This window comes from Bradyrhizobium sp. LTSP857 (genome assembly GCF_000938285.1).
Taxonomy (GTDB): domain Bacteria; phylum Pseudomonadota; class Alphaproteobacteria; order Rhizobiales; family Xanthobacteraceae; genus Bradyrhizobium.
In genome coordinates this window covers 57455-106609 of record NZ_JYMS01000014.1, presented here as the reverse complement: position 1 = coordinate 106609, position 49155 = coordinate 57455, and the positions used below count along the sequence as shown (strand labels likewise).

Sequence of the window (49155 nt, the reverse complement as noted above, 5' to 3'; positions counted from 1 at the left end):
TCATTTCATCCCCTGTTGTCCTCTGTTTTTTCATGCGGAGACGGACTCCTGGCGTTGTGCGGCCAATGCGCCGGCCGCACGCCGTAGGTTGTAGGCGCAGCAGGCCAGCACGATGTGCACCTGATTGCGCTCGAAGTTGAAGAAGCGCATCCGCCGGAGACCATAATGCTCCTTGAACACGGCGTACGGACGCTCGACGGCGGCGCGCACCTTGGCGATTAGTTTGTTGCGCAGCTTCTGCCGCGGCGGCAGTTCGGGATGATGCTTGTTGGGCCGATGCATCAGGCGGTCCTTGATGCCAGCTTCTTTAAGACGCGCGTGCCGGGCATGCGTGTAGTAGGCCTGATCGCCATAGACCGCGGCCTCATCGCCGCAGAACAGACGATCCGCTGGCTCGGTATCGGTGATTGAGGCGTCCGTCACATGGACGCGACGAATGAGGGTGTGACCTGCATCCACGCCCGTGTGGATTTTATAGCCGAACACGCTCTTTTTGCCTTTCCGGCCCCAGCGAGCATCGCGATCCGCAGATGGTTTGGGTGGCGTATCCTCGCCATCCTTGCGTGCCTTGCGGGGCGGAGTGGCTCGTGCCGCGATTAACGAGGCGTCGACCAGCGTTCCCTGCTTGAGGATCAGCTTCTTGGCCTCCAACTGCCGATTGATCTCAGTGAAGATCTTCTCGATCAGACCGTCCTTGGCGAGTTCCTGCCGAAACCGCCACAATGTCGTGTGATCCGGGGTCTGATCGTGCAGGCTCAGACCAACAAAGCGGCGGAACGACAACCGGTCTGCAATGGCCGCTTCCAGCGCGGGATCAGACAGATTGTGCCAGATCCCGGCGAGCAAGCAGCGAAGCAAGACTTCCGCCGGATAGCTGCTGTTGCCGGCACCATCGCCGCCCCGCTTGCCAAGCAGCGAGCGCAGCGGCGCCCAATCCACAACAGCCTCCACCTCATCCAGGATGCTGCTTCGCGGTGCCCGAACCAGGCCATCCGCCAAGCTCATCTGACCGACATTGCGCTCAACCATGGCTCCCCTCGCTAGAATCAGCCATGATTCAAAGAATCACGTGCAGCCGATTATGCAAAGCCCTCCTTGTGGGAGAGGGTGGCTCGTCGCGTAGCGGCGAGACGGGTGAGGGGTTCTCTCTGCGTGCGACAGTGTCAGTTGAGCGCGCGGAGAGAACCCCTCATCCGGCGCTTCGCGCCACCTTCTCCCACAAGGGGAGAAGGATCGCACCGGTTTCGCCGCCGTTAGTTTCCTCCAAACACCCGATCCAGCGCCGCGTCATATGTCGCCTGCACCAGCTCCGGATGCAGCTTCCCCAGCGCCTCCATCATCACGCCGGAATTGATTTCGAGCACGCGCCAGTCGCCATCCACGCGCACCACGTCGATTGACGCAAAGGCGATGCCGATGGCGCTTGCGGCGTCGATCGCGAGTTTCACGCAAGCTGAGCGAGCCTCGCCGTCCTCCAGGAGCACGGGTTTTGCGCCGGCATCGAGATTGTGCCGCCAATCCCGGCCACGCTGCTTGCTGTAGACGACGAGGGGCACATCATCGAGCAGCACCACGCGGACCTCCTCCTCGATCTCGACATAAGGCGAAATCACGAGCCCGACGCTCATCGAAAAGACCTCGCCAACCGCGTGGTCGAGCTCCGCCTCCGTCGTTACCCTGAAAACAGATCGTCCCGACGTCCCCTCGTTCGGCTTCACCACGACGCCTTGCGGGTTCTGCGCTAGCAGCGCCAGCATCGCCTCGTGCCAGCCGGGGCCGACGATTTGCGCACCCAGCTTCGGGTTGAGGAAGAGATCATGGGGAATGCCGGGCACGTGCTCCAGCGCCAGCGCTTCGGCGGTTGCCGATTTGTCGTTGGCGAGACGATGCGCAATCGCGCTGTTGAGTCCGATGTCGTAGCCGAAAGCGAAGCGGCGCTCCTCCCCTCGGCGCATCGCGATCAGCCAGCCGCCGGCGCGGACATCGACGGCGATGCCATGGCCCGCGCAATAGCGCCTGATGGCCTGGACGAAGATCCGCTCACTGCTTGCCATTTCTTGGATCGTTCCAGTCTTCAATCGTTCCCGTCGCCAAAAGCCGCAAGAATGCGGGAAACGGCGCCAAACAGCGTGAAAGTCGGGGCTATTCTTAATGAAATTCTCGCGAGCGCGACGGAAATTAAGTGCTGCGATCGAGCCCCGCAGGGAAAAGAAATTACCCTCCATGCGCGTCCCGCAGCAGATTCATTAACAGTGCGATCAATTCCGCTGCAAATGCCGGTTTGAGCGGCATCAATTGCATCCCAAACGAGGTTGATTATTGGCCTCAATGGCGTAGATCACAGCCAAGAAATCCTCCGCCATGACGAGTGGTGTTCGCCTCGCTTTCAGCGGGCCGGGCAACGCTGTTGTTCTAAAACCGCAAATATTCGGAATATCGAAAATCATGAGCGCGTTTTACCGAGAGAAGGTTCTTTCCGTCCAGCACTGGACCGACACGCTGTTCAGCTTCCGCGCCACGCGCGATACCGGCTTCCGCTTCCAGAACGGCCAGTTCGCCATGATCGGCCTCGAGATCGATGGCCGTCCGCTGTTGCGCGCCTACAGCATGGCGAGCGCCAATCACGAGGAAGAGCTCGAATTCTTCTCGATCAAGGTCCAGGACGGCCCGCTGACCTCGCGCCTCCAGAAGATCAAGGAAGGCGACACCATCCTGGTCGGCCGCAAGGCGACCGGCACGCTGATCACCGACAATCTCATTCCCGGCAAACGGCTGATGCTGCTCTCGACCGGTACGGGCCTCGCCCCGTTCGCGAGCCTGATCAAGGACCCCGAGGTTTACGATCAGTTCGACACCATCGTGCTGGTGCACGGCTGCCGCCAGGTCTCCGAGCTCGCCTATGGCGAAAAGCTCGTCGCTTCCTTGCGCGAAGACGAGCTGTTCGGGGAGCTGCTCGCGGACAAGCTGGTGTATTACCCGACCGTGACCCGCGAGCCGTTCCGTAACCGCGGCCGCATCACCGACCTCATCAACTCCGAGCAGATCTTCAACGACATCGGCCAGGGTCCGCTCAACATCGAGACCGATCGTGTCATGATGTGCGGCAGCCCGGCGATGCTCGAAGAGCTGAAAGTCATGTTCGAAGGCCGCGATTTCATCGAGGGCTCCGGCAACAAGCCCGGTCATTTCGTGATCGAGAAGGCGTTCGTCGAGCGGTAGTCGCCGCTCGGCCCTCTCACCATCCTCCCCCGACTTTGTTATTGGCGCCGCTCGCGCGGGCGCTGTTATAAGCTCGCTGCAAAATCTCGCGGCGATGTTGCGATGCGAGAGGTGGGGGAGCTGCGCACATCTTGTCTGCGATCGATCATGGTCGTCCGCCAAACCCGACCGCCTTCGTGCTGGCGGGCGGCGGCAGTTTCGGGGCGATCCAGGTCGGCATGATGCATGCGCTGGCCAAGCACGGGGTCGTCGCCGACCTCGTGGTCGGCTCGAGCGTCGGCGCGATCAACGGCGCCTATTATGCCGGCGATCCCTCCCTCAAGGGCGTGCTCGGACTGGAAGCGATCTGGCGCAGCCTGAAACGTCAGGACGTCTTCCCGGTCACATGGCGAACCCTGCTCGGTTTCATGTGGCGGCGGGATTTCCTGATTCCCCATGACGGCATCCGCAAGCTGGTCGAGGACCATCTGCCCTACCGCAACCTCCAGGAGGCCCGGCTTCCCCTGCACATCGTCACCACCGATTTCGTCTCCGGCGAGAGCGTGGTGCTGTCGGACGGCTCGGCGGTGGAGGCGATCCTGGCGTCCACCGCGATCCCGGGTGCCTTCACGCCGGTCCGCTACCGAAATCTGTTCCTCGCCGACGGCGCAATCTCCTCCAACACGCCGGTCCGGGTTGCGGTTCACAAGGGCGCAAAGCGGCTGATCGTGCTGCCGGCCGGGCACGCCTGTGCGGCCGAAAGCCCCCCGGTCGGTGCGGTCGCCAATGCCCTGCATGCGCTGACGCTGCTGACGGCCCGGCAGTTGGTGGCCGAGCTCGAAGGGCTCGCCCCCGACATCGAATATGTCGTGGTGCCGCCGCTCTGCCCGGTGGTCGGCTCGCCCTACGATTTCTCGCGCACCGGCGAACATATCGACCGCGCGATCGCGAGCACCGACGCCTGGCTGGCGCAGGGAGGCCTTGAGCAGCACGGCGTGATTCCGCATCAGGCGCAGCTACATAGTCACTGATTTGTCATGTCATTGAATCTATTGCACTGCAAAAGCCCGCGCCCGGACGGATTGATTTGCAGCGTGCGGATTCGGTAGCCTGAAGCCAGGCCGCGTCATATCCATAGACGGGGCGCGGGCGTATTGTACCCCGTCATTTTGACGAGAAGGATGTGGTCGTGGCCAACGATAACAAGACGCAAGCTTCGGCCGAGGGTGTCATGGAAACTCTGCTGCTTCCATTTTCGCCACGCTTCATCATCCTGACGATCTGCGCGGTCGTCACCGCGCTCCTGATTGGCATCGGTATCGCCGACCGCAAGATCTTCGACATCCTGCTGATCCCGATCGTGATCTTCGGCGCCCTGACGCTGCTGGGCGTCCGCGATCTCATGCAGAAGGGCCATGCGGTCCTGCGCAACTACCCGATCTCGGCGCATATCCGCTTCCTGCTCGAAGAGATACGCCCGGAGATGCGGCAGTATTTCTTCGAGAGCGAGAAGGACGGCATGCCGTTCTCGCGTGACATCCGTGCGGTGGTGTACCAGCGCGCCAAGATGCAGCTCGACAAGCGTCCGTTCGGCACCCAGGAGGACGTCTACCGCGAGGGTTATGAATGGATGCATCACTCGGTGTCGCCCAAGGCGCATGCCGAGGAGAAGTATCGCATCACCATCGGCGGGCCGGACTGCACAAAGCCGTATTCGGCGTCGGTGTTCAACATCTCGGCGATGAGCTTCGGCGCACTCAGCCCCAATGCCGTGCGCGCGCTCAATGCCGGCGCCAAGAAGGGCGGCTTCGCCCATGACACCGGCGAGGGCGGCTTCAGCCCCTATCACCGCGAGATGGGCGGCGACATCATCTGGGAGATCGGCTCCGGCTATTTCGGCTGCCGTCATCTCGACGGCACCTTCGATCCCGACGCGTTCGCGCGGGTCGCGGGCCAGGACCAGATCAAGATGGTCGAGCTCAAGATCAGCCAGGGTGCCAAGCCCGGCCATGGCGGCGTGCTGCCGGCTGCCAAGGTTTCGGAAGAGATTTCCAAGATCCGCGGCGTCGCGATGGGCGAAGACTGCATCTCGCCGGCCTCGCATCGCGCCTTCTCGACCCCGGTCGGAATGATGCAATTCATCGCCGAAATGCGAAAGCTCTCCGGCGGCAAGCCGACCGGCTTCAAGCTCTGCATCGGCCATCCCTGGGAGTTTCTGGCGATCTGCAAGGCGATGCTGGAGACCGGCATCTATCCGGACTTCATCGTCGTCGACGGCAATGAGGGCGGCACCGGCGCCGCGCCGCTGGAATTTATGGACCACCTCGGCATGCCGATGCGCGAGGGCATCAATTTCGTCCACAATGCGCTGATCGGCATCAATGCGCGCGACCGCATCAGGCTCGGCGCGTCCGGCAAGATAGCGACCGCCTTCGACATGGCCCGCGCGATGGCGATCGGCGCCGACTGGTGCAATTCGGCCCGCGGCTTCATGTTCTCGCTCGGCTGCATCCAGTCGCTGAGCTGCCACACCGACCGCTGCCCGACCGGGGTGGCGACGCAGGATCCGACGCGGGCGCGCGCGCTCTACGTGCCGCTCAAGATCGACCGCGTGCACAATTATCACCACGCCACGCTGCACTCGCTGACCGAGCTGATTGCCGCGGCGGGTCTCGAACATCCGCAGCAGCTGCGGCCGATCCACTTCAGCCAACGGACGTCGACGACCCAGGTGAAAACCTTCGCGCAACTCTATCCGGCGCTGCGTCCGGGTGAGCTGCTCGAAGGCACGGAAGATCCGCGCTTCCGCGATGCCTGGCAGATGGCGCGGGCGGAGACGTTCCAGCCGGCGCCGTAAGGCGCCGGTCGACCGGATGATACCGCTGTGTCCTCCGGCTGCGTAAATTCACTGGGGGCAGGGTCAAGCTTTAACGTCTGTGTCAGCTTCGAGTGTAAATTGGCGCCATGGACGAGCGACGCGACAAAACCAGGCACCGCGTGCTGAAGGCCGGGACCATCGAGTTCGGCGGCGGCGTGATCGACTGCACCGTCCGCAACTTCTCGGACACCGGCGCGGCGCTTGATGTCACCAGCCCGGTCGGCATTCCCGCGCATTTCACCCTGTCCATCAAGGCCGACGGAACGCATCTGCCCTGCACCGTGGTCTGGCGCAAGGAAAAGCGGATCGGGGTGAGGTTTGGGTGAGGGTTCTGCGGTGCCGCGTGCCCGCAACTCACGCCGCCGCCTGCGGACCACTCCGGCTCGCCAGAATCTTGTCGATCCGCCGGCCATCGAGATCGACCACCTCGATATGCCAGCCACTGAGGTCGAAAGCGTCGCCGACATTGGGCAGGACGTTGAATTGTTGCAGCACCAGCCCCGCCACCGTGTGGTAGCGGTGCGGCGGCAGCTCGATGCCGAGCAGATCGCCGAACTCGTCGACCGGCATCCAGCCCTCGATGAGCAGCGACGAGTCCGCGCGTCTGACATAAGCCGGCTCCGGCGGGCCTTCCTCGGAATGGAAGGCGCCGACGATCGACTCCAGAATATCGGCTGCCGTGACCACGCCTTCGAAGGCGCCGTACTCGTCATAAACGAAACCGACATGAACCGGCGCAGCCCTCAGGATCGCGAGCACATCGCGGGCATCCGCTGAGGCGGGAATGCTCGGCGCTTCGCGGACAAGCGCCCGCAGATCCGGCGTGCGCTCGTTCATGTACGCGACCAGCAGGTCCTTGGCCTGAAGCACGCCGATTGGCTTTTCGCGATCGCCGTCCGAAGCGGGGAAGCGCGAATGCGGACTCTTCGCGATGATCGCTTGAATGGTTTCCGGGGCATCACTCAGGTCGATCTCGTCGACCTCCGTGCGCGGCGTCATCACGGCGCCGACCGGCCGGTCGCCGAGCCGCATCACGCCGGCGATCATCTCTTTCTCGCCGGGCTCGAGCACGCCGGCGTTCTCGGCCTCGCTGACGAGATGGTGGATCTCGTCCTCCGAGACCTTCTCCTCGGCCTTGCCGCCGCGGCCGAGCAGCGTGAGGATCAGCTTGCCTGAGAGATCAAGCAGGAAGACGAGCGGCAGCGATACCCGCGCCAGCACGTGCAACGCGGGCGCGACCCTGACCGCGATGCTTTCGGGATCGCGCAGCGCCACCTGCTTCGGCACCAGCTCGCCGACAATCAGCGTCGCATAGGTGATGAGCGTGACGACGATGCCGACGCCGACGATGTCGGCGATCCCGGCCGCAAGACCAAGCTCGACCAGCCATTGCGCCAGCCGCTGCCCGAGCGTCGCGCCTGAGAACGCGCCCGAGAGCACGCCGACCAGCGTGATCCCGATCTGCACCGTCGAGAGGAACTTTCCGGGATCGGCGGCAAGCATCAGCGCGCGCTCGGCGCCGCGCACGCCCTTGGCGGCAAGCAGCGACAGCCGCGCCGGGCGCGACGACACCACGGCGAGCTCGGACATGGACAGGAGGCCGTTGATGACGATCAGGACGACAACGATGATGAGTTCGACAGACAACATTTTTCGCAAGGGAGAGGGGATGCGGGCCGGCGGACGCCGGAGCGAGCCTCTTATATATGAACTCACCGCGTAGATTGCCCGTTCCGACCAAATTGTCGCAGCGCGCCAGAGGAGGGCCATTGTGGAGGGAACCAGGTTCTCCTAGGCTTGCAGCCCGGGGACATCGCAGCCTTCCCGTGAAGTGGTGATCCCACGCAAGCGCTGCTCGCTGATTTATGGAGCGAGCAATGGACGGGATCACAATCGAGCTTCCGCTTTTCCTGTTGGCCACTTTCGCCGGCGCGTTTGTCGCCGGCCTCTCCGGTTTTGCCTTCGGCCTGGTCGCCGCATCGTTGTGGCTCTATGTGCTGACGCCGCTCCAGAGCGCCAGCCTGATCGTCGGGTTCGGCCTTCTGGTGCAGGGTTATTCAGTCTGGAAGCTGCGCGCTGCAATCGATTGGCGCCGGCTATGGCCTTTCATGATCGGCGCGGTCGCGGGCGTGCCGGTCGGGGTGTGGCTTCTGACCTGGGCTGATCCGAAGAGCGTTCGCATCGCGGTTGGGGCGATCCTGATCGTCTACAGCCTTTATGCGTTGTTTCGGCCGCAGCTCAAGATCGCAACAATCGTGCCGCCCGCGGCCGACATCGCAGTCGGGTTCGTCAACGGCCTGCTCGGCGGGTTGACCGGCCTTGCCGGCATCATCATCACCATCTGGTGCAATTTGCGCGGCCTGCCGAAAGACCTTCAGCGTGCCACGTTCCAGCCCGTCGCGGTCGTGGTGTTCGCCATGGCGGCGCTCTTGCTCGGCGCCAAGGGATCGGTCACGCCCGAGACGGCAAAGCTGTTCGCGCTCGGCCTGCCGTTCCTGTTTGCCGGGACGTGGCTGGGGCTAAAGTTGTTCGGCCGGATCGATGAGGCCACGTTCCGCAAAATCGTGCTCGCGCTGCTGTTCGTCTCGGGTGTTGCGCTGCTGTTCTAGGAAGCGCACCGCGTCTCAGCCCGGGTTTTCCAGGCTGAACGTTTCGGACTGCTCGTCATAGGCGAACAGTTCGGCATAGCGGCCCCAGGACACGACCGTCTTGAGCGTCTCGTCCGCATAGTCCTCGGACATGTAGTCTTCGAGCTCGTTGCGGAACCGAGCCGCCGGCGCGGTATGCGAGGGGCGTTCGTCGAGCACGCGGCGAATCAATCCCATGACCGGCACGTAAGTGACGAGATGCTCGGCAAACAGCTTCTTGCGCGCGTCGGTCTCGAGATGGGCGAAGCGCTTGCCTGTTTCGGTGAGCATCAGGTCGCCTTCGCTGAGCTGCGCAAAGCGCAGGAGCTGGAGGGACTCGCCGAGATGGAGGATTTCGTCGGCTTCGAGCTGGAGCTGGCCTGCGAGCACCGGCAGGTCGGCATGTCCGTGATAGGGCGGTCCTGCCAGCGTTTCGATCAGGCCGGACAGCACGTTGGATGAGACGTGATGCAGGGTCATGCCGATACCGGTGCCGGGAATGCCCTCGATCGAAGGCGCCTTCGGCTCGGTGCGCTGGGTCATGCGGGCATAGATGTTGTCGACGAGCTGGCGGAAATACGGATCGAGGCGGTTGCGCGGATGAGGCAGATCGACCTTGATCTCGGTGGCGACGCGGCCGGGATTGGACGAGAACACCAGGATGCGATCGCACATCAGGACCGCCTCCTCGATGTTATGGGTCACCATCAACACGGACTTGATTGGCAGCCGGCCCTCGATCCAGAGATCGATCAAATCGGTGCGCAGCGTTTCGGCGGTGAGCACGTCGAGCGCCGAGAACGGCTCGTCCATCAGCAGGAGGTCCGGATGCACCACCAGCGCACGGGCGAAGCCGACGCGCTGGCGCATGCCGCCCGACAGCTCCTTGGGGAAGGCGGATTCGAAGCCGTCGAGGCCGATCAGATCGATCGCGGCGAGTGCGCGCTTGCGCCGCTCGGCGGATTCGACACCGAGCGCCTCCAGCCCGAGCTCGACGTTCTGGAGGACCGTCAACCAGGGAAACAGTGCAAACGATTGGAATACCATGGCGACGCCGTTCGGCGGGCCGACGATGGTTTCGCCGCGGCAGGTCGCGCTGCCCGAGGAGGGCGTGACGAGGCCGGCGATGATCCGCAGCAAAGTGGACTTGCCGGAGCCGGAGCGGCCGAGCAGGCCCACGATCTCTCCAGAACGGATCGTGAGGTCGACCTTTTCGAGCACCAGGAGTTGTTCGCCGCTGCCTTTGGGAAAGGATCGGCAGACGCCGCGGATATCGATGAGAGCGGAGGGTTGGTCGAGCATGATGGTCTCCTCATCAACCGAGACGCAGGCGGCGTTCGCCAAAGGCGTAGAGCGGTCGCCAAACCAGGCGATTGAACAACGTTACCAGGATGCACATCGTGGCGATGCCGAGCACGACGCGCGGGAAATCACCGGCTTCCGTCGCACTGGCGATATAGGCGCCAAGCCCGGTGGCACTGAGATGCGTGTCGCCCCAGCTCGCCACTTCGGCGACGATCGAGGCGTTCCACGAACCACCGGACGCGGTGATCGCGCCGGTGATGTAATAGGGAAAGATGCCGGGCAGGATCACCTTGGTCCACCAGCGCCATCCCCCGAGGTGGAAGCTGCCCGCCGCCTCCCTCAGGTCGGTCGGAAAGGCGCTGGCGCCCGCGATGACGTTGAACAGGATGTACCATTGCGTGCCGAGGATCATCAGCGGGCTGAGCCAGATATTGGCGTTCAGCTTGAAGCGGACGATCGCGACCACGAATACGGGAAAGGCGAGGTTGGCCGGGAAGGCCGCCAGAAACTGTGCCAGCGGCTGAATCCGCTCGGCGAGTTTCGGGCGCAGCCCGATCCAGACGCCGATCGGCACCCAGATCAGCGTGGCGAGGCTGATCAGGATGATGACGCGCAACAGCGTGATCAGCCCGTCGCGGATCGCAATGAGGACGTCGGGCAGTCCGAGACTGGCCGATAGATAGCGATAGGTCAGCCAGGCGGCATAGGCCGTACCTGCGAGGATGAGAGCAAGCCAAACTCCGTCGATCAGTCGTGACGGCTGGCTTTTGCTATTCGCTGACGGCCGCAGTTTTGGCAGCGAGATGCGCAAATTCGAGACCGCGCGATTGATGGCGGAAAAGGGAAGCGTAACGGCACGCAAAGCCCGGGTCCGGCGAAACAAGTCGAGCATCCACGAGGTCGGTGGGTCACCGGAAGCCGTCTGCTCGAAGCGGAATTTGTCGGCCCAGGCGATGATGGGGCGGAACAGCAACTGATCATAGGCGATGATGACGAGCAGCATCGCCAGGATGGCGTAGATGATCGCCGGCAAATCCTGCTGCTGGATCGCCAGCGCGACATAGGAGCCGACGCCCGGCAAGGTCACCGTGGTGTTGCCGACGGTGATCGCCTCCGAGGCGACCACGAAGAACCATCCGCCCGACATCGACATCATCGCGTTCCAGATCAGTCCCGGCATCGCGAAGGGCACGTCGAGCCGCCAGAAGCGCTGCCAGCCGGACAAATGAAAGCTCTGCGTAGCCTCTTCCAGATCCTTCGGCACGTTGCGCATGGACTGGTACATGCTGAACGTCATGTTCCAGGCCTGGCTCGTGAAGATTGCGAACACCGAGGCAAGCTCGGCGCCGAGCACCTGGCTCGGAAACAAATTCATGAAAAAGACGACGGTGAAGGTCAGAAAGCCCAGGATCGGCACGGACTGGAGAATGTCCAGCACCGGGATCATGACCATCTCCGCGCGCCGGCTCCTGGCGGCGACCGCCGCGTAGATGAACGTGAAGATGATCGAGCAAACCATCGCAAGCAGCATCCGCAAGACGGTGCGCAGCGCGTAGAGCGGCAGGTTTGCCGGATCGAGCGAGACTGGCGTGCGTTCAAGCTCGGACAGGGGCGCGACGGTTTGCTCGCCGCCATAGACGATCAGCACCATGGCGCCGATCACCAGGACCAGTGCCACGACATCCCAGACATTGGGGCTTAGCGCCCGGCCGATCGCGGCCGTGCGGCTATCTCTTGGCTTCATGGGGCCCACTCTTGGGCTAGAATCCCGGGCTAGAACTCGGCGTGCAGGCGGCCCGAGAAGATCGAGACCGGCCCACGGTCGGCGTTATAGGCCGGGTTTGTGATCAATTGATAGTCGGCAGTGAGCGTGACGCCTTTGATCACCGCATAGGCGTAGTAGGCCTCGAGGATGCGTTCGGTGCGGTAGTTGAGCTGGCCGTCGCCGATCAGCAGACCAGTGCCGCCGGCGGCGAGGAAGTCGCGATGTGCGGCCGACAGGCCGTTGATCGCGCCGCCGATGCCGATGGTGTCGTCCGGACGCCCCCAGCGGCTGCCCTTGATCGACAGGCCGCCCGAAACGCTGCGGTCGATGTCGGTGAAGTTGAGAATCTGGTTCTGGCCGTCGTTCCAGCTCGCCCGCGCAAACAATCCGACGTCGTTGACGATCTGCTGCTCGAGATTGACGTAGAAGCCGTATTTGAGCCGGTCGCGCTGGGTCGCGGTGACGATGTCGTTGATGTCGAGCGCCGGATTGGCGGCGGCGAGGTCTACCACTTGCTGATAGTTCGCCGTGTTGCCGCTGTTGGCAAAGACGCCGACGCGCAGTTTCCCGGGCTGTTCGAAGATCGCATGCCGCTCCTCGAACTCGACCACCGTGCCGCCGGTCTTGAAGGTGAGCACGTCGCTGTTCGGCGCGGCCGGCACCTGGAAGAAGCCGGCGCGGATCGCCCAATCCTTGCGGTTGAGCTCGACCACGGCGCCGCGGGTATAGCCGGGCAGGTCGGCGGGGAAGTCGTACGCGGCGGACGCCCACATCGCCCAGTTCATGAAGTCGGCGCGCGGGTCCTTCGCGTAGGCATTGCCGTCGAAGAAGTCGCCGACGGCGAAGCGGCCGACGATCAGCGTGACGCGGTCGATGTCGCGTTTTCCCGCAAGCTGGTTCGGGGCGTCGGCGACCTCTTCCTGCTCGCCGCCGAGGCCGAACGTCTGCTTGAAGTAATAGCGCTGTGCCCGGATCTTCGGGAATGGCGCGCCGGCCTTCTGCGCTTCGCCGTTGGAGAAGCCGGCAAGTCCGAGCGTGCCGTTGATGCCAAATCCCTGCGCCAGCTCTGGATTGAAATAGAACTCGCCGCCGTCCCAGAGTTTTGCACCCAGGAATGCCGTCGTCGTCCATGTCGCCTGAAACTGGCCGCTACCGGGCAGGCTCTGCGGGCTCGCATAGGGCGAGTGGATCGGCCCATAGCCTTGCGGCAGCACCGTCGTCTGGGCGTGCACATTCCAGTCGCCGGACTCGGGGAGTTTTGTCTTGCCGTTGACCGGCGCCATCCATGGCGTGTCGCCGAACTGGTAGTTCAGGCCGAGCTTGAACAGATGGATGCGCGGATCGACGTTGACGCTGCCGAGGCCAAAGCTGCTGAGATCGTAAGTCTTGCGCGACAGGTCGACATATTCGTATTCGGCCTTTGCTGTCCAGTTGCCGCTGACCGCGTATTCCAGCCCGAAACCGGCGGTCCAGCCGGTCTGGTAATGGCCGACCGGAAATAATCCGGTGACGCCGTCGCCGTCGTTGACGTTGATGTGGGTATGGCCCCAGGCGAAGCCGCCGGTGACATAGGGCATGAAGCGGTCGAAGGCATAACCGACGCGGCCACGCACGGTGCCGACATAGTCGATTGTGGTGTGGAAGGGCGCCGGTGAATGTGAGAGGGCCGGGCCGTCAGACGGACTCGTGAACGTCGAATCTGCCTCGATGCCGAGCACGACGCGGTTTGCGAGCTGGCGATTGTAGCCGAGCTGATAGCCGCCGGTGAGCCCGGTCGCGCTGTGCGGCAGGACGACGCCCTGCTCGGGCATGGGATTGGTGCCGGGCCCAAAGCCCGCATCGCCATAGCCGAAATGGCCGCCGACATAGAAACCTGTCCAGTCGTAGACGGTTCTCGCAGCGCGCGCCTTCAGCGGCAGGTCGGCGGCCGAGCTTGCACCCGGCAGGACCAGCACGCCGGCCGCGATCGCCGCCGCCGTCCGCAACAATTGATGTCGGTGACCTCTCAACGTCAAAACGCACGCCCCAGACATAAATGTGTCCCAACCGCCCCGACATCCCTGCCGATTCGCGACGATCCTGTCATCAGGTTCCGGTTGATCGGCCAATTCGACGAGATGATCTCGACGCGACGCGATTTCGTCCCAAGCCCCTGCGCTTGTTGCGAACCTTATTGCGAATAATTCTTAATAGCAACTAGTGCAGAATGTCGCAGACGATGGTTGGCAGCCTTGTGTGACGGGCCTGCAACAAATTCCCGGTCTCCAAAACGGGTGACCCCGCCCGGGGGGACAGCCGGGCGGGGTCGGGGGCACGACACGGGGTGGATGAGGCGCCCGTGTCGGACGCGGGATCCACGTGAGATCGGCCTCAGATCCTCAAATCAGTAGCAAGTACGAACGTTGCCGACGTACTGGCCGAACGCGTTGTACTGGGCGACCCAGCCGCAGCGGTGATAGCCGTAGGCGTAGGGCTGGTTGCTCGCGGCGACCGCGGTGCCGACAATGGCGGCGGTGGCGACGCCGGCGCCGATCGCCCAGCCGAGCGGCTTGGCTTCGGCCTGCGACGTGGTGGCCGCGATGCTGCCGCTGACGGCGAGGGCAGCGAGCGCGACTGCGGCAATCTTGGTCTTGATCGACATGTGAAACTCTATCCGGGTTGAGACGGTCCGTTGTGGTCCGCGTGCCCAGTTGGACGGAGGCTCTTCGAGTCCGGTTCGATGGCGGCAAAGGCGCCGGTGGTGCCTGGCTCTTTCCTGAATGATTCCAGTAAGATGAGGTCTAGCCGAGAGGGCCCTTGGCGAGCCTGTTCACGTCGAAGTTATCGACCTCTGCCAACAGCTCGCAGAAGGCGCGCGCGCCCTGATCGATGAGCTGCTCGCCCTTCTCAGCGACAGCCAATGTCGCGTTGCCGACCGCGCCGCTGGCGTTGAGATCCTGCGCCTGCCAGGCGAACGGCGCGGGCCGCTGCGTCGACAGCCAGCGAAATTCCTTGTCCATTGCGATGCTGCTCGCGGGAAAATCGGCGATCGCATTAACGCGCACCTGATCGGGATAGCGCGCCAGCATGATCGAGGTCTCGACCGCGCCGCCATGAATGCCGTGCCGCACTTCGTCGGCCGGGAACAATTGGTCCGCGCCTGACAGCCGCGACCACGATGTCGTCACCACGAACAGTTTTTGATGCGCGCGCAAATCCTGCGCGACCAGCATCATTGCCGCGCTGTTGCCGCCATGGCTGGTGATGATGACGAGCTTTTTCACCCCGCGCCGCGCGATGTCCTCGCCGATTGCGGTCCATCGCTTCAGCGCCGTCTCGGTCGGCAGCGTCTGCGTGCCCGGATAGTCGATATGCTCGGTGGAAATCCCGACCGGTTCAACGGGAAGGAAACTGGCCGGAACGTTTTCGGGCAAAAGCTCGCGCACGCGCGCGAGATAGGCGTCCGCGATCAGCACATCGGTCTCGAGCGGCAGATGCGGGCCGTGCTGCTCGGTCGCCGCCAGCGGCAGCACCGCGATCCAGCGCGACACGTCCGCATGGCCAGCGTCGGCCCAGTGGATCTCGGTCCAGTCGCGGGAAGGCGTCATCAAGGTTTCTTTGCCCGAATTTGTCGCGTAATTTGGGGTTATCAGGGGACGCGGGCCCGGCCGGCTCGCGTCCCCGAATGTCTTGCGGTTTTATCGTGTTGGTTTGGTATCGGCTAGAAGCGATCGACGGAGTCCAATCATGCGCCTCATTCATCTCTGGCGAGCGTTAACGGTTGCCCTTTGTCCCGTATTCGTTGCGGGCCAGCCGGCGCGCGCCGAGACCCTGGACAAGGTCGCTTTCGGCACCAATTGGGTCGCCGAAGCCGAACATGGCGGCTTCTTCCAGGCGGTCGCCGACGGCACCTACCAGAAGTACGGCCTCGACGTCACCATCGTTCCGGGCGGGCCGAACGAAAACAACCGGATGCTGCTGATCGCCGGCAAGCTCGATTTCTTCATGGCCGCGAACACACTGATGTCGTTCGACGCGGTTGCCAACAACGTCCCCGTGGTGACGATCGCCGCGATCTTCCAGAAAGATCCGCAGGTGATGCTGACGCAGCCGGATGCGAAGGTCAGCAAGATCGAGGACTTGAAGCCGCTGACGCTGTTCGTCTCCAAGGAAGGCATGACCAGCTATTTCCAATGGCTGAAGTCCGAATACGGTTTCAGCGAGAAGAACGTCCGTCCTTACAATTTCAATCCGCAGCCCTTCATCGCCAACCCCAAGAGCGCGATGCAGGGCTACGTCACCTCCGAGCCCTTCGCGGTCGAGAAGGCCGCCGGCTTCAAGCCGAATGTCATCCTGCTCGCCGATTCCGGCTTCAACACCTATTCGACCCTGATCGAGACCCGCCGCGATCTGGTCGACAAGAAGACCGACCTGGTGCAGCGCTTCGTCGATGCCTCCATCGTCGGCTGGAACAACTACATCTACGGCGACAATTCCGCCGGCAATGCCATGATCAAGAAGCTCAATCCGGAGATGACCGACGAGCTGCTCGCCTATTCCGTCGCCAAGATGAAGGAATACGGCATCGTGGATTCCGGCGAGTCCTTGAGGAACGGCATCGGCGCGATGAGCGATGATCGCTATACCTCCTTCTTCAACAAGATGGTGAAGGCCGGCGTCGTGAAACCCGATCTCGACTTCCGTAAGTCCTACACATTGCGCTTCGTCAACAAGGGCGTCGGCGTCGAGCTGCGCCCCGCCAAGCCGTAACGCAAGGTCCATGTCCTCAGTCAAAACTTCGGCGGGGGTCGAGGCCGGCCTGACGGCCTTGGCCGTCAGCCTGCGCGGCGTGACGAAGACCTACGACAACGGCGTCATGGCGCTCGGCCCGCTTGATCTCGCCGTGCGCAAGGGAGAGTTCATTTCGCTGCTCGGCCCGTCCGGCTGCGGCAAGTCGACGGCGTTGCGCCTGATTGCGGGGCTTGGCGCGCCGTCGTCTGGCACCGTGCGGGTGGCGCACCACGACGGCCCTGCACAGCCGGGCCAGGGCATCGGCTTCGTGTTCCAGGAGCCGACACTGATGCCCTGGACCAGCGTGCGCGAGAACGTGCGGTTGCCGCTGAAGCTTGGCGGCATCCCGAAGGCTGAAGGGCGCGCGCGAGCCGACGCGGCGCTGGCGAGCGTCGGCCTCGCCGATTTCGCCGACGCCTTTCCGCGTGAGCTGTCCGGCGGCATGAAGATGCGGGTCTCGCTGGCGCGCGCGCTCGTTACCGATCCCGATATCCTCCTGATGGATGAGCCGTTCGCGGCGCTCGACGAGATCACGCGCTTCCGCCTCAACAACGATCTGCTCGCGCTGTGGCGAGGCTTGCGCAAGACCGTCATCTTCGTCACCCATTCGGTGTTCGAATCCGTCTATCTGTCGCAACGCGTCGTGGTCATGACGGCGCGGCCCGGCAGCATCCAGGCCGACATCCGCATCGAGACGGTCGAGCCGCGCGGCGAGGAGTTTCGCACCTCGGCCGCCTATTCCGATTATTGCCGGAGAGTGTCGGCGGCACTGGCACCGTCCTATTCGGGGCAGTCAGTGCTATGAACGCTCAGCCCTCGATCGCCGCCAAACCGTCCGGTGCGCAACGCGCGGTGCGCTTCGTGCTGCCGGTCGTTGTATTCGCGGCTGGACTTCTGGCTTGGGAACTCGTGGTCCGCATCAAGGAGATCCCGCCTTATGTGCTTCCGGCGCCCTCGATCATCTTCCTGACGCTGATCAAGGACTGGGCGGTGCTGTCACAATCGCTCGCGACCACGCTTCTGACGACACTGGAAGGTTTTGTGGCCGCGAGCCTCGGCGGCATCGCGCTGGCGCTGTTGTTCAACCAGTCGAAATGGGTGGAATATTCGCTGTTTCCTTACGCCGTCGTGCTCCAGGTCACGCCGGTGATCGCGATTGCACCGCTGCTTCTGATCTATCTGGAGCAGCAGACCGCGGTCGTCGTCTGCGCCTTCATCGTCGCTTTTTTCCCGGTGCTGTCCAACACCACGCTCGGGCTGAATTCGGTCGACCGCAATCTCGCAGGCCTGTTCCAGCTTTATGGCGCCTCGCCACAGCAGACCCTGCGCTTTCTGAAGCTGCCGGCGGCGCTGCCCTATATCCTTGGCGGCCTGCGGATCGCCGGCGGGCTGTCGCTGATCGGCGCTGTCGTGGCCGAGATTGCGGCAGGAACGGCCGGCGCAGGCTCCGGGCTGGCCTACAGAATCGCAGAATCCGGCTATCGGTTGAACATACCCCGCATGTTCGCAGCGCTGCTTTTGTTGTCGCTGGCCGGGATTGTCATCTATGGGGTGCTGGCGCTAGTTTCGCATCTCGTTTTACGGCGCTGGCACGAGAGCGCGCTTGGAAAGGAAAACTGATGACTGCCGGTTCGATTTCGTCCGACAAGATCGACCTCCTGATCTATGGGCCGGTGCGGCCGATCCTCGAGAACGGTTTTTCCGATCATTTCGTCGTGCACAAGGCCGAGACGCGAGGTGACCTCGAGCGGTTGACGCCGGCGGTCCGCGAAAAAATCCGCGGCGTGGCGGTGACCTATCACACGGTGCGCGCCGACAAGGATTCGCTGTCACAATTGCCGAAGATCGAGATCGTTGCGAGCTTCGGCGTCGGCTACGACCACATCGATGCCAAATATGCCGCTGAGCATAACATCGTCGTCACCAACACGCCTGACGTCTTGACCGAGGAGGTCGCCGACGTTGCGATGGGCCTGCTGCTTGCCACCTTGCGTGAATTCATCAAGGCCGACCGTTACGTGCGCTCCGGCCTTTGGCAGACGCAGAACTATCCGCTCAGCGTCGGCTCGCTACGCGACCGCAAGGTCGGCATCGTCGGCATGGGCCGGATCGGCCAGGCGATCGCGCGCCGGCTCGATGCCTCGCTGGTGCCCGTGGTCTATCACACCCGCAATCCGTCCAAGGACGTCTCCTACAAGCACTATCCCGACCTGATCGAGATGGCGAAGGCGGTGGATACGCTGATGGTGATCGTACCCGGCGGTGCCAGCACCAACAAGATGATCAATGCCGAGGTGCTGAAGGCGCTTGGGCCCCGCGGCGTGCTGGTCAACGTCGCGCGCGGCTCCGTGGTCGACGAGCCGGCGCTGGTCCAGGCGCTGAAGTCCGGCACCATCCTCGCCGCCGGCCTCGACGTGTTCGCGGCCGAGCCGAACGTGCCGGACGAGCTCAAGACCATGCAGAACGTCATCCTGCTGCCGCATATCGGCTCGGCCTCGGTGGTGACGCGCAACGCCATGGACCAACTCGTGGTCGACAATCTCAAGACCTGGTTCGGCGGCAAGGCGCCGCTGACGCCGGTTGCGGAAACGCCGGTCAAGGGGCGCTGATGATCGTTCTTCGGGTCTTCGCGTTAGCCATCGCGGCATGTATTGCCGCGATGGGCGCTGCGCAGGCGCAGGACACGACGACCCTGAAGAAGGAGATGCCCGGACAATGGGAGCTCTCGACCACCGAACGCAGCAAGACCTGCGTCGTCACGATGAAGGCCGACGCCGCGGCGCAGGGTTTCAAGCTCGAGCTGGAGCCGGCCTGCAAGACCGCGCTGCCCTTCACCAAGGATATCGTCGCCTGGAGCATCAAGGGCCTCGACATCGTCCGTTTGCAGGATGCGACCGGTGAATCCGTGATCGACTTCACCGAGGTCGAGGCCGGCATCTTCGAAGGCCTGCGGCAGGGCGAAGGCGTCTACATCCTGCAAGACCTCGCCGCCGCGCGCTCGATGGCCAAGTCGATGGACCAGATGATCGGCGACTGGGCGATGGTACGCGGCAACGGCCAGCCGGTTTGCGGCCTGACGCTGACCAACACGGAAGCCGGGCCGGACAATTTCCAGGTCTTCCTCAAGCCGAAATGCGATGCGGCCATCGCGCAGTTCAACCCGACGCAATGGCGGCTCGAACGCGGCCAGATCATCCTGATGTCGCAATCCGGCGAGGTCTGGCAGTTCGAGGCCGATGACAACGCGCAATGGCGACGGGTTCCCGATACGGCCGATCCCCTGATCATGCTGCGCCAGTAGCGTCCATCCGTTCTTTTAATTTTTCTGCTCGCGCAAATTTTCCGTTGCCCATGTCGATCCGGCGTCGGCTGGATCGTCATCCCAATAGCGAGCTGATTTCGTGGCCAAACTCGCCGCGTCTCGCCTCAACAGGAGTTTTGCATGCGCTTCATGTACATCGTGACTTCCCCGAAGCCGGCTACGGGCCCGACACCGGCGCTGATGGAGGCGATGCAGCGGATTTCCGAGCGGGAGATCAAGGCCGGCCGGATGCTCGATAATGGCGGCCTGATGCCGCTTGCCACCGGTGCGCGGGTGCATGTCGCCGATGGCAAGCTCAGCGTCACCGACGGCCCCTTCGTGGAGGCCAAGGAGGTGATTGGCGGCTATGCCATTTTCGAATTGCGCGACAAGGACGAGGCCCTGGCGATGGCCAAGGAATTCATGCAGTTGCACCTCGACCACATGCCGGGCTGGGAAGGCACCTGCGAATTGCGGGCGTTCGCGACGCCGGGCGTGGACGTGGCCTGTGAGGTCAACGCGCGTGCGGGGGTAGTCGCCCACGCCTGATGGACACCACCGCTCGTCCCCGATGACGGCCGCCGACATCGATCGCGTCATCCGCGCCACCTGGCGCGTCGTGCAGCCGCGGCTGATCGCCACGCTGTCGCGGATGCTGCGCGATGTGCCGCTTGCGGAGGAGCTGACCCAGGACGCGCTGGTCGCGGCGCTGGAAGCCTGGCCGGTCATCGGCGTGCCCGAAAATCCCGGCGCCTGGCTCATGACGACCGCCAGGCGCCGTGCGCTTGATCATCTGCGCCGCGGCAAGATGCTCGCGGACAAGCACGACATGCTGGCGCGGGACATGATGCAGGAGCAGGCGACCGTGCCGGATTTCGATGCCGCGCTCGACGATGACATCGGCGACGAATTGTTGCGGCTGATCTTCACGGCCTGTCATCCGATCCTGTCGCGCGAAGCCCGTTCAGCGCTGGCGCTGCGCATGATCTGCGGCTTGACCACGCCTGAGATTGCGCGCGCCTATCTCGTGCCGGAGGCAACCATCTCGCAGCGCATCGTCCGCGCCAAGCGGACGCTCTCGGAATCCGGCCTCGCCTATGAGACGCCGAGCGGCGAAGCGTTGTCGGAGCGTCTCGCCTCGGTGCTGGAGGTTGTCTATCTGATCTTCAACGAGGGTTATTCGGCCGCGCGGGGAGAGGAATGGCTGCGGCCGCAGCTCTGTGACGAGGCGCTGCGCATCGGCCGCGTGCTCGCCGGTCTGGCACCGGACGAGCCGGAAGTTCATGGCCTCATTGCCCTGATGGACCTGAATGCTTCGCGGGTCCGCGCGCGCACCGATGCGAACGGTGATCCCATTCTGATGATGGACCAGGATCGCACCCTGTGGGATCAATTGCAGATCCGTCGCGGCCTGCGCTCGCTCGCACGTGCCGGCGAGCTCGGTGGCAGCGGAGGTTTTTACGCGCTTCAGGCCGCCATCGCGGCCTGTCACGCCACGGCGGAGCCTGCTGCAAACACCGACTGGCGGCGCGTCGCGGAGCTTTACGCCGGGTTGACGCGGCTGGTGCGCTCGCCGGTGATCGAGCTCAATCGCGCGATCGCTGTCGGCATGGCCGAGGGACCGCAAGCGGGACTTGACGTCGTGGACGCAATCGCCGGCGAGCCGGCGCTGACGGCCTATCATCATCTGCCGGCGGTCCGAGGCGACTTCCTGCAAAAGCTCGGGCGCATCGCAGAGGCGCGGCAGGCGTTCGAAGCCGCCGCGCATCTCGCAACCAACGGACGTGAGCGCGCGCTCATGCAGCGTCGCGCCGCGGCGCTACGCGGCGAGCGTCTCTAAGTCGTCGGCTTGGGCGGCGGCGCGGTGCCTTGCGCCCATTTCTCCATCTTGCCGAGCACGCCCCAGGCCGTGAGCGCCAGCGAGATCGGGAGAGCGAATTGGCTCAGGCCCGGCACCGAGGTCGCGATCGTCCCGAGCAGCCCGGCAAGACCGCCGGCGGTCGGGCTCGCCGTCACGGACGAGAGCAGCGCGGTGATGAGCGAGCCACCGATACCGAAGGCTGTCTTCTTGCCGTCCAAGAGTTTGCCGATGGTTTCGCCGAGCGCGCCGTTCACCTGGCCGAGGACGGGCTTGTTGCCGAGCAGGGCGCCGAGCAGGTCGACGACCTGTTTGAGCTGATTGGCAGGAGCAGGATTTGTTGCCGTGGTCGTTCCGGACGCGGGCACTGTCTTGGTGATGAGAGAGAGGAGCTGTCCAAGCACGCTGACTGTATTGTTGGCTGCCGGCGTTGTGCTCACGGGGGTTGTTGCTCCCGGCTGCAAGGCCTGTGTGAGGCTCTGCAGTTGGTTCAGGATCTGGGATAGCTGGGTCGACTGAACTCCGGTCGTCCCTGCCGGTGGGGTCGCTATCGGCGTCGTGCCTCCCGACTGTACGAGCTGCGCGAGATTTTCCAGCCGGCTCAGGATCTGAGACAGATCGACAGACTGTCCTCCCGCCGTCGCGCCTGCCGGTGTCGTGCCGGCCGGGGTTGTCCCTCCTGGCTGCACGACCTGTGTGAGGTCATCCAGTCGCTTCAGGATCTTGGACAGATCGACAGTTGGTGTCTGGACCGGTTGCGTCGTCGCGCGCGTGATGGCGGCAATTGTGGTTCCGTCGAGAAGGCCGGTGTCCTGAAGGCCGTTCCGTTGCTGAAATTGCGAGACCGCTGCCTTCGTTTTCGGGCCGCTGATGCCGTCTTCGTCGAGCGGCGGATTGGCGCCGAGCTTGTTGAGTGTCTGCTGCATGAGAAGAATCGTCGGTGCCATATCGTCGTCGGGCTCGGCACGGATGGCCATGGCTGGGCTACCCTCAAAGGTGATCGAGGAATCTTGCGCCATCATCGCATGCAGGATCACCGCGGTGCCGAGCTGCGAATCGACATGGTTGGAATCGAAGACGTGGTCCGCGACGAATTTGCCGGCTCTGGCCTCGGGCGGTCCATAGAGGGTCGAGCCGCCATAGAGATAGGGCGAATTGCAGCCCTTGGCGTGATAGCCGAGGCCATTGAAGCATTCGAGCCTGAACAAGGTGCGTGCGATGCCCCAGTCCTGCGTTCCGACGAAGTTCTCGATCCTCAGCGCGTCCACGGCGCCGTCGACGAACGAGGCGAACGGGCCGCGCCCTTTCGGGACGAGGCATGTCACGCGATGGAGCGTTTCGCCGTTGCCGAGATAGGTGTCGAAATCGAAATTGGATTCGCGATAGTGGCACAGTGCGATGAAGTGCCAGGGCACGCCGGTCAGCCGCTCGACCTGCTGATACGTCTCCTTGCCCTTGATCGCCTTGCGCGCGACGGCGTTTGCATCGGCGAGGCGTCCGGGCCGGATCTCGAGATTGGCCCAATTCCTCTCATATTCGCTTTTCAGACTTTCGAATGACACCATATCCCGCTCCCGCGAATTGCTAAATTATCGGTTCATCGTGCAAATCAGGCGCGAGCCGCGTGCCATCATCGGCCGGCATGGGCTCTCGGCGTGGCACGGCGAATGTGGCAGGTCGCCGTCTTGGCGTGTGTGAAGTGGCTTACAGGTCCGGCGCGAAATGAGGCGGCAGACTGCGGTCAAAGGCCGCAATATCCGCGCGATTTCGCAAGCGCACACCGGTGGCGGCATTGCAGTTCGGATCGACAGCGAGCGCATGACGATCAACAGTCCAGGAACTGGCGGGGGCCACTATCCGTTTATGACGGAGATGATCCCGCAAGGAGTTCTGCATGACTAGGCGCGTCCTCGCGATCGGCATCGAGCCCGGCAGCGCCGATTATAGCGCGTTTCCGCAACTCACGCCGGAACTCGTGCGCAGCTATATCGAGGCGCAGCTTCTGCGCTTGCGCGATCTTGGCTATGACGTCACGAGCTGCCTGATCGATCTCGACGCGGCCGCGGAAGCCGTCGTGATAGCGGCGCTGCGCGACGAACGCTTCGACTGCATCGTCATCGGTGCGGGCCTGCGCGAGCCGAAGGAGCGGCTGCTGCTGTTCGAGAAGGTGCTCAACCTCGTCCACCGCTTGGCACCGCAGGCCGCCATCTGCTTCAACACCACGCCCGCTGACACCGCGGAAGCGGTGCAGCGCTGGATCGAGCCGTAGCTGCGCGGGCGGCCGGGCAGTCGTCGCTCTGAAAGATAGCGGTGAAGGGACGAAACGTCAGTCGATTGCGCGCCTGCCTTGTTGCATGATACGGTTTATGCAACCATGCGGAGAGTGCAACTTCGTCCGAGCCCCTCGATGTTCAGAGCCGTCATCCTCGTTGTCCTCGCCTTTGCCCTGTCCGCCTGCGATGTCGTGGCCACGCTGAAGGACGGACTACAGCAAGCCCAGGCGGTCGAGGGCGATCTCGAACAGTCGACTGGCGTCAAGCCACGGGTTGGCTTCAACTGGCACAATGGGCGCCTCACATCGGTGACCGTCCTATTCCCGGGCCTCTATCAGAAGAAGCCCTTGGACGACCTCGCCGGTCTGGTGCGCGCGGCGGTGACCAAGGAATTCAAGCAGACGCCGGACGCGATCGTGCTCTCCTTTGCCCTGGACAAGGGGCCCTCGGCCTGAGGCGCGCAAGCCGTCGCGACAGGCCGGCCAGTCTGGCGCAAGAGGCGAGGGAGCGCCGGATTGCACTGGCATCACACCCCTGCCGGCGCTATGACGGGCGGCCCTGAACAGGAGGATTCGGAATGCTTCGAGGTCTTGGAATTGCAGCGTGCCTGAGCGTGGCCATGGCGATGCCTGTCCATGACGCGGTGGCGCAGGACGCTGTCGGCGGCGCCATTATCGGCGGTGTCGGCGGAGCGATCCTGGGTGGCGCGCTTGGTGGTGGCCGCGGCGCCGCGATTGGCGCCGTCGTCGGCGCTGGCACGGGTGCTGCGATTGCCTCCGAAGGCGAGCGCCGCCGGTCCGGCTATTACGCGTATCAGCGCGGCTGCTATATGCAGCGCCCGGATGGCCGCTACGTCCCGGTCGATCCGCGATACTGCTACTGAACCGACATCGCGCCGGCGCTGTCTCGTGCGCGCCGGCGCTTCCATGTCTGATGGCCCGCCTTTACGCAGCCCTGGCCCGGCTCACAGCTTCCCCGAGCTCGGCATTGGTGTAGGCCTTGCCGGCGATGCACACAGTCCATCCACCGCGTAGACCATTGACGAAAATCCGCTCGCGCGGATGGCGGCGTCCGCGGCCCTGAACACGATGTCGGTGGCCTCAGTGACGAAGCCAGCCTTTCGGCGGCCGCACTGAAGATGCCATCCGTGGCGAGGACGTTGATGGGCATGACTGAGGCTCCCTTGATGAGTTGAGCGGCGAACGCCGGCTGCGATCGCAGCTTGTGATAATATTGCGATCGTTATATAACGACCGTGATCTAAAAAGGTGCCGCCGTGCGCTACAAGACCGGACACAAGGAAGAAGCCCGCGCACGTATGGTCGCCGCGGCCGGGCGCGGTTTTCGCCGTCAGGGCTTTGGCGGCATCGGCGTCGACGGCCTTGCCAAGGAGGCCGAAGTGACCTCCGGCGCGTTCTACGGGCACTTCTCATCCAAGGGCGAAGCCTTTGAGACCGCACTCGTGGCAGGCCTGCAAGAACTGCGCACCGGCGTCGAAAGCCTGCGGGCTGAGCACGGCGCCAAATGGGTCGCGGTGTTCGTCGATTTCTATCTCGGACAAAAGCGGGTCTGCGAGCTCGGTTCGAGCTGCGCGCTACAGAGCCTGACCTCCGAGGTGCAGCGCGCCGATGACGGAATCAAGACCGTGTTCGAGACCGAGATCACGGCTGTGGTGAACGCGGTCGCGGATGGTTTGCCGGGCCGCTCAGTCAAGGACAGGCGCGCGCGCGCATGGGCGCTGCTCTCGATCCTGTCCGGCGGCGTCACCATGGCGCGGGCCGTCGCCGACAAGGAGGTCGGCGCTGCGATTGCGTCGGCGTGCCGCGCGGCTGCGCTCAACGCCTGTGCCGAGAGCTGATCACCTCACATGGAGGAGCCGTCCATGCAGATGTCGAACTATCTCTTCTTCACGACCCAGTGCGAGGCTGCACTCGCCTTCTACACCGCCTGCGGCCTCGGCGAGGTGACCGAGATCAAGCGCCACGGCGAAGCCGGGCCGCCGTTGAAGAACGCCGCGATGCAGGGCAAGGTCATGCATGCGAAGTTCGAAGGTCCGGGCCTCCGGTTCTATGCATCGGACAATGACGATGCCGAACCGATGCGCGGCTCAGCGCACATCCTGATGATGAACGGCACACAGGCGACGACGGACCTGTTCGCGCGCCTCGCCGAAGGCGGCATCATCACCACGCCGCTCGGCATCCAGCCCTGGGGCGACTATTACGGCAAGCTGACCGATCGCTTCGGCGTGCAGTGGATGCTCAACTGCGCGCTTCCGGCGTAGCACAAAAGCCTAGTCGCCAACCGGCCGGCGCAGCTATGTTCGTCCCGCCGGCGTCTCCGGCATGATCTGGCGCAGCGGCTCCGGGGTGATGGAGATATGGCCGGTAAACGGCCGGTCGTGCGCGGCGATCAGCAGGGCCGAGGTGGCGACGCCGGTTGCGAACAGCGCCATCGCGATTGCAGATCCCAGGCGGTTGTCGCAATGAACGAAGCCGATCACCAAGAGCTCGCATAAGGCCTGGAGATACAGGCACCACCATTTCACCGAATTCACCGCGGCGAGGCTGACGATGATCCGCTGCCGCCGCGCATCCAGCGCCTGCTCCAGCGCGGCGAGGATCTCGCGCTGCATGGTCTCCTGAGCCCGCCCTTGCGGCGTCATCGCGATGACGAGCTGCAAGGCTTCGGCGAGCGCCGGCGGCGTCACCTTCAGCGACGCCTCCTGATGCGCCATCATCGGCCATTCCACCGCGACAGCCTGCCCGACATAGTCGCGCACAAGGGAGCGTAGCTTGGTCTCCTGCTCGGGCGGCAGCCCTGCGGCCAGCAGCACGGCGCTGCGCAGCGCGCTGGCCTCGCGGCTCACTGCGGCGCCGGCGCGGTCGCTGTCACCCCAGACCTGCGCCGCGGTGAAGGCGACGAACAGGCCGAAGATGATGCCGAGCACCGGCAGCATGCCCGGCGAGATCGCCTTCAGCGACTTCGCGCGCTCCTCCGTCGCGACCAGCGCGACGAAGGCGAACACGGTCGCGGCCAGAAGATAAGTGAAGCCAAAGATCACCAGCGCCATCGCGGGCACCGGCAAATTGTGCAGCCAATCGCTCATGCCGTTCCTGCTACGTGATTCGCCGACTTAAATCAGCCGCATCCCGCGCAGCGCTCGGCGAAGGCGCTGATCAGGCGCTCGACGTCCGCTAACTGCTCGATCTGAGGGAAGTGGCCGGCCGCGGCCACTGGCGCATAGCGTGATTGGGGAATGCTGGAAGCCAGCACGCGGCCATAATCAGGACTGACGATGCGGTCGCTTTCGCCCCAGATGACCAGCGTCGGGATCGGCATCTTCGCCAGCCGCGCGCGCAGCGTCGGCTCGTGCATGAAGGGCTCGCCCGCATAGATGCGCAGGGCCCTATGGTTGTCCAGCATCGCGGCCGCCGCTTCCGGCGTCGATGGCGAGACGGCGAATTTCTGCGGATCGTGGAATGCAAGGGCGGCGCGCTCCGCCGGAGCCACGGCGGTGGGATCGACGATCGACAGTTCGGGCTTGCCGGCGTCGATCCCCACCGAATTGATCAAGACCGCGCCCGCGAGCCTCGGCGACAGGCGCAGCGCCATCTCGGCCGCGATCCAACCGCCCACCGAGTTGCCAACCAGCACGACATCCTTCAGGTCCAATCGTTCGATTAACAATAAATAGGCCAGCACCAGGTCGTCGATCCGGTCAAAGCGTTCCGGCCGCGGCGCGCCATTGAAGCCCGGATGGGTCGGCGTGATCGTACGTGCCTTCGTCGAAAGGGATTCGGCCAGTCCATACATCGAGGCCGGGCCCGCTCCGCCATGCAGCAGCAGAAAGGACCGCCCGGCGCCTGCATCGGCAAAGGACAGCTGCAGCGTGTCCGCGAACAGGTCGACGGTGTGATGTGCGATAGCCATCTTCAACTCCGATTGACATATCAATATATTTATATAACCATATTGATATGAGATACGCAATCGAAGATGTTGGCCTGCTCATCAAGCGGGCCCAGCACCGCCATCACCGTGAAATCGACGTCAGCCTCGCCACCATCGGCGTCAGCGTCGTGCAATGGAGTGCTCTTCGGGAGATCGACCGGAATCCCGGTGCCTCCATGCATCGGCTGGCCGAACTGAGCTTTAATTCCGATCAAGCGTTTGGCACGCTGATGGCCCGCTTGCTGCGCATTGGATTGATCGAAAGGCTTCAAGGGCCGGGACGCGTGGCCCATCACCGGTTGACACCGAATGGGACCGATCTTCTGCGCAAGGGCCGCAGACTGGTGACGAAGGTGCTTGCCTTGTCGTTCGCATCTCTGGACGAAGAAGAGCGGGATGCGCTCGGCGCGCTCCTCGCCAAACTGCTGGCCTGAAAGCCTTCGCGTGACAGGCCTTCGCTCTAAGAGAAACGCCCTCTATTGCCTCTCCTAGAAGGCGTACGGGATGTCGTGATAGACGCGGTGGTGCGCTATCATCCAACGTCCATCGACTTTCTTCAGAGTCGGCCGGTAGTAGCCACTCTCGATCGGGATGATGGTTCCTTGCGCGCCAAAAGCCCCTTCCGGCCAACCGCCTTCAGGCTTTTCTGCGCCGACGACGTTGAACACCACAAATTGGACGTCGAGCGTCGCGGTGTCGCCCTTCACTTCGATGATCGGGTCGTGGGTGGTGTGATGGCTCCATCCCCGTGGCGGATGCGGCTTCATCAACATGGTAACGGCGTCGCCGATCGCTTTCGCCCCGACCAACTCGCCAAGACGCTCAGCTGTGCCTGCGTTGTTGTAGAAAATCTCGGTCTTACCTTCGGGCAGGAAGATCTTGCTCATTGCCGCTCCGTCTCGGTGGTCGGCTGCCCGGACGTATCGCGCCATCACCTCCTGGATTTCACGTTGATCGGACATGGAAGGCCTCCTTGAGTTAATATGGTCCTATGATGGATACATATATAGCGCTTGATATGCAACAATAAAAGATACATATTTGGCCAGCTGAGAGCAGATGATGATCGATGTCCGTTTCCCCACTGCCTTGCAGATGATGCTCAGCCTGGCGCTGGCTCAGGCCGAAGGCGTCGAACGGTTAAGCTCCGCTGAGTTGGCTGAGGGGGTCGACTCCAATCCAACATTCGTCAGGCGTTTGTTGGTGCCCCTGATGCAGGCGGGTCTGGTTCGTTCGACCATGGGACGAGACGGGGGTGTGAGCCTCAGCGTCGACGCCGCCGCGATTACGCTCGGCGAAATCTACAAGGCGACAATGGGGGACAAGAAGCTATGGACCGGCCGTAGCGATATCCCCCATCGGTGCCTCGTCAGTTGCAATGTCGAACGATTCTTTGGGGACCTGGCCGACGAGGTCGATGAGTCGGTGTTGCGTTTGTTGAGCAAGCGGACGCTGGCTGATGCCCTCTTGGAACTTCGCACCCTCGACGCGGAGCGCGTCTAGGAAGATCAGTGCTCAATGACGACTTTGCCAACGACATTGCGCGCGCCGAAGTGCGTGATGGCCGTTTTGGCGTCGTCGAATGCATGGACGCTATCGATGACCGGCCGAATGCCATGCTGTTCCATCGCCCTGCACATGTCCTCAAGGTCTCGGCGGCTTCCAACTGTCACCGCGCGAAAGCCGACCCGGCTCCTGAACATGGTCATGAAGTCGACGCCACCTTCATACCCCGCCAGGATGCCGACGATGGAGATTTCCGCTCCAATCGCGGAGGCCTTCATCGACTGGGGCAGAGTCGCGGGGCCGCCCACCTCGACAACGCGATCGACGCCGCGGCCGTTGGTGAGTTCGCGGACCGCGTCACCCCACTCGGGCGTCGCATTGTAATTGATGACATCGTGCGCGCCGAGCCTGCGAAGCATCTCGGCCTTCTCATGGCTGGAGGTCGTCGAAATCACCCTGGCGCCAAGCGCAACAGCCAGCTGTACTGCGAACAGTGACACGCCACCGGTGCCCTGAGTGAGCACCAGATCGCCGGCGCGAACGCCGGCAAGTGCCGACCAAGCCGTCACCGCGGCGCAGGACAACGTAGCGCCTTCCTCGAAGCTCATGTGAGATGGCATGGGAACGAGGCTCTCCGCATTGACCACCTTGTATTCCGTCAGCCAGCCGTCGTGATCGATGACCCACTGCTCGGGTGGCGTGTTCAGCGTTCCGCCAAACCAGTTGGGCAGGAAGCAATTGACGACCTTGTCGCCGACCCGGCCGCGCTTGACACCTTCACCGAGCGCCTCGATTTCGCCAGCGCCATCCGACAACGGCACGCAGCCAATTTGAGCGGGCGGCTGATACTGGCCGGCGAAAATGATCAGATCGCGGAAGTTGAGCGACGATGCCCTGACGCGGACCAGGACTTCACCTCGGCTGGGCTGCGGAATCTCACTCTCCTTGATGATCAGGCTGTCGGGTCCGCCAAAACTGTTGATGTGGAATGAACGCATCGATCTTGCTCCTGGGCTTGGTGCCTTGTGATTTCCCTCTACCGGGAGCATGATTGTTTGATAATCATTCCATATTGGTACGAGCTGTGCAGCCTGGCTTCACAATAGATCGAGCGCGAATGGACGGCGTGGTCATGTTTCTGGCCGTTGCCGAGCTGCGGGGGTTTCGGGCTGCGGCCGCGCGTCTCGGGGTGACGCCTTCCGCTGTCAGCCAGGCAATTCGGAACCTCGAGGCCCGGATCGGCTCACCTCTTTTTGTGCGGACGACCAGAAGCGTCAACCTGACGGAGGCAGGCGAACGGCTTCTTGCCCACGCGCGGCCGGCCGCGGATATGTTGAGCGCCGGCATCGACGCTGCTGGCGGGTTAGGCGATGACGCGCGGGGCAAGCTACGCATCAACGCGCCGCGGCCAGCCCTGCCGTTGCTGATCAACCGCCTGCTGCCCGAGTTTCTGGCTGCCCACCCACTGATCCAGCTCGAGCTCGTTGGCGAGGATCGTCCGATCGATATCGTCGCGGAAGGGTATGACGCGGGCATACGGCTCGGCGATTTCGTTGAAATGGATATGGTCGCCGTTCGCCTGACGCTGGCCGAGCGGTTTGTCGTGGTGGGGACGCCGAGCATCTTCAAGGCGCAGGGCCGGCCGGTCCGCCCCGAAGATTTGCAGCGCTTCCGCTGCATCCTTTATCGGACCGATGCGAGCGGTGCGGACCACTGGCGATTTGTCGTTCAGGGGCGGCCTGTCACCATCGCGGTCACGGGTCCGCTGGTGATCTCCGATGTTGATCTGTGCATCAGGGCGGCACTGCGCGGTGTTGGATTGTTTCGCCTGCCGCGGTCGCTCGTCATACCCTATCTGAATACGGGGGTGCTTGAAACAGTACTCGATGCTTTTGGCGAAGATGTGCCCGGGCTCTCGCTCTATCACCCAAGTCGCAGCCAGGCGCTGCCAAAATTGCGCGCCTTTATCGAGTTTGCGATCACGCGCATGCGTCGTCCCGTGAACGCAACCGACTATCTACCCACGGCAGCGGATTAGCAGGCTTTGAGGCCCGCGCTTCGAGCCAGCCAGCCGACGGCGCATGCGCTCGCGTGATCCGATACGACCGTGGGGTATCGGGCGGGATTGCTATGCATCAATGCAAATCGGTCCGAGAGACGATGCCCGTCTTACCAGCCGCATCCCGCGCAGGCTCGCGTATCCGCTCGTGCCGACGATGATGTGGTCGTGCACGGCGATGCCGAACGGCTTGGCCGCTCGACATCATCAGCCTGCCGAAGAGCATCAAGATCGGCCACGCTAGCTTCTCCGACCATGTGCATACGCTGACGCTGCTGCGCGCGCACGCGGCTCAGCTGTTCGACTGAATCGCGAGCGGCGCCCTGAAGGTCAGGATCGGAGGCGTCTATCCGTTCGCTGAAGCCGCGCGGGCGCATGCGGGCATGGAGAGTCGCGTCACCACCGGCACGCTGCTGCTGATCCCGTGACTCTCGCGTCCGCTGGTCAGAATCGCTCGCCGACCAGTTCCTCGCTCTTGGCCCAGAGCGCCTTGGCGCGCTCCGGGTCGAGGGCGTAGGACCTGACGCCGGGGCTCACCGGGCTGATCAGCGCGTCGGTGATCTGCGACACCTGCGAGTTCTCGCAGTAACGGCCCCCGACCTCCTCAGCCGGCGCGACGAAGGCGGCCCAGACCGAGGTCGCGGCTCCCTGAGGAATCGTCTTGAACTGGAAGGGCGGCCGGCCCGCCGCCCCGAGCTGGGCATTGATCTGCGCCACGAGATTTTCAAGCTCGCCAGGCGCCATGTGACGGTCCAGCTCGGTCTGGATCCCACCCGGATGCAGCGCGATCGCCCGCACCCCACGCGCTTTGTGTCGCCGGTCGAACTCCACCGCGAACAGGATGTTGGCGGTCTTGGACCGGCCATAGGCGATCATCGGGTCGTAGGGCGTGCGCTCGAAATTGGGATCGTCGAGGTCGACGTCCGAATAGCGGTGACCGGAGGAGGCAACATTCACCAGCCGTCCGCCCGGGACGATCAGCGATGCGATGCGGTTCGCCAGCACGAAATGGCCGAGATGGTTGGTCCCGAACTGCGTCTCGAAGCCGTCGGCGGTGTGCCCGAAGGGCGTCCTCATCACACCCGCATTGGCGATCACCGCGTCGAACCGCCGCCCGTCGGCGAGCAAAGCGTCGGCACATGCGCGCACGCTCTCGAGCGAGGCGAGATCCAGCTCCACCATCTCAAAGCCACCGCCATTCGCCGCCTGCGCACGGACCTCGTTCGTCGCCCGCTCCGCCTTGGCAAGATCGCGCGCCGCACCGACCACCTGGGCCCCGTGCGCCGCCAGCGCGCGCGCCGTCTCCACGCCCAGCCCGGCCGATACGCCGGTGATGAGGACGCGCTTTCCGCTGAGATCGACCCCCGCCAGCACATCATCGGTGGTGGACGTCGCTCCGAAGCCTTTGGTCATGACAAACTCCTTCATCTTTGGGCATAGCTCTCCCCCCGGCGGCAAACCATTGTCTGCCAACGACTTTTGACGTAAGAGGAGAGCGTCTCCGTTTTAAATACGGAGACAGTCTCCGTTTATCAAGGGGTATTTTCGGGTTGGTCGATGAGGAGAAAGCCGCTACCGCCCGCAAGCCGCGCGCCGATGCGCGGCGGAACCGCATCCTCTTGCTCGAAACCGCGAAGGCCGCCTTCGCTGAAAAAGGGCCGGGGGCCAGTCTCGATGAGATCGCGCGGACCGCGGGTGTAGGGGCCGGGACTCTCTACCGTCATTTTCCGACCCGCGACGCGCTGATCGAGGCGGTCTACCGCAATGAGACAGAACAGCTTGTTGCAGCCGCTACGCGGTTGGCCGAGTCGCATTCTCCGACGGCTGCCTTGCGCGAATGGTTGCTGTTGTTCGTGGATTATATGGCCGCCAAGCACGGAATGTCCGAGGCGCTCAATTCGATCGTCGGCGGCACGTCCGAGCTGTACTCGGCGTCCGCGGAACAAATGAAGCGCGCAATTGGAAGGCTGATCGATCGTGCGGTCGCGAGCGGCGACATCCGTCTGGATCTTGAACCGCTCGACCTGCTGCGCGCGCTGGCCGGCGTTGCGAATTTAAGTTCGGGACCGGTTGGTAAGCAGGCCGCGAAGCGTATGGTCGACATCCTGATTGCGGGCGTCCAGAACAAGACGTGAGTCGTATCATCGCCTTCGGTCGACCGCTGCATGCCGCGCCTGCTCAGCCGAGTGACGGCGCCCCCGCGGCGCCTCTTGTCATTTTACGCCCCTCAAATCAGCCGCATCCCCTTCAAACTCGCATGCCCGTTCCTGCCGACGATGATGTGGTCATGCACGGCGATGCCGAGCGGCTTTGCGATCTCGATGATGGCCTTGGTCATCTGGATGTCCGCCTGCGAGGGCGAGGGATCGCCACTGGGATGATTATGCACCAGGATCAGCGCGGTCGCGGATAGCTCCAGCGCGCGCTTGATCACCTCGCGCGGATAGACCGGGGTGTGATCGACGGTGCCGGTCTGCTGCACCTCGTCGGCGATGAGCTGGTTGCGCTTGTCGAGGAAGAGCAGGCGGAATTGCTCCTTGTCGGCAAAGGCCATGCTGGTGCGGCAATAGGCGATCACCTCGTTCCACGACGACAGCGCATTGCGGCTGTTGACCTCGCCCTTGGCGACGCGGTGCGCGGCGGCGGCAATCAGCTTGAGCTGGTTGATTGCGGCTTCGCCCACGCCGTCGACCTCGCGCAGCCGCGCCACCGGCGCATGGACGACCTCGGCGAACGAGCCGAAGGTCTTGATCAGCGTCTTCGCCAGCGGTTTGGTGTCGCGCCGCGGCAGCGCCGGAAACAGCGCCATCTCCAGCAGCTCGTAATCGCTGAGCGCGTCCGCACCCGCACTGTAGAAGCGCTCGCGCAGCCGCTCGCGATGGCCGAGATAATGCGGCGTGTCCTCAGGCTTGCTGTTGTCGAGGTCGGTTTTGGTCGGCATCGCCCACAACCATGCCGGACGGTGCGCGTTTTGCAACCACGAAGTGTCGTGATAATCGGCGGCCGGTCTCGCAACCGGCCGCCGGAATGTCCGTCGGCTGCCTACGAGGCAAGTCCGCCCGGCGGGGTGCAGACCTCGATCAGGACATTGCCCGGCGCGGCGCAATAGAAGTGCGGGACGCGCGCGCCGCCGCCACGGTCCATGAACGCGATCTTGCTCGGGTTCAGGTCTGCGGTCGACAATTCCGCGTGCTTGGCCTCCACCTCGCTCGCCTCGTCATAATAGAAGCCGATATGGAAATTGGCCGGATAGTCGGCCGGCTCGCCTGTCTTGCCGCGCATCAATGTCAGGACGAAATCCTGCTTGTCGCGCAAGACGACCAGCGCTTCGCCGCGGGCCGCATAGGGCGCGAAGCCGAAGAAGCGCTGGAAGAAGGCGGCGAGGGCCGCCACGTCTGACGTCGCGAGGTTGAGATGTTGTAGTCGCATGTGTGCTCTCCGTTCAGGGTAAAGGAACGGACGGAGCTGGATTCCACGCTGTGCGGCGGCCGATATGACACGGTGACACAACCCGCCGAGCAGCGTGACGATCGCGTCACTCTGTCCGGCCGTGGGTCCTACCGTGGAGACGGTGGCAGAATTCCTGACATCAGGAACAGGCCGGGCTTACCAATCCGGCCATGCCTTTTTCGGCGCGGTCTGAATAGCAAAGATCGCGCGCATCGGCAACGTCACGCTACCCTCAACGCTCGCGCTTCAATCCCGGTACCAGCGCGGCCAGCCGATCCCTGATCGGGCGGCCGAACATCGGACCGCCCATGCCCAAGGGCGGCGGGCCCGGCGGCGAGCCAGGTGGCGGACCGCCGCGCATCCCCGGCGGAGGCGGCGGCGGACCGGCGCGCCCGACCGTCGCATCGGCGCGGCGGTCAACGCCGAGCGTCAGCGTCGCAACATAGCGATCGCGCTCCTCCTTGACCGCGCAGAAGGCGCGGTGGTCCGGGTCGGAGCGTTCGATGACGTGGTCGTTGGCGTTGATCACCATGCGCTGCCGCGCGCGGTCGCCGTAATCGGGCACATTGGTGTAGATGAACTCGTTCAGTGCGTCCGGCAGGAAGGTCTGCCCGGTCAGCACGGTGCGATCGCTCAAGAACACCTTGAAATGGATGTGCGTGGTGCGGCCGTCATACCAGCCGGGATAGATCGTGTTGAAATTGACCCAGCCGGAATCGTCTGTCGCCTGCGTGCCGCGCAGGAACGTGTTGCTGGTCGCATCGATATTGTGCGCATCGCCTTGGCCGGCAAACGCCGAATAAAGCCCCTTGGCGTCACAATGCCAGATGTCGACCCGCGCGCCGTGGATCGCCGTGCACGTGCCGGCCTCGATCACGCGCAGCCGCAAGGCCAGCGGCACGCCCGCCTTGCCCTCGGCGATGTCGGAGCGAACGAGTTTTGGGTCGGAATAAAACGGCCCTTCCTCCGCCTGCGGCGTCAGGATGCAGGCGGGCTCACCGGCAGCGGGCCCGGGCGCCGCCTCCGCACGGGTCTGCAGCAGGCCTGCGGCGCTGGCCGATACGAATCCAAGGAAGCCGCGGCGCGTCGATGGGCTCACCCGATCTCTCCTGCCTGTTTGGGAGAGATCGTCATCGGTAAACAGGATGGCAAGATCGGGCCGTGAAGGTGACGATAATCAGCCCGGTGGTTTCCCGCTGTGTCGCACCGGCAGCGGTACCGTGACGGCAATCACCCCGGCGACAATGAGCGCCATTCCGGCGAGAACTGACCAGGTAAATTCCTCGCCGAGCCATACGACGCCGAGCGCCACCGCAAATCCGGCGCGTAAGTAGCTGCCGCTCGTCGTGCCGAGTGCGCCGAGCGTGCGGATCAGGCGGAAATAGATCACCATTGCGAGCGCCGTGCAGACGACCGCGAGACCGAGGACCGCAGTGGTTGCCTGCACCGTTGGCGCCAGCGTCCAAGGCCGCTCGAAGATCGCGGCCATAGGCAGCATCAGGATCGCTGCACAGCTCATGGCGCCGGCTGCTGTGACGATCGCGGGAAAGGAGGAGAACCGCTGTCCCCAGATCGGTGCGAGCGCGTAGCAGAGGCTTGCGCCGAGCACGGCCATTTGCGCCAGCGGCGCCGTCGTGCCGATCCCGGAGAGCGCATCGATGCCGATCGTCACCGCGACGCCGGCAAGACCGAGCCCGACGCCGAGGATCCTCTCGCTGCTGATGGTTCGCCGTCCGCGCCCGGTCATCATGGCGATCACGAGCACGAACATCGGCGGGGTGGCATTGAGCACGCCAGCGAGGCCGCTTGCGATGTGCATCTCACCCCAGCTGATCAGTGTGAACGGCAACGCACTTTGCAGCAGGCCTTGCACGAGGAAGGCCGCCCAGACCGATCGCTTGCGGGGAAGGGAGTGCCCTTGCGCGGCGGCGATCACGATCAGGAGCACTGCCGCGATCGTCACGCGTGCGGCGACCATGGTGACGGGCGGTATCGTCGCGACGGCGACCTTGATCAGCGTGAACGAGCTGCCCCAGATCAGCGAGAGCAGCAACAACAGTCCGATCTCCAGGGATAAGGTGTTCCGTTCCGACATTGCCTGTGATGCCTGCGTGCTCATGCGAATCTGCTCCGGGATGCAGCGGCACCATGATCCGGAAGCGACCGCGCAGGCTGGCCGGATTCGGACCTCATCGCCCGATCGAGTCCGATTTCAGCTACTCGGGCGACTGCGATGAAACTACTATCCAGCGATGGCGAAGGTTTTGGCGCAGCCGCAAGCGCTGCCACCACATCTCGACTGGGACATCTGCGACCGGGCGCGGTTGGCGCGCGCACGCGCTTTCGACGGCCTGTTCTTCTCCGGGGTTCGCTCGACCCGCATCTACTGCAGGCCGGTCTGTCCGGTTCGCCCGGCCCGCTCGGAGAACGTCACCTTTTACCCGACCGCTGCGGCCGCAGAGCGGGCCGGCTTTCGCCCGTGTCTCCGCTGCCGCCCGGAGACGGCACCGGGGTCTCCGGCCTGGATGGGAACGGCGACCACTGTGGCGCGCGGAATGCGTCTGATCAATGCCGGCTTTCTGGATCGTGCCTCCGCGGCGGATCTGGCGGAGGCTCTTGGCGTCGGATCACGCCATCTCCTGCGTCTGTTCATGCGCCATACTGGCGCGAGCCCGAGCGAGATTGCGGCGACGCGGCGCGTGCAGGAAGCCAAGCGCCTGATCGATGGGACCGGTATGACCTTGGCGGAGATCGCCTTCGCCGCCGGGTTCGGCAGCGTTCGCCGCTTCAACGATGCTTTTGCCGCGACCTACAAGCGGCCGCCATCGTCATTCCGCCGGCGGCGATAGAGCATGATCCGGAAAAGTGTGCAGCGGTTTTCCGATAAGATCATGCTCAAACAATCGGTGTCGCGGCGAGATCAGCCGATCTGCTTCTCGCCGTGCCGCTCCGACAGCGTGAATATCTCGACGCCGGTGGCGGTGACGCCGACCGAGTGCTCGAACTGCGCCGACAGCGAGCGGTCGCGGGTCACCGCGGTCCAGCCGTCGGACAGGATCTTCACGTGCGGCTTGCCGAGATTGATCATCGGCTCGATCGTGAAGAACATACCGGGCTTGAGCTGCACGCCTTCGCCGGGCCGGCCGATATGAATGATGTTCGGCTCGTCGTGGAACATGCGGCCGAGGCCATGGCCGCAGAAATCGCGGACCACGCTCATGCCCTGCGGCTCGACGAAGCTCTGGATGGCGTGGCCGATGTCGCCGGTGGTGGCACCGGGCTTCACCGCGGCAATGCCGCGCATCAAGGATTCGTACGTCACCTCGATCAGCCGCTCGGCCTTGCGCGCGATCGGGCCGACCGCGTACATCCGGCTGGAATCGCCGTACCAGCCGTCGACGATGAAGGTGACGTCGATGTTGACGATGTCGCCTTCCTTCAGCGGCCGGTCGCCGGGCATGCCGTGGCAGACCACGTGGTTCAGCGAGGTGCAGGTCGAGTAGCGATAGCCGCGATACATCAGCGTCGCCGGATAGGCGCCATGGCTGAAGGCGAACTCGCGGACGAACTCGTCGATGCGCTCGGTCGGCACGCCGGGCCCGACGATGTCGGTGAGCTCATCGAGGCACTTGGCCACCAGCGCGCCTGCCTTGCGCATGCCGGCAAAGGCGCTCGGGCCATGCAGCTTGATCTGTCCGGTCTTGCGCAGGGAGGTATCGTTGGCTTCGACGTAGCTCATGCGGGGCGGTCTTCTGGGCTCGGGCCGATGTCGGCGGAAAGGCTTGATTTCAGGCCCCAATTTAATGATTGCGGGCGTTCGTGCAAGCCAAGCCAGAGCGTTTTCGAGCGAAGTGGGTACCGGTTCGCGTGAAGAAAACGCGTCAAAACAAGAATCCTAACCGCCATGCGCCCGAAAGCCGGCTCAATTCGGGACTTCTACGGTGGTTTCCACCGGCAGCGCGCCGCCGCGGACGCGGATTTCGCGGACGGGGTAGGGAACCCGGATGCCCTCGCGCTTGAAGACGTCCCACAGCGCCAGCATCACGTCGCTCTTGACGTTGTCCATGCCGTCGGGGTCGGCGAGCCAGAGGGTCAGCGAGAACTTCATGCCGGCCTCCGCGAACTCGGTCAGGATGCAGTTCGGCGGCTTGGCTTTCTGCGCGCGGGGATGGGCTATGGCCGTCTCGATGGCGAGCTTGCAGACCAGCCGCGGATCGGCGTCGTAATTGGTGCCGAAGGCGATCTTCACCAGCGTGTTCTTGTCGGTATAGGTCCAGTTGACGACCTTCTGCGTCACCAGATCCTCGTTCGGTACCAGGAATTCGCGACCGTCGCCGGCGGCAACGGAAATATAGCGCGTCTTCATCGCGCTGATGCGCCCGGTATTGTCGCCGATGGTGACGAGGTCGCCCGGCTTCACTGATTTGTCGGCGAGCAGGATGATGCCCGAGATGAAGTTGGCGACGATCTTCTGAAGGCCGATACCGATGCCGACGCCGACCGCGCCGGAGAACACCGCGAGCGCCGACAGGTCGATGCCGACCGCGCCGAGCGCGATGACGATCGCCACCGCGAGCAGCCCGATGCGGATGATCTTGACCAGCAGCACCTGGATCGACGGCGTCAGGTCGGAGGCCGAGTTGATCTTGCTCTCGGCGAAATTGCTGGCGATGTTGGTCAGCCAGAATGCGATGATCAAGAGTACGCCCGCCTTGATCACCAGCAGCGGCGTCAGCCGCAAACCGCCGAGCACGATCGCATAGGAGTCGAGCAGGTCGACCGCCGCATCGAGCTGGCCGAGGATGGAGAGCGCCGCGACAAACCACGCGGTGATCGACACCAGCTTGACGATGAATTCGTTGCGCAGCACCGAGGTCACGAGCCGGATCGCGAGCCAGGCCAGCCCCAGCTTGGCGGCGACCATCAACAGATAGCTGCGGCTCGGCCAGGTCGCATGGTACATCACGATGCGCGAGATGATCACAAGCAGCGTGAACACCGCCGCCGAGGCGCTGGAGACCATCACGCGGGCGAAGTGCCGAAGCGGCAGCGGCCAGCGCATCGCCAGCGACGTCATGTCGACGCGGTTGCGAACCGTCGCTTCCGCCGCATAAGCGATCCCGGTCGCCGCCAGAATGAGACCAAATTGCAGGTAGAACCAGGGCGAGGAGATTTCCGCCCCGAGACTGCGCGCGGTGGTCTGCACGAACTCCATGAGGTCTTTGAGGTCCATGTCCATCGCAAGGTCTCGTCGGGAAGTGGGCGGATTTGATTCGAGGGAGCCGCAGAATCCCACAAAGGGAGCGGCCGGACCATCGATACACCGGCATGTGATGCGCGTTAAGGCCGCAAAATACGGTCAGATTGCCGCGAGCGGGAGAAAATGGGTTGGCGCGGGAGTGTGCCGACGATAAGGATGCCATTCCAGCGATTTGCCAGCGATTTGCCCGCGATTTGTAACCGGAAGGTGGATGGCCTCTCTCGACTCCGTCAGTATCGCCATTCTGCTCGGCGCCGTCCTGGTGATGGCCGGCATCCTGTCGAGTCTGCTTGCGCTGCGCTTCGGCGCGCCGCTGCTGCTCGTATTCCTTGCGATCGGCATGCTGGCCGGCGATTCCGGCCCCGGCCAGCTCCAGTTCGACGACGTCCGCACCACCTATCTGGTCGGTTCGGTTGCGCTCGCTTTGATCCTGTTCGACGGCGGCTTGCGCACGCGCTTTGCCAGCATCCGCACCGTGCTGGCGCCCTCCGTGGTGCTCGCGACCGTCGGCGTGCTGCTAACGGCGCTGATCACGGCGCCGTTTGCGAAATACGCCCTCGACCTCAATTGGACGGAGGCGCTGCTGGTCGGCGCCGTGGTGGCCTCGACCGATGCCGCCGCGGTGTTCCTGCTGGTCCACACCCAGGGCCTGCGCCTGCGCCCGCGCGTCGGCGCGACGCTGGAGGCGGAATCCGGCACCAACGATCCCTTCGCGATCTTCCTCACCCTGATGCTGGTCGAATACATCTCGCTGGGATCGAGCTCGGCAGCGCATGTGGCGATGGAGTTCGTGCAGGAGGCGGTGCTCGGCGCCATCGTCGGTGTGATCGGCGGACGTCTCGTGGTGCTGGCGCTCAATCAAGTTGCGCTGCCGCAGGGCCTGCATGCGCCATTTGTCACCACGGCCGCGCTCGTCATTTTCGGCGGCTCGCAGATCATGCACGCCTCCGGCTTCCTCGCGGTCTATCTCGCCGGCATCATCATCGGCAACCGGCCGACGCGGGCGCATAATTCGGTGGTGGCCTTCCTGGATGCGGCGACCTGGCTGGCGCAGATCGTGATGTTCGTCCTGCTTGGCCTTTTGGTCTCGCCGAGCCGGTTGGGATCAAGCGTGCTGCCGGCGGTCGGGGTCGCCTTCGTCCTGATGCTGGTCGCCCGGCCGATCGCGGTGTTCGTGTGCCTGGCGCCATTCCGCTTCAACTGGCGCGAGAAGATCTTCATCGCCTGGACCGGCCTGCGCGGCGCGGTCGCGATCTTCCTGGCGTCGATCCCGATGCTGGTGGGCTTGTCGAAAGCCTATCTCTATTTCGACGTCGCCTTTGTCGTCGTCATCATCTCGCTGCTGCTGCAAGGCTGGACCCTGGCGCCCGCCGCGCGCAAGCTGCACGTGGCGCTGCCGCGCGCCGAGCGCGGCCCGCGCCGCGTCGAGCTTGATCTGCCCGGTCAGCTCGAGCAGCAGCTCGTCGGCTATCCGGTGCGGCCCAAGAGCCTCTATTTCCGCCGCGGCCTGATCCCGTCCTGGTCCAAGCCGACGCTGGTGATCCGCAACGAGAACATTTTGACGCCCGCGGAAGCCGACCCGATCGCGCCCGGCGACTACATCTATCTGCTGGCGCCGCCGGAAAAGGCCGAGTCGCTCGATCGCTTCTTCGTCGACATGCAGCCGAGCTCGGCGCCCGATCCGCATCTGCTCGGCGACTTCATGGTCTCCGGCGAGCACACGCTCGCCGAGCTTGCCGAGATCTACGGAGTGAACGTCGGCGAGGACGAGGGCAAACTGACGCTCGCCGATTGGTTCGACGTCCATCTCGACCGCGCGCCGAAGGAAGGCGCCGAGCTCCCGCTGGGCGAGATCGTGCTGGTTGCCCGAAGCATCTCCGGCGGCCGCGTCAACGTCGTCGGCCTGCGCCTGCCGGAAGACGAGGAAACGCCCGCGCCGCTGACGCGCGCGCAGGTGTTGCGGCGCAAGCTGGCGGAGCTGTGGACATCGGTGGCGGGGGTTTAGAGCTCGTCGCTATTTGTAGGCCGTTGCCACAATCTCGCTGTCATCGCCCGCGAAGTGCGGGCGATCCAGTATTCCAGAGGCAGCTGTGGTAGAGCCGAAACGCCGCGGCGTACTGGATGCCCCGCCTTCGCGGGGCATGACACCTTTGTGGCGGTGAAGACCAGCGCAACTCACTCCCCCGCCGGCACCACGTCCCGCCAATGCCGCGCAATCGCCGCCCGCGGCGCGATCCAGGCGGCGCCGCTGCCGGTGATGTGCGCAAGAATCCGCTCCAGCGCCCCAATCCGTCCGGGCCGTCCGATCATCCGCAGGTGCAATCCGATCGACATCATCTTCGGCGCCGTCTCGCCCTCGCGCTTCAGCCACTCGAACGCATCGATGACATAATCGGCGAAATCGGCGCCGTTGAAGCGCGAGGCGTTGTAATACTGCATGTCGTTGGTGTCGAAGGCGTAAGGCAACACGAGGTGCTGCTTGCCGGCGACATCCATGTAGTAGGGCAGGTCGTCATTATAGGCGTCGCTGTCGTAGAGGAAGCCACCGTCCTCGACCAGCAAGCGCCGCGTGTTCGGCGAGGTCGCCGAGCGCGTGTGCCAGCCGACCGGGCGCTTCCCGGTGACGCGCTCGATCGCTGCCACGGTCTTGGCGATGACCTTGCGCTCGCTGGCTTCATCCATCTCGGCATGGCTCTGCCAGCGCCAGCCATGCGCCGACACCTCATGCCCCCGCGCGACGGCATCGCGCGCGAGATCCGGTGAGCGCTCGACCGCGCGGCCGCACGAGCTCACGGTGACCTTGACGCCGCGGGCGTCGAACAGATCCATGATGCGCCACCACGCGGCGCGCGTGCCATATTCGAAATGGCTGTCGATGCAGGAATCCGGGCCGTCGAGCTTGTGGACCACCTCATAGATCGCTTCGTTGCCCGCGTCGCCGTCGTTGATGGAGAACTCCGAGCCCTCCTCGAAATTCACGACCAGCGACACCGCGACGCGCGCGCCGTTGGGCCAGTGCGGATTGGGCGGCTTGCCGCGGTAGCCGGCGAAGTCGCGTTGTGAAGATTTGGGTTCATTGCTCATGGATCAGTCCGAGGTTCCGGCCATGCGGTGCAGGCCGACGACGCGGTCGCTGACGAACAGCAGGATCACCGTGCCGGCGAGGATGAGGGTGGAGAGCGCCGCGAGCGTCGGATCCGGCGCTTCCTCGATATATTGCAGCATCCGGATCGGCAGCGTCTTGGTGCGGACGTCGGCGAGGAAGATCGAGACCGGGTAATTGTCGAACGAGGCGAGGAACGAGAAGAGGCCGGCGATCAGGAACGACGGCGCCAGCGCCGGCACCATCACCCGCAGCACGCCGCCGGGATAGGTGCAGCCGAGCGTGCGCGCCGCCTCGATCAGCGTGAAGTCGAACCGCGCAAGCCCGGCGATCATCGTGCGCGCGACATAAGGCAGCGTGATCACGAGATGCGCGACCAGCAGCGTCGCCCAGGGAGCGGTGAAGCCGATCGCGCGAAAGCCCTGTAGCAGCGCGATGCCGAGCACCAGGCCCGGCATCATCAGCGGCGAGACCAGAGCGGTCGCAAAGATGCCCGCACCCGGCATTTTTCCACGCGCGATCGCGATCGCCGCGAGCGTGCCGCAGACCAGCGAGATCGCAGTCGAGAACAGCGCGATCTGAAGCGACAGCAGCAGCGACGGCCAGAAGCCGTCGAGCCGGCTGATCTTGCCATACCAGCGCGTCGATGCACCCGTCAGCGGCAGGTCGAACACCGGCGTCGGCGAGAAGCTGGCAGCGGCGATCACCAGCAGTGGCGCGATCAGGAACAGCGCCAGCGCGATGGCCATCACCCAGCAAACGATGATTGCGGCCCGCGTCATCATTTCGGCTCCCGCGATAGGCGCGCGCTCAGCGCAACGACGGCAATGGCGATGGCCAGCAACACGACGCCGGCCGCGGCGCCGAAGCCCGGCTCGCGTGCGAGCAGATAGGCCTTTGCGATCGTGGTCGCGAGTGTTGGATATTTTTCGCCGATCAGCAGCGTCGGTACCACATAGGCGGAGACCGACAGCGAGAACACCAGCGCCACGCCGGCGATGATGCCGGGCAAGGTCAGCGGCAGGATCACACGGAAGAAAGTTCCGACCGGCGAGGCGCCCAGTGTGGCGGCCGCCTCCGCGTAGCGTGGATCGAGTTGCGCCACGATCGCGTAGATCGGCAGGATCATGAACGGCAGGAAGATGTTGACGGCGCCGACGATCAGCGCGGTCTCGGTAAAGATCATCCGGATCGGGTCTTCGATGATGCCGAGCGCGATCAGCATCTCGTTGACGATGCCGTCGCTGCGCAGCAGGATCGTCCAGGCAAAGGCCTTGACGATGACGCTGGCCGCAAGCGGCAGGAACAGCGTCGCGAGCAGGATCGAGCGCAGTGCGCCGCGGGCGCGTGCCAGCGCGAAGGCGGCCGGGTAGCTGATCAGGAACGCGATCAGTGTGGTCAAAAGTCCGAGCCGTAGCGAATTCCAGATCACGCCAAGATAATAAGGCGTGCCGAGCAGGCGCTTGTAATGCGCAAAAGTCAGCCCGTTGGCATCGACGATGCTGACGCCAAGCAGCAGCACCAGCGGCAGCGCGAACACGCCGGCGATGATGACGAAGGACGGCAGCACGAATCCGATCGCCGCAAGTCGCTCGCGGTCGACCGCAGGCGCCGTCACGGGCACGGGAAGGGCGGCTTCCGTCATGCCTGCGCCTCCATCGGAAACGCAAAGGTCTCGGTCACCGGCCAGCTCAGGCGGATCTCGTCATGCACGCGCGGGATCGCACCGTCGCGCCCCGAAAGTTCGGCGAGCAGGCTCTCGCCCGCGCCGGCATCGACCTCAACCAGCGTACGCGAGCCCTGGAACACCACGGAGCGGACGCGGCCGGCGGCAGAGTTCGCCTCGCCCTGCTCGCCAAGACGAAGCTGCTCGGGACGCGCCGCAACGATGACGGGGGAGCCCGCCTGGAAATTGCCGAGCGCCGACATGCGGCCGAGCTTGGTCTCGACATCGACCTTGCCGTTGTCAGCCGCCAGCACGGTCCCGGAAATCCGCGTCGACAGCCCGACGAAGTTGAGCGCGAACAGGCTTACGGGGCGCAAGTAAAGCTCGCGCGGCTCGGCGAGCTGCTCGATGCGCCCCTTGTTCATGACCGCGACGCGGTCGGACATGGTCAGCGCCTCGTCCTGGTCATGGGTGACGAAGATCGCGGTGGCCTTCACGTCCTGGAGCAGGCGGCGCAGCTCGACCTGCATCTCCTCGCGCAGCTTGCGATCGAGCGCCGAAAGCGCCTCGTCGAACAGCAGCACATCAGGCTCGACCGCAATCGCACGCGCCAGCGCCACGCGCTGCTGCTGGCCGCCCGACAGCGCCGAGATGCGGCGACCGCCGAGATGGCCGAGCTTGACCAGCGACAGCGCGCGTTCGACCGCGGCATCGATCTCGCGCTTGGCCGCGCCGCGCACCTTCAGTCCGAACGCGACATTGCCGGCGACGGTGAGATGCGGAAACAGCGCGTAGCTCTGGAACACGACGCCGACATTGCGCTTGTGCGGCGGCACGTTGGTGATGTCGCGCCCGGCGAGCTCGACCTTGCCGGTGTCGGGCTGCGCGAGGCCGGCGATGGCGCGCAGCAACGTGGTCTTGCCGCAGCCGGAGGGGCCGAGCAGCGTGACGAGCTCGCCGCGGCGGATGGTCAGGTCGATATGATCGAGGACCGTCGTCGGCCCGTAACGCTTGGAGACGCCGCGGACGACGAGATGCGGGCTGCTCTCGCTCATGTCATCTCCTTGCTCCAGCGGTCGACCCAGCCGGCGCGGTTTTTTGCAACGAACGCCCAGTCGGGTGCGAACAGCGAGGCCGGATCCGGGAAACCCGCTGGCGTCGGTGTGCCCTTGTTGGTCGGTGCGACAAAAGCCTTGTCGGCGAGGATGGTCTGCGCTTCCGGGCTGAGGAAGAAGTCGATCACGGCGTCCGCGAGATCACCGGCCGGCGCGCCAGCCACCTTCGCAATTCCGGACGGCATGGCGAAGCCGCCGTCCTGCGGCACAGCGAGATCGACCGGTGAGCCGTCGGCCTTGCGGATCAGCGTGTAGGCCGAGAATTGCCCGCCGATCATCCAGGCCTCGCCCTGCTCCATCAAATTGATGGCCTGCGGCGCGTTGGTATAGACGTTGAGTAGGTTCGGCTTCAGCTCCTTCACCTTCTTGAAGGCGGCGTCGATCTCGTACTGCGCCTCCTTGTAGGGCTTGCCGGTCTCGAGATGCGCGGCGGCGAGCAGCGTCCAGAAACCCTCGGTGTTGGAGAGCGACGGCACAATCACCTTGGAAGCGTATTTCGCGTCCCACAGGTCCGCCCATTTCGTTGGCGCTGTCTTCATGCGCTTGGTCGAATAGGCGATGCCGGCCCAGGGCCGCTGATAGTTGGCCCACATTCCGTCCTGGTGCACCGAGTTATCGACGAGCTTGCCGAGATTGGCGATCGACGACGCCGACATCTTGGTGATCAGCCCCTCGGCTGCCGCCGGCAGCATCACCGGATCATCCATGATAACGACGGAGATCTTTGGCGCGGCTTTGTCGGCCTGCATCTTCTGGAGATTGGTCAGCGAATTGGTGCCCTCGTAGAGCACCTTGCAGTCGAGCTTCTTCTCCAGCACCGGAAACAGATCGGCGTTGAAATACTTTGCGGCGCCCGCGGGGCCGCCGATGACGATCTCTTTGGTCGCCGCGCGCAGGCGCGCCGGGGCGGCTAGAGCAGCGGCCAGGGCCGCGCCGGATTTCAGAACGCTGCGTCGGGAGGGGGTGTGCATGGGCATGTCCCGTTTGTTGTGCGTAAAGCTTGCTACGAAGCAGCAGCAAGCGCCATGCCAAATGTGCACATTTTTATAAAGGTAAGTAATTTCAATGTATTGACCGAATCTCGCGTGTCTCGCCTGCGCAGCCGCGTAGAAAATGTGCACATTTTTTGGAGGTGACGCTGCGCATCCTTTGGGCCTAGCTATCGGCCATGGCGACGCAGCGCAGGCGAAATGGCAAGGGAAACGGCAAGGCCAATCCGGCAGAGGACGAGGCGGTCTATCAGGCCATCCTGCATGCGCTGCTGGAGGGCAAGCTGAAGGCGGGGACCAAGCTCGCCGAGCCGCCGCTCGCTGACATCTTTGGCGTGTCGCGCGAGCGCATCCGAAAAGTGCTGCATCGGTTAGGTGCGGAGCGGCGGCTGGAGATGATCCCCAACCGCGGCGCGCGGGTGCCGCGCCCGACGCTCGACGATGTCCGCAGCGTCTACGAGGCTCATCGCGTGCTCGAGGCCGGCGTGTTGACGCAGCTCGTGCGCCACATCGACGATGCCTTGATCGATCGGCTCAACGCCCATCTCGCCGAGGAGCGCGCTGCCGCAACGCGTGGCGACCGCGCTGCTTCGGTGCGGCTGTCCGGTGCGTTCCACGTCCATCTGGTCGAAGCGCTCGGCAACGCCGAGCTCACGCGCTTCCTTGCCGATCTGCTCAGCCGCTCCTCGGTGATGGTCTCAGTCTACGAACCCGCCACCGATTCGATCTGCGCCGTCGACGAGCACGGCGCCATCGTCGAAGCGTTGCGCGCCCGCGATGTCGCGCGTGCCATTGCGGTCTCGCGCGAGCATTTTCTGCATGTGGAGAGCCGGCTGCATCTGGATGATGTGGTGCCGGCGAGCGAGGATTTGGGAAGCGTGTTTGCGGCGGTGAAGCCGAAGCGGCGGAAGGCACGGTAAAGCCCGGCCGTCGTCCCGGCGAAGGCCGGGACCCATAGCCACAGGGAGTAGTTTGACGACGGCTAGTAGTTATCTTTTCGTCGCCGGTACTCAGACTGCCGTTTACCGTTACATCACGCGGTATGGGTCCCGGCCCCCCGTGCGCAATTGCGCACTAGGCCGGGACGACAGCGGAGGTCGGGGCGACCAGCATGCCTCACGTCAGCACCTTAACCCCACCAAACGACGTCACCCGCCCCTGCCTGAGCATCACAATCTGCGTCGCGAGCTGGCGCAGTTCGGCGACGTCGTGGCTGACATAGACCATGGGAATGTTGGCCTCGTCGCGCAGCCGCACCAGATAGGGCAGGATCTCGAGCTTGCGGCCCTCGTCGAGCGCGCCGAGCGGCTCGTCGAGCAGCAGCAGGCGCGGCTTGGACAGCAGAGCGCGTCCGAGCGCAACGCGCTGGCGCTCGCCGCCGGAGAGTTTTCCGGGACGGCGATCGAGCAGGGGGCCGATGTCAAGCAACTCGACGACGCGCTTGTGCTGCGCGGGATCGGACGGCAGACGATTCATCCGCCGTCCATAGTCGAGATTCTGCGCGACGTTGAGATGCGGAAACAGCCGGGCATCCTGGAACACATAGCCGATGCGGCGGCGATAGGTTGGGACATGGATACCCGCCGCGGTGTCGTCGACGGTCTCGCCGTCGATCACGATGGTGCCGCGGTCGGGACGCAAGAGCCCTGCGATCATGTTGATCAGCGAGCTCTTGCCGGCGCCGGACGCACCGAACAGGCCGGTGACGCGGCCCTCGCTTTCGAAGGACGCTTGAAGCGAAAACTCACCGAGCTGTTTTTCGACATCGACCCGCAGCATGGTCAGTTCCCGTGCAAGCGCGCGGTGGCGCGGCGGGCGAACCATTCAGCGGCGATCAACGCGCCGAGCGCGATCACGACCGAGATGATGACGAGCCGGCCCGCGGCTGTATCACCGTCCGGCGTCTGGATCAGCGAATAGATCGCCGAGGAAATCGTCTGGGTCTCGCCGGGAATGTTGGAGACGAAAGTGATGGTGGCGCCGAACTCGCCGATCGCCTTGGCAAAGCCGAGCACCATGCCGGCGAGCACGCCGGGCAGCGCCAAGGGCAGCGTCACCGTGAAGAAGACTTTGAAAGG

52 protein-coding genes and 1 pseudogene (1 of these 53 running past the window's edge) are annotated in these 49155 nt (G+C 64.1%); 25 read left to right on the top strand and 28 right to left on the bottom strand.

The genetic code is table 11. The features are described 5' to 3' along the window. Window positions 1–30: 30 nt before the first annotated feature. Window positions 31–1029 carry an IS5 family transposase gene (locus tag UP06_RS07590; RefSeq protein ID WP_044999899.1) on the bottom strand — a complete coding sequence of 333 codons (999 nt, stop codon included), beginning with the start codon at window positions 1027–1029 and terminating at the stop codon, window positions 31–33. 224 nt (window positions 1030–1253) lie between these two features. Further along, window positions 1254–2054, bottom strand: coding sequence for an ATP-grasp domain-containing protein (locus UP06_RS07585; RefSeq protein WP_045001787.1), 801 nt, complete (start codon window positions 2052–2054; stop codon window positions 1254–1256). Between the two features lie 391 nt (window positions 2055–2445). On the opposite strand from UP06_RS07585, the gene UP06_RS07580 reads away from it, so the two are divergent. From UP06_RS07580 to UP06_RS07565, 4 genes are all read left to right on the top strand, one after another. Continuing rightward, window positions 2446–3219 (top strand): ferredoxin--NADP reductase, encoded by a 774-nt coding sequence (locus UP06_RS07580; RefSeq protein ID WP_045001785.1) that lies wholly within the window; start codon window positions 2446–2448, stop codon window positions 3217–3219. 131 nt (window positions 3220–3350) lie between these two features. Further along, complete coding sequence (locus tag UP06_RS07575; protein WP_245305429.1) at window positions 3351–4229, top strand: patatin-like phospholipase family protein; 879 nt, start codon at window positions 3351–3353, stop codon at window positions 4227–4229. 200 nt (window positions 4230–4429) lie between these two features. Further along, a complete protein-coding gene (locus tag UP06_RS07570; RefSeq protein WP_045001807.1) occupies window positions 4430–6055 on the top strand; it encodes an FMN-binding glutamate synthase family protein in 1626 nt (541 codons plus the stop codon). A gap of 107 nt (window positions 6056–6162) precedes the next feature. Then, window positions 6163–6402 carry a PilZ domain-containing protein gene (locus UP06_RS07565; RefSeq protein ID WP_045001784.1) on the top strand — a complete coding sequence of 80 codons (240 nt, stop codon included), beginning with the start codon at window positions 6163–6165 and terminating at the stop codon, window positions 6400–6402. A gap of 28 nt (window positions 6403–6430) precedes the next feature. On the opposite strand, the gene UP06_RS07560 is transcribed toward UP06_RS07565, so the two are convergent. Then, a complete protein-coding gene (locus tag UP06_RS07560; protein ID WP_045001782.1) occupies window positions 6431–7726 on the bottom strand; it encodes a hemolysin family protein in 1296 nt (431 codons plus the stop codon). Window positions 7727–7953: 227 nt separating this feature from the next. On the opposite strand from UP06_RS07560, the gene UP06_RS07555 reads away from it, so the two are divergent. After that, window positions 7954–8685: a sulfite exporter TauE/SafE family protein gene (locus tag UP06_RS07555; protein ID WP_045001781.1), complete on the top strand. Its 732-nt coding sequence runs from the start codon at window positions 7954–7956 to the stop codon at window positions 8683–8685. 15 nt (window positions 8686–8700) lie between these two features. On the opposite strand, the gene UP06_RS07550 is transcribed toward UP06_RS07555, so the two are convergent. The 5 genes from UP06_RS07550 to UP06_RS07530 all read right to left on the bottom strand — a co-directional run bounded on the left by UP06_RS07550 (window position 8701) and on the right by UP06_RS07530 (window position 15360). Next, window positions 8701–10005, bottom strand: coding sequence for an ABC transporter ATP-binding protein (locus UP06_RS07550; RefSeq protein ID WP_045001805.1), 1305 nt, complete (start codon window positions 10003–10005; stop codon window positions 8701–8703). 13 nt (window positions 10006–10018) lie between these two features. Beyond that, window positions 10019–11752 carry an ABC transporter permease gene (locus tag UP06_RS07545; protein WP_045001779.1) on the bottom strand — a complete coding sequence of 578 codons (1734 nt, stop codon included), beginning with the start codon at window positions 11750–11752 and terminating at the stop codon, window positions 10019–10021. 29 nt (window positions 11753–11781) lie between these two features. Beyond that, on the bottom strand, window positions 11782–13806 hold the full coding sequence (locus UP06_RS07540; protein ID WP_050031582.1) for a carbohydrate porin: 2025 nt from the start codon (window positions 13804–13806) through the stop codon (window positions 11782–11784). A 350-nt stretch (window positions 13807–14156) separates the two neighbouring features. Beyond that, window positions 14157–14414 (bottom strand): hypothetical protein, encoded by a 258-nt coding sequence (locus UP06_RS07535; RefSeq protein ID WP_045001778.1) that lies wholly within the window; start codon window positions 14412–14414, stop codon window positions 14157–14159. Between the two features lie 139 nt (window positions 14415–14553). Beyond that, window positions 14554–15360 carry a creatininase family protein gene (locus tag UP06_RS07530; RefSeq protein WP_045001777.1) on the bottom strand — a complete coding sequence of 269 codons (807 nt, stop codon included), beginning with the start codon at window positions 15358–15360 and terminating at the stop codon, window positions 14554–14556. A gap of 139 nt (window positions 15361–15499) precedes the next feature. Between UP06_RS07530 and UP06_RS07525 the strand changes: the two genes are divergently transcribed. The 7 genes from UP06_RS07525 (at window position 15500) to UP06_RS07495 (ending at window position 21684) form a co-directional block, all read left to right on the top strand. Further along, window positions 15500–16522, top strand: coding sequence for an ABC transporter substrate-binding protein (locus tag UP06_RS07525; RefSeq protein ID WP_045001776.1), 1023 nt, complete (start codon window positions 15500–15502; stop codon window positions 16520–16522). A 10-nt stretch (window positions 16523–16532) separates the two neighbouring features. Then, the gene (locus tag UP06_RS07520) at window positions 16533–17348 is read left to right on the top strand and encodes an ABC transporter ATP-binding protein (protein ID WP_045001774.1); all 816 of its coding nucleotides are present in this window, start codon (window positions 16533–16535) and stop codon (window positions 17346–17348) included. Next, window positions 17345–18163 (top strand): ABC transporter permease, encoded by an 819-nt coding sequence (locus UP06_RS07515; RefSeq protein WP_045001772.1) that lies wholly within the window; start codon window positions 17345–17347, stop codon window positions 18161–18163. Before UP06_RS07520 ends, UP06_RS07515 begins: the two co-directional genes overlap by 4 nt. After that, window positions 18163–19152, top strand: coding sequence for a 2-hydroxyacid dehydrogenase (locus UP06_RS07510; protein WP_045001771.1), 990 nt, complete (start codon window positions 18163–18165; stop codon window positions 19150–19152). The genes UP06_RS07515 and UP06_RS07510 overlap by 1 nt, the downstream gene beginning before the upstream one ends. Then, entirely contained in the window at window positions 19152–19844 is a 693-nt protein-coding gene (locus UP06_RS07505; protein ID WP_045001769.1) for an AprI/Inh family metalloprotease inhibitor, read from the top strand. Before UP06_RS07510 ends, UP06_RS07505 begins: the two co-directional genes overlap by 1 nt. A gap of 141 nt (window positions 19845–19985) precedes the next feature. Next, complete coding sequence (locus tag UP06_RS07500) at window positions 19986–20393, top strand: YciI family protein (RefSeq protein WP_045001767.1); 408 nt, start codon at window positions 19986–19988, stop codon at window positions 20391–20393. Between the two features lie 22 nt (window positions 20394–20415). Beyond that, window positions 20416–21684 (top strand): RNA polymerase sigma factor, encoded by a 1269-nt coding sequence (locus UP06_RS07495; RefSeq protein WP_045001765.1) that lies wholly within the window; start codon window positions 20416–20418, stop codon window positions 21682–21684. Here the strand turns inward: UP06_RS07495 and UP06_RS39685 are convergent. Next, window positions 21681–23267, bottom strand: a complete 1587-nt coding sequence (locus tag UP06_RS39685; RefSeq protein WP_045001763.1) for a peptidoglycan-binding protein — start codon at window positions 23265–23267, stop codon at window positions 21681–21683. The two genes, UP06_RS07495 and UP06_RS39685, sit on opposite strands and share 4 nt — an antisense overlap. A gap of 329 nt (window positions 23268–23596) precedes the next feature. Here UP06_RS39685 and UP06_RS07485 point away from each other — a divergent pair, with 329 nt between their 5' ends. The 5 genes from UP06_RS07485 (at window position 23597) to UP06_RS07465 (ending at window position 26259) form a co-directional block, all read left to right on the top strand. Beyond that, a complete protein-coding gene (locus UP06_RS07485; RefSeq protein ID WP_045001761.1) occupies window positions 23597–23971 on the top strand; it encodes a hypothetical protein in 375 nt (124 codons plus the stop codon). Window positions 23972–24109: 138 nt separating this feature from the next. Continuing rightward, window positions 24110–24430 carry a hypothetical protein gene (locus UP06_RS07480; RefSeq protein WP_045001759.1) on the top strand — a complete coding sequence of 107 codons (321 nt, stop codon included), beginning with the start codon at window positions 24110–24112 and terminating at the stop codon, window positions 24428–24430. Window positions 24431–24552: 122 nt separating this feature from the next. After that, window positions 24553–24858, top strand: a complete 306-nt coding sequence (locus UP06_RS07475; protein ID WP_045001757.1) for a YMGG-like glycine zipper-containing protein — start codon at window positions 24553–24555, stop codon at window positions 24856–24858. 393 nt (window positions 24859–25251) lie between these two features. Further along, entirely contained in the window at window positions 25252–25833 is a 582-nt protein-coding gene (locus UP06_RS07470) for a TetR/AcrR family transcriptional regulator (RefSeq protein WP_045001756.1), read from the top strand. A 24-nt stretch (window positions 25834–25857) separates the two neighbouring features. Beyond that, complete coding sequence (locus tag UP06_RS07465; RefSeq protein ID WP_045001802.1) at window positions 25858–26259, top strand: VOC family protein; 402 nt, start codon at window positions 25858–25860, stop codon at window positions 26257–26259. 33 nt (window positions 26260–26292) lie between these two features. On the opposite strand, the gene UP06_RS07460 is transcribed toward UP06_RS07465, so the two are convergent. Together UP06_RS07460 and UP06_RS07455 are read right to left on the bottom strand one after the other, a co-directional pair. Further along, window positions 26293–27084, bottom strand: a complete 792-nt coding sequence (locus UP06_RS07460; RefSeq protein WP_045001755.1) for a bestrophin-like domain — start codon at window positions 27082–27084, stop codon at window positions 26293–26295. Between the two features lie 32 nt (window positions 27085–27116). After that, complete coding sequence (locus UP06_RS07455; protein WP_082081290.1) at window positions 27117–27908, bottom strand: alpha/beta fold hydrolase; 792 nt, start codon at window positions 27906–27908, stop codon at window positions 27117–27119. A gap of 47 nt (window positions 27909–27955) precedes the next feature. Here UP06_RS07455 and UP06_RS07450 point away from each other — a divergent pair, with 47 nt between their 5' ends. Further along, window positions 27956–28363, top strand: a complete 408-nt coding sequence (locus UP06_RS07450; protein ID WP_045001754.1) for a MarR family winged helix-turn-helix transcriptional regulator — start codon at window positions 27956–27958, stop codon at window positions 28361–28363. Between the two features lie 54 nt (window positions 28364–28417). Here UP06_RS07450 and UP06_RS07445 read toward each other — a convergent pair whose 3' ends face one another. Beyond that, on the bottom strand, window positions 28418–28891 hold the full coding sequence (locus UP06_RS07445; RefSeq protein ID WP_045001752.1) for a nuclear transport factor 2 family protein: 474 nt from the start codon (window positions 28889–28891) through the stop codon (window positions 28418–28420). 97 nt (window positions 28892–28988) lie between these two features. On the opposite strand from UP06_RS07445, the gene UP06_RS07440 reads away from it, so the two are divergent. Next, window positions 28989–29432 (top strand): RrF2 family transcriptional regulator, encoded by a 444-nt coding sequence (locus tag UP06_RS07440; RefSeq protein WP_197087138.1) that lies wholly within the window; start codon window positions 28989–28991, stop codon window positions 29430–29432. Window positions 29433–29437: 5 nt separating this feature from the next. On the opposite strand, the gene UP06_RS07435 is transcribed toward UP06_RS07440, so the two are convergent. After that, the gene (locus tag UP06_RS07435; RefSeq protein ID WP_045001751.1) at window positions 29438–30433 is read right to left on the bottom strand and encodes a zinc-dependent alcohol dehydrogenase family protein; all 996 of its coding nucleotides are present in this window, start codon (window positions 30431–30433) and stop codon (window positions 29438–29440) included. A gap of 119 nt (window positions 30434–30552) precedes the next feature. Between UP06_RS07435 and UP06_RS07430 the strand changes: the two genes are divergently transcribed. Continuing rightward, window positions 30553–31473, top strand: a complete 921-nt coding sequence (locus UP06_RS07430) for a LysR family transcriptional regulator (RefSeq protein ID WP_197087137.1) — start codon at window positions 30553–30555, stop codon at window positions 31471–31473. A 90-nt stretch (window positions 31474–31563) separates the two neighbouring features. Here the strand turns inward: UP06_RS07430 and UP06_RS42520 are convergent. After that, a pseudogene (locus tag UP06_RS42520) lies at window positions 31564–31689 on the bottom strand (hypothetical protein); the annotation flags it as partial. Window positions 31690–31802: 113 nt separating this feature from the next. Between UP06_RS42520 and UP06_RS42650 the strand changes: the two are divergent. Next, entirely contained in the window at window positions 31803–31922 is a 120-nt protein-coding gene (locus UP06_RS42650; protein WP_502691530.1) for a zinc-binding dehydrogenase, read from the top strand. A gap of 16 nt (window positions 31923–31938) precedes the next feature. Here UP06_RS42650 and UP06_RS07425 read toward each other — a convergent pair whose 3' ends face one another. Continuing rightward, window positions 31939–32907 (bottom strand): SDR family NAD(P)-dependent oxidoreductase, encoded by a 969-nt coding sequence (locus UP06_RS07425; protein WP_045001798.1) that lies wholly within the window; start codon window positions 32905–32907, stop codon window positions 31939–31941. Between the two features lie 137 nt (window positions 32908–33044). Between UP06_RS07425 and UP06_RS07420 the strand changes: the two genes are divergently transcribed. Further along, window positions 33045–33629, top strand: coding sequence for a TetR/AcrR family transcriptional regulator (locus UP06_RS07420; protein ID WP_045001749.1), 585 nt, complete (start codon window positions 33045–33047; stop codon window positions 33627–33629). Window positions 33630–33721: 92 nt separating this feature from the next. Here the strand turns inward: UP06_RS07420 and radC are convergent, their stop codons facing one another. From radC to UP06_RS07400, 4 genes are all read right to left on the bottom strand, one after another. After that, window positions 33722–34435, bottom strand: coding sequence for a RadC family protein (radC, locus tag UP06_RS07415; RefSeq protein ID WP_045001747.1), 714 nt, complete (start codon window positions 34433–34435; stop codon window positions 33722–33724). Window positions 34436–34536: 101 nt separating this feature from the next. Further along, the gene (locus tag UP06_RS07410) at window positions 34537–34923 is read right to left on the bottom strand and encodes a VOC family protein (RefSeq protein ID WP_045001746.1); all 387 of its coding nucleotides are present in this window, start codon (window positions 34921–34923) and stop codon (window positions 34537–34539) included. 253 nt (window positions 34924–35176) lie between these two features. Next, complete coding sequence (locus tag UP06_RS07405) at window positions 35177–36043, bottom strand: intradiol ring-cleavage dioxygenase (protein ID WP_045001744.1); 867 nt, start codon at window positions 36041–36043, stop codon at window positions 35177–35179. A gap of 78 nt (window positions 36044–36121) precedes the next feature. After that, window positions 36122–37063: a DMT family transporter gene (locus UP06_RS07400; protein ID WP_050031580.1), complete on the bottom strand. Its 942-nt coding sequence runs from the start codon at window positions 37061–37063 to the stop codon at window positions 36122–36124. A gap of 133 nt (window positions 37064–37196) precedes the next feature. Between UP06_RS07400 and UP06_RS07395 the strand changes: the two genes are divergently transcribed. Continuing rightward, the gene (locus UP06_RS07395; protein ID WP_045001741.1) at window positions 37197–37793 is read left to right on the top strand and encodes a bifunctional transcriptional activator/DNA repair enzyme AdaA; all 597 of its coding nucleotides are present in this window, start codon (window positions 37197–37199) and stop codon (window positions 37791–37793) included. Window positions 37794–37864: 71 nt separating this feature from the next. Here the strand turns inward: UP06_RS07395 and map are convergent, their stop codons facing one another. Together map and UP06_RS07385 are read right to left on the bottom strand one after the other, a co-directional pair. Continuing rightward, on the bottom strand, window positions 37865–38683 hold the full coding sequence (gene map / locus UP06_RS07390; protein WP_045001739.1) for a type I methionyl aminopeptidase: 819 nt from the start codon (window positions 38681–38683) through the stop codon (window positions 37865–37867). A 183-nt stretch (window positions 38684–38866) separates the two neighbouring features. Continuing rightward, window positions 38867–40183, bottom strand: coding sequence for a mechanosensitive ion channel family protein (locus tag UP06_RS07385; RefSeq protein WP_045001737.1), 1317 nt, complete (start codon window positions 40181–40183; stop codon window positions 38867–38869). Between the two features lie 232 nt (window positions 40184–40415). On the opposite strand from UP06_RS07385, the gene UP06_RS07380 reads away from it, so the two are divergent. Beyond that, complete coding sequence (locus tag UP06_RS07380; protein ID WP_045001735.1) at window positions 40416–42209, top strand: potassium/proton antiporter; 1794 nt, start codon at window positions 40416–40418, stop codon at window positions 42207–42209. A gap of 170 nt (window positions 42210–42379) precedes the next feature. Here the strand turns inward: UP06_RS07380 and UP06_RS07375 are convergent, their stop codons facing one another. Genes UP06_RS07375 through UP06_RS07355 form a run of 5 tightly spaced genes read right to left on the bottom strand, consistent with a single transcriptional unit; the run spans window position 42380 to window position 47059 of the window. Beyond that, the gene (locus UP06_RS07375; protein ID WP_045001734.1) at window positions 42380–43288 is read right to left on the bottom strand and encodes a polysaccharide deacetylase family protein; all 909 of its coding nucleotides are present in this window, start codon (window positions 43286–43288) and stop codon (window positions 42380–42382) included. A 3-nt stretch (window positions 43289–43291) separates the two neighbouring features. Then, window positions 43292–44092 carry an ABC transporter permease gene (locus UP06_RS07370; protein WP_245305428.1) on the bottom strand — a complete coding sequence of 267 codons (801 nt, stop codon included), beginning with the start codon at window positions 44090–44092 and terminating at the stop codon, window positions 43292–43294. Further along, on the bottom strand, window positions 44089–44952 hold the full coding sequence (locus UP06_RS07365; protein WP_045001730.1) for an ABC transporter permease: 864 nt from the start codon (window positions 44950–44952) through the stop codon (window positions 44089–44091). Before UP06_RS07365 ends, UP06_RS07370 begins: the two co-directional genes overlap by 4 nt. Next, window positions 44949–46028: an ABC transporter ATP-binding protein gene (locus UP06_RS07360; RefSeq protein ID WP_045001729.1), complete on the bottom strand. Its 1080-nt coding sequence runs from the start codon at window positions 46026–46028 to the stop codon at window positions 44949–44951. Before UP06_RS07360 ends, UP06_RS07365 begins: the two co-directional genes overlap by 4 nt. Next, window positions 46025–47059, bottom strand: a complete 1035-nt coding sequence (locus tag UP06_RS07355; protein WP_045001728.1) for an extracellular solute-binding protein — start codon at window positions 47057–47059, stop codon at window positions 46025–46027. The genes UP06_RS07360 and UP06_RS07355 overlap by 4 nt, the downstream gene beginning before the upstream one ends. A gap of 197 nt (window positions 47060–47256) precedes the next feature. On the opposite strand from UP06_RS07355, the gene UP06_RS07350 reads away from it, so the two are divergent. Next, window positions 47257–47997 (top strand): GntR family transcriptional regulator, encoded by a 741-nt coding sequence (locus UP06_RS07350; protein WP_045001727.1) that lies wholly within the window; start codon window positions 47257–47259, stop codon window positions 47995–47997. A gap of 196 nt (window positions 47998–48193) precedes the next feature. On the opposite strand, the gene modC is transcribed toward UP06_RS07350, so the two are convergent. After that, window positions 48194–48856 carry a molybdenum ABC transporter ATP-binding protein gene (gene modC, locus UP06_RS07345; RefSeq protein ID WP_045001726.1) on the bottom strand — a complete coding sequence of 221 codons (663 nt, stop codon included), beginning with the start codon at window positions 48854–48856 and terminating at the stop codon, window positions 48194–48196. Window positions 48857–48858: 2 nt separating this feature from the next. Then, window positions 48859–49155: the 3' portion of a molybdate ABC transporter permease subunit gene (gene modB / locus UP06_RS07340; RefSeq protein WP_045001725.1), read on the bottom strand. 399 nt of this gene lie beyond the right edge of the window; the window shows 297 of its 696 coding nt (coding positions 400–696); its start codon lies beyond the right edge, outside the window; the stop codon is at window positions 48859–48861.

What these genes read in the sequence shown, in the direction of transcription:
- UP06_RS07445 (WP_045001752.1), bottom strand. Translation starts at nt 28,891, where the DNA reads ATGTCCGATCAACGTGAAATCCAGGAGGTGATGGCGCGATACGTCCGG.
- UP06_RS07545 (WP_045001779.1), bottom strand. Translation starts at nt 11,752, where the DNA reads ATGAAGCCAAGAGATAGCCGCACGGCCGCGATCGGCCGGGCGCTAAGC.
- UP06_RS07365 (WP_045001730.1), bottom strand. Translation starts at nt 44,952, where the DNA reads ATGACGGAAGCCGCCCTTCCCGTGCCCGTGACGGCGCCTGCGGTCGAC.
- modC (WP_045001726.1), bottom strand. Translation starts at nt 48,856, where the DNA reads ATGCTGCGGGTCGATGTCGAAAAACAGCTCGGTGAGTTTTCGCTTCAA.
- UP06_RS07580 (WP_045001785.1), top strand. Translation starts at nt 2,446, where the DNA reads ATGAGCGCGTTTTACCGAGAGAAGGTTCTTTCCGTCCAGCACTGGACC.
- UP06_RS07525 (WP_045001776.1), top strand. Translation starts at nt 15,500, where the DNA reads ATGCGCCTCATTCATCTCTGGCGAGCGTTAACGGTTGCCCTTTGTCCC.
- UP06_RS07530 (WP_045001777.1), bottom strand. Translation starts at nt 15,360, where the DNA reads ATGACGCCTTCCCGCGACTGGACCGAGATCCACTGGGCCGACGCTGGC.
- UP06_RS07585 (WP_045001787.1), bottom strand. Translation starts at nt 2,054, where the DNA reads ATGGCAAGCAGTGAGCGGATCTTCGTCCAGGCCATCAGGCGCTATTGC.
- UP06_RS39685 (WP_045001763.1), bottom strand. Translation starts at nt 23,267, where the DNA reads ATGGTGTCATTCGAAAGTCTGAAAAGCGAATATGAGAGGAATTGGGCC.
- UP06_RS07515 (WP_045001772.1), top strand. Translation starts at nt 17,345, where the DNA reads ATGAACGCTCAGCCCTCGATCGCCGCCAAACCGTCCGGTGCGCAACGC.
- radC (WP_045001747.1), bottom strand. Translation starts at nt 34,435, where the DNA reads ATGCCGACCAAAACCGACCTCGACAACAGCAAGCCTGAGGACACGCCG.
- UP06_RS07520 (WP_045001774.1), top strand. Translation starts at nt 16,533, where the DNA reads ATGTCCTCAGTCAAAACTTCGGCGGGGGTCGAGGCCGGCCTGACGGCC.
- UP06_RS07410 (WP_045001746.1), bottom strand. Translation starts at nt 34,923, where the DNA reads ATGCGACTACAACATCTCAACCTCGCGACGTCAGACGTGGCGGCCCTC.
- UP06_RS07500 (WP_045001767.1), top strand. Translation starts at nt 19,986, where the DNA reads ATGCGCTTCATGTACATCGTGACTTCCCCGAAGCCGGCTACGGGCCCG.
- UP06_RS07495 (WP_045001765.1), top strand. Translation starts at nt 20,416, where the DNA reads ATGACGGCCGCCGACATCGATCGCGTCATCCGCGCCACCTGGCGCGTC.
- UP06_RS07565 (WP_045001784.1), top strand. Translation starts at nt 6,163, where the DNA reads ATGGACGAGCGACGCGACAAAACCAGGCACCGCGTGCTGAAGGCCGGG.
- UP06_RS07555 (WP_045001781.1), top strand. Translation starts at nt 7,954, where the DNA reads ATGGACGGGATCACAATCGAGCTTCCGCTTTTCCTGTTGGCCACTTTC.
- UP06_RS07385 (WP_045001737.1), bottom strand. Translation starts at nt 40,183, where the DNA reads ATGGACATGGACCTCAAAGACCTCATGGAGTTCGTGCAGACCACCGCG.
- UP06_RS07570 (WP_045001807.1), top strand. Translation starts at nt 4,430, where the DNA reads ATGGAAACTCTGCTGCTTCCATTTTCGCCACGCTTCATCATCCTGACG.
- UP06_RS07460 (WP_045001755.1), bottom strand. Translation starts at nt 27,084, where the DNA reads ATGAGCGATTGGCTGCACAATTTGCCGGTGCCCGCGATGGCGCTGGTG.
- UP06_RS07400 (WP_050031580.1), bottom strand. Translation starts at nt 37,063, where the DNA reads ATGAGCACGCAGGCATCACAGGCAATGTCGGAACGGAACACCTTATCC.
- UP06_RS07395 (WP_045001741.1), top strand. Translation starts at nt 37,197, where the DNA reads ATGGCGAAGGTTTTGGCGCAGCCGCAAGCGCTGCCACCACATCTCGAC.
- map (WP_045001739.1), bottom strand. Translation starts at nt 38,683, where the DNA reads ATGAGCTACGTCGAAGCCAACGATACCTCCCTGCGCAAGACCGGACAG.
- UP06_RS07435 (WP_045001751.1), bottom strand. Translation starts at nt 30,433, where the DNA reads ATGCGTTCATTCCACATCAACAGTTTTGGCGGACCCGACAGCCTGATC.
- UP06_RS07370 (WP_245305428.1), bottom strand. Translation starts at nt 44,092, where the DNA reads ATGATGACGCGGGCCGCAATCATCGTTTGCTGGGTGATGGCCATCGCG.
- UP06_RS07425 (WP_045001798.1), bottom strand. Translation starts at nt 32,907, where the DNA reads ATGACCAAAGGCTTCGGAGCGACGTCCACCACCGATGATGTGCTGGCG.
- UP06_RS07505 (WP_045001769.1), top strand. Translation starts at nt 19,152, where the DNA reads ATGATCGTTCTTCGGGTCTTCGCGTTAGCCATCGCGGCATGTATTGCC.
- UP06_RS07375 (WP_045001734.1), bottom strand. Translation starts at nt 43,288, where the DNA reads ATGAGCAATGAACCCAAATCTTCACAACGCGACTTCGCCGGCTACCGC.
- UP06_RS07355 (WP_045001728.1), bottom strand. Translation starts at nt 47,059, where the DNA reads ATGCACACCCCCTCCCGACGCAGCGTTCTGAAATCCGGCGCGGCCCTG.
- UP06_RS07550 (WP_045001805.1), bottom strand. Translation starts at nt 10,005, where the DNA reads ATGCTCGACCAACCCTCCGCTCTCATCGATATCCGCGGCGTCTGCCGA.
- UP06_RS07380 (WP_045001735.1), top strand. Translation starts at nt 40,416, where the DNA reads ATGGCCTCTCTCGACTCCGTCAGTATCGCCATTCTGCTCGGCGCCGTC.
- UP06_RS07560 (WP_045001782.1), bottom strand. Translation starts at nt 7,726, where the DNA reads ATGTTGTCTGTCGAACTCATCATCGTTGTCGTCCTGATCGTCATCAAC.
- UP06_RS07475 (WP_045001757.1), top strand. Translation starts at nt 24,553, where the DNA reads ATGCTTCGAGGTCTTGGAATTGCAGCGTGCCTGAGCGTGGCCATGGCG.
- UP06_RS07350 (WP_045001727.1), top strand. Translation starts at nt 47,257, where the DNA reads ATGGCGACGCAGCGCAGGCGAAATGGCAAGGGAAACGGCAAGGCCAAT.
- UP06_RS07540 (WP_050031582.1), bottom strand. Translation starts at nt 13,806, where the DNA reads ATGTCTGGGGCGTGCGTTTTGACGTTGAGAGGTCACCGACATCAATTG.
- UP06_RS07535 (WP_045001778.1), bottom strand. Translation starts at nt 14,414, where the DNA reads ATGTCGATCAAGACCAAGATTGCCGCAGTCGCGCTCGCTGCCCTCGCC.
- UP06_RS07465 (WP_045001802.1), top strand. Translation starts at nt 25,858, where the DNA reads ATGCAGATGTCGAACTATCTCTTCTTCACGACCCAGTGCGAGGCTGCA.
- UP06_RS07480 (WP_045001759.1), top strand. Translation starts at nt 24,110, where the DNA reads ATGTTCAGAGCCGTCATCCTCGTTGTCCTCGCCTTTGCCCTGTCCGCC.
- UP06_RS07455 (WP_082081290.1), bottom strand. Translation starts at nt 27,908, where the DNA reads ATGGCTATCGCACATCACACCGTCGACCTGTTCGCGGACACGCTGCAG.
- UP06_RS07590 (WP_044999899.1), bottom strand. Translation starts at nt 1,029, where the DNA reads ATGGTTGAGCGCAATGTCGGTCAGATGAGCTTGGCGGATGGCCTGGTT.
- UP06_RS07360 (WP_045001729.1), bottom strand. Translation starts at nt 46,028, where the DNA reads ATGAGCGAGAGCAGCCCGCATCTCGTCGTCCGCGGCGTCTCCAAGCGT.
- UP06_RS07485 (WP_045001761.1), top strand. Translation starts at nt 23,597, where the DNA reads ATGACTAGGCGCGTCCTCGCGATCGGCATCGAGCCCGGCAGCGCCGAT.
- UP06_RS07510 (WP_045001771.1), top strand. Translation starts at nt 18,163, where the DNA reads ATGACTGCCGGTTCGATTTCGTCCGACAAGATCGACCTCCTGATCTAT.
- UP06_RS07430 (WP_197087137.1), top strand. Translation starts at nt 30,553, where the DNA reads ATGGACGGCGTGGTCATGTTTCTGGCCGTTGCCGAGCTGCGGGGGTTT.
- UP06_RS07450 (WP_045001754.1), top strand. Translation starts at nt 27,956, where the DNA reads ATGAGATACGCAATCGAAGATGTTGGCCTGCTCATCAAGCGGGCCCAG.
- UP06_RS07440 (WP_197087138.1), top strand. Translation starts at nt 28,989, where the DNA reads ATGATGATCGATGTCCGTTTCCCCACTGCCTTGCAGATGATGCTCAGC.